Genomic DNA, 56,065 nt, shown 5'->3' on the forward strand with positions numbered 1-56,065 from the left:
GCTCGTACGACGAGCCCCCGACCGGCCAGGTCGGCGACCGCGCGCCAGCGGGCGCCGAGGAGCCGCGGGTGTGGCTCACCGACGCCGGTCACGCCGTGCAGGGTCGCGTCTCCGACGCCGTCGCGGGCATCACCGCCCGGCTGTACGCGGACCTCCCGGCCGACGACTCCAGCGCCGCCGCCCGGGTCCTCACCCTGGTCACCCAGCGCGCGAACGCCGAACTGGCAGCGATCCCGGGCGTCGCCGCGACGGTCGGTCAGAAGTAGTCGAGCAGCTGCGCCGGGCCTCCGGCGCCCAGCAGATCCAGGGCGTCCGGGTCGGCGCCGGCGGCGTGCAGCAGGCCCGCCTCGGCGACCGACCGGGCGCGGGCGGCGCCGGCGTAGAGCAGCGCGAAGCCGCGCACGTCCAGCCGCAGGTCCGCCTCGCCACCGATCCGGGTCAGCTCACCGGCGCCGTCGGCGACGCTCAACCGCCAGGTGCCGGCGTTCCAGTCGGCGACGGCGTCGGCGAGGGTGAACTCGACGGCGCCGCGGGCGTGGGCCGGCCAACCACGCATGCGGACCGCCCGGGCCACGTCCACCGGCCGGTGCATCCACAGGTTCCGTTCGTGCTCGCGGACCAACTCCAGCGGCAGGTGGACGCTCACGGCGTCGCCGTCGAGCGGGCACAGTCGCAGGGTCGGTGCGACGCTGGCCCAGCTGCCGAGCACGCCGACGAGTTCCCGGGCGGCCTCGGCGGTGGTCGCCAGGGCCTCGTCGACGGTCAGCACCGAGTCGGCGCCGTAGCCACGGCCCCGTTCCCAGCTGGCGTAACCCACCAGGTCGCCGCCGTCCTCGACGAGGGTGAGCGCGTCGCCGGGCAGGCCGCGGTCGGCGGCGAAGAAGTCGAACAGCTCGCCCCGGCGGGTCAGCGGGCCGTTGCGGTGCCGGGTGACCCGCTCGTACAGGGCCATGACGGCGGGCAGGTCGGCGGGCGTGCCGGCCCGGACGGTCAACCGGGGATCCGGCCGGTGCCGGGGCAGCGCGGCGGTGGCCAGGTCGACGGTGCGCAGCACCCCGGCGGCCTCCCAGCCGCAGGCACGGTAGGGGGCGGCGACGGTCGGGTACAGCGCGCTGATCGCCGCGCCGCGCTCGCGGGCGCCCCGCAGCAGGGCGGTGAGCATGCCGCGGGCCACGCCCCGGCCGCGGGCCTCGGGGGCGACCGCCACGCCGCCGACGTCGGCCGCGGGCACGGCCCGCCCGGACCACCACTGGTCGTGGTGCAGGTCGACGGCCTTGCCGACGAGCCGGCCGGTGTCGTCGAACGCGCCGTAGCGGGTCAGGCCGGGCACCGTGGCGGTGGCGTGCGATGGGCGCTGCGGGTCGGACCCGAAGGCGAACCGGCCCAGCTCCCAGGCGTCGGCCAGGTCGTCGGCGGTGAGTTCGCGTACGTGCACGGTGGCGGGCATCGGAACACCCTAGCGGGATGGATCTTCGGGGGGCCGCCGAATTAACGGCCGGGGCGCGGGGTCGGAACCGACCCCGCGCCCCGGCGGTCAGTGCTGCGGGATGTTGGCCACGCCGATCCGCTTGCGGAACACCCAGTAGGTCCAGCCTTGGTAGGCCAGCACGACCGGGGTGAAGATCACCGCCACCCAGGTCATGATCTTCAGGGTGTAGGGGGTGGAGGCGGCGTTGGTGGCGGTCAACGTGCCCGCCGCGTCCAGGGTGGAGGGCAGCACGTTCGGGAACAGCGCCGCGAACAGGGTCGCCACCGCCAGCCCGATCGCCACGGCGGTGCCGGTGAACGCCCAGCCCTCCCGGCGTACCCGGGCGGCGGCGAGGCCACCGAGCAGGGCGAGGGCCGCGCCGACGGCGAGCACGACGGCGGCCGCGCTGGAGCGGATGCTCAGCGTCCAGGCCAGGAAGCCCACCGCGAGCACGGCGGCACCGACGCCGAGGCGCACCGCGAGGGCGCTGGCGCGCTCGCGGATCTCGCCGGCGGTCTTCAGGGCGATGAACACCGCGCCGTGGGTGACGAACAGCGCCAGGGTGGTCGCGCCACCGAGCAGGGCGTACGGGTGCAGCAGGTCGACCAGGCCACCGACGTACTCGTGCTCGGCGTCCAGCGGCACACCGCGCAGGATGTTGGCGAAGGCGACGCCCCACAGGAACGCCGGCAGCAGCGAGCCGACCACGATCGCCGCGTCCCAGCGACGCTTCCAGGACACCTCGGGGCGCTTGTGCCGGTACTCGAAGGCCACCCCGCGGCCGATCAGGGCCAGCAGGATCAGCAGCAGCGGCAGGTAGAAGCCGGAGAAGAGGGTGGCGTACCACTCGGGGAAGGCGGCGAACATCGCGCCGCCGGCGGTGATCAGCCACACCTCGTTGCCGTCCCAGACCGGGCCGATCGTGTTGATCAGGACCCGTCGTTCCCGGTCGTCGCGGCCGAGCACGGGCAGCAGCATGCCCACGCCGAAGTCGAAGCCCTCCAGGATGAAGTAGCCGGTGAAGAGCACGGCGATGAGGAGAAACCAGATGGTGGTGAGGTCCACGGCAGGCTCCGGTGATCAGTAGGCGAAGGCGAGCGGACGCTCGGCGTCGTCGGTGTCGTCGGACGGGGGCGTCTCGGTGACGTCGGGTACGCCGGCGCGGGCGTAGCGCAGCAGGAGCTTGACCTCGATCACCGCGAGGGTGGCGTAGATCAGCGTGAAGGCGGTGAACGAGGTGAGCACCTCGGCCAGCGAGACGCTGCGGGACACGCCGTTGCGGGTGAGCATCTCGCCGAAGACGATCCACGGCTGGCGGCCCATCTCGGTGAAGATCCAGCCGAAGGAGTTGGCCAGCAGCGGCAGCACCGGCATGACCATCCCGGCGCGCAGCAGCCACCTGCTGGTGGGCGTGCGGCCCTTGCGCTGGCTCCAGAGCACCAGCAGGGCGATCGCGGCGGCGGCCATCCCGAAGGCGATCATGAAGCGGAAGCTCCAGTAGGTGACCGGGATGATCGGGGTGTAGCTGCCGGCGCCGTACTGGGTGGCGTACTGGGCCTGGAGGTCGTTGATGCCGTGCACGGTGCCGTGGGGGTCGCCGGTGCCCAGGTACGACAGCAGGTACGGGATCTTGATGGCGAGCACCTCGCGGCTGCCGTCGAGGCTGCCGACGGTGAGCACGGAGAACGAGGCGGGGCTCTCGGTGGTGTAGAGGCCCTCGGCGGCGGCCATCTTCATCGGCTGGACCTCGGTCATGATCTTGCCCTGGATGTCGCCGGTGAACAGCACGGCGGCGGAGGCGACCAGGACCACCCAGGAACCGAACTTCGCAGCGAAGCGGTAGGCGCCGGTGTCGGCGGAGTCGCGGTTGCGGATCAGGTGCCACAGGCCGACGGCGGCGACCAGCGACCCGGCGACCAGGAACGAGCCGGCCAGGGTGTGCGGGAAGGTGATCAGGGCGACCTTGTTGGTCAGCACGGCCGGGAAGTCGGTCAGCTCGGCGCGGCCGGTGTCCGGGTTGACCTTGTAGCCGACCGGGTTCTGCATGAACGAGTTCGCGGCGAGGATGAAGTACGCGCTGAGGTTCGTGCCGATCGCGGCGGCCCAGATGCTGGCCAGGTGTGCTCGCTTGGGCAGCCGGTCCCAGCCGAAGATCCACAGGCCGATGAAGGTGGATTCGAGGAAGAACGCGACCAGCGCCTCGATGGCCAGGGGCGCGCCGAAGATGTCGCCGACGAAGCGGGAGTAGTCGCTCCAGTTCATGCCGAACTGGAACTCCTGCACGATGCCGGTGACCACGCCCATCGCGAAGTTGATGAGGAAGAGCTTGCCGTAGAACTTGGTGAGCTTGAGGTAACGCTCGTTGCCGGTGCGGTGCCACAACGTCTGCAGGATCGCCACCAGCACGGACAGGCCGATGGTCAGCGGAACGAAGAGAAAGTGGTAGACGGTGGTGACACCGAACTGCCATCGGGCGACGTCCAACGCGTCCACCTGGAACCCCCAGCCATGTCGTACTACGAGACGTAGTAAATACTACTGCTCGTCGTAGAGGAGCGGGCAGGGTCGGGCGGCCCGAACCGGCCCGGGACCAATGACCTTGATCACCCGGGCCGCCGGGCCCGGCGGCAACCGGCCGACCCGCCCTCGCGGCACCGCTCGCGCGTGCGACGATGGCGCGCTGATGGACACCGCGCACTCCCCCTGGCAACCGCCGCTGATCTGGCGCGCCGCCCAACTGCTGGCCCGAGCCCTGGTCGGCCTGGTGGCCCGCCTCGAGGTCACCGGCGACGTCCCCGCGCACCTGCGCCGCGGACCGCTGGTGCTGGCCGCCAACCACATCAGCCCGTTCGACCCCGTGGTGATGGCCGCCGCCTGCCAGACCCGCGGCATCGCCCCCCGGATCATGGCGACCGCCGGGCTGTTCCGCGCCCCGGTGTTCGGCTCCCTCATGCGCCACGCCGGGCACATCCGCGTCGACCGGGGCACCGATGCGGTGCACCGGGCCCTGGAGGCCGCCACCGCCGCCGTCGCGGGAGGATCGGTGATCCTCATCTACCCGGAGGGGCGCATCAGCCTCGACCCCGGCATATGGCCCGAACGCGGCAAGACCGGCGCCGCGCGGCTCGCCCTGGCCTGCGCCGCCCCGGTCATCCCGGTCGCCCAGTGGGGCGCCCACGAGGTGCTGCCCTACCGCGCGCCCCGGGGCATGCTGCGCGGCGTCGCCCGCGCGCTGTGGCGCCGTCCGGTGATCCGGGTGCACTTCGGCGCACCCATCGACCTGCACGAGGCAGCCGCCAGCGGCCCCGGCGCCGCCCGCCGGGCCACCGACCAGATCATCGACGCGCTCACCGACAGCCTCGCCCCGCTGCGCCCCGACGAACCCGACCGGCCTCGACACATCGACCCCAGCCGCCCGAGCGACCCCAGCAGGTCCCACCGCCGCCGGCTCGGATGACCTGACGGGTTAGACAGATTTCCGAAACCTGTCTACGCTGTCTAACGTGAGCAGCGTGGAGATGGAGCACGAAGACCCGAAGCGCGCCGCTGTCCTTGCAGCGGCGGTCGGGGTGTTCGGGCGCTACGGGTTCCAGAAGACGTCGATGGAGGCGGTCGCCAAGGCGGCCGGCATCTCCCGGCCGGGCCTGTACCTGATGTTCCCCACCAAGGAGCAGCTGTACCGCGCCACCATGCAGGGCGTCATGGAACGCGCCCAGCAGGCCATGCAGGCGCGCTTCGGCGACCAGGCGCTGAGCTTCGACGAGCGGATCGTGGCGGGGCTGGATGCGCTGATGGGCCCGTACATCGACACCCAGGTGGCCCGCGACCTCAACGAGCTGCTCGAGAACAGCGGGCCCCAGTTGGGCTCGATGTTCCACGACTACCAGGAGCGGGCCCGGGCGGCACTGCGCGCCCACGTCGACGCTCTCGCCCCGCCCGGCCTGCTCGACGGTGGCCTGACGGCGGACGACGTGATGGACCTGCTCTTCTCCGCCGCGTTGACCTGGAAATCGACCTCGGCCACCAGGGACGAGTTCCGCGACCGGATCCGCCGGGCCCTGCGGCTGATCTGCCGCGCCGCGGGCTGACCCGCCGCCCACCCCACCGCACCCTCACGCTGCATCCCTGCGTCCAAGGAGTTCCGAAATGTCACGAATCATCACCCCTTACTCCGCCCGGTCGACCGCCGCTGAGGTGATCGGCGGCGTCGACCTCAGCGGCCGGCGGGCCGTGGTCACCGGCGGCGCGTCCGGGATCGGCCTGGAGACCGTCCGGGCGCTGGCCAACGCCGGCGCCGAGGTGACGCTGGCCGTCCGCGACACCGTCGCCGGCGAGCGCGCCGCAGCCGACATCACGGCGGGCGGGGCGCACGGCGCGGTCCGGGTCGCCCGGCTCGACCTGGCCGATCGCACCTCCCTCGACGCCTTCGTCAATACCTGGACGGGCCCGCTGCACATCCTGGTCAACAACGCCGGCGTCATGGCCCTGCCGGAGCTGACCAGGACCACCGAGGGCTGGGAGGCCCAGTTCGCCATCAACCACCTCGGTCACGCCGCGCTGACCCTGGGCCTGCACGACGCGCTCGCCGCTGCGCAGGGCGCCCGGATCGTCGTCGTCAGCTCCTCGGCCCACCAGCAGTCCCCGGTCGATTTCGACGACATCCACTTCACCGACCGGCCCTACGAGGCCTGGTCGGCGTACGGCCAGTCGAAGACCGCGACCATCCTGTTCACCGTCGCCCTGGCCCGACAGTGGGCCGTCGACGGGGTCACGGCCAACGCCCTGCACCCCGGCGGCATCATGACCAACCTGCAACGGCACCTCGACGACGCGCAACTGCGCTACGTCGGTGCGGTGGACGAGCAGGGCAACCGCCTGGAGGTGCCACCAGGCTGGAAGACCCCGCAGCAGGGCGCGGCCACCTCGGTCCTGCTGGCCGCCTCCCCCGAGGTCGACGGCGTGACCGGACGCTACTTCGAGGACGGCAACGAGGCCCTGGTCATCGCCGAGCGGGCCGACGGCATGAGCGGCGTGCTCCCGTACGCCATCGACGACAAGAACGCCGAACTCCTCTGGGACGAGACGATCCGGCTCCTGCGGCGCTGACCGGGTCGGCGGTGCCGGCCGGACAACTGACCGGCGAGGCGGAGTTCACGGAGACCGGGCATGCCCGCGCCCCGGACACCCCGCCTTCCACGGCCCCCGGCGGCCACCCCTTTCCGCGCGGCACGTGCGCTTGGCGTCGGTTCCCCTGGCTGAGGGATGCGGCTGGCTCGGCGGGGGGATGAGGTCGCCTGGGCATGTGGTGATGCTGGTTCACGTCAGCCAACCGCTTGCTCAAAGGAGTGACATGTTCATCTCTGGTTCGCGTACGACGGTGTTGGGGGCGGTGGCAGCCGTGGTGGTCGCGGCGTGGCCCTCGGTGGCGTGGGCCCAGCAGTCCGAGCCGAAGACCGCCGCAGCCGGGTGGTCGGTGGTCGCCGGGATGGGACATTTCGTGTACGACGAGCCCAACGTGGTTAGGCACCGGATCTGGTTCGGCGTCTCGGCGGTTTCGGCCGCGGACGGATCAGCGCACGGCCAGTTCCTTTACCGGCACGAGCGAGCGGACGGCACACTAGTCGCGCAGGGACGGGCCGACGTGACGTGTCTGAAGGTCGCCGGGAACGTCGCGTTGTTCACCGCGATCGTGCCGGAGGGCGAAGGGACGGCGAAGAACCACGGCTACTACGTGAAGATTATCGACGGCGGGACGCGGCCGGATGTGATCGTCGACGCTCAGGCGCAGAACGGGACCGAGCGGCCACCCACACACTGCCTCGATCCCGAGACGGACCTCCCTCCGGAACTCCCCCAGCGGCCCCGGTACCCGGTTCTCACTGGCGGATATGCCGTGTATGGCGCTGAGCAGAGCCAAACGGCCGCCGAGCTTCCCGACGCCGGAGACCGGGCCCGGTGACCATGCTGTGGCTCTGGTGGAGGCACTGGCCGACCTGGTCCGGATACGCCGCCGCGGGCTTCTCGCTGCTGTACGGCGGATTGGGGCTGTACTGGACGGCCGGAGGTGACGGGTTCCCGTTCGCGCCGATCGACCCGGCACGCGCGTCGGGGTCCATCCTGGAAGGCAGCCGCGCCGAGGTCGTCGCCCCGGTCATCGCCGCGCTCGGGCTGCTCGGTGCGGTCGTCGCGTGGATCATGACGCGGCGCGCCCGGCCTGGTCACCTGTCGGCGGCGCTGGTTGTCTTCGGATGGGTGGCGGCGGTCGGGTTGACCCTGGTCATCCCCGACTACACCATGATCGTCCTGGTGGCGTTCGCGCCGCTGCTGTTGGTCTTCGCCTTCACCGGCGTACCAGGTGACCAGGGCGGCATCGGTGACATCCTGTACTGGCACCGGACGAACCTGATCATCGTGTTCGTCGGCGGCCTGCTGTGGGCCGCTGCCACCCTCGCCTACCAGCGGCGGGTCCGGGCCGCCTGCGCACACTGCGGCCGCCGCCACGGAGACGGCCGTGGCCCGTCACGGCAGACGCTGCTGCGGTGGGGCCGGTGGGCCGTCGCGGTCGCCTGCCTTGCGCCGTTGCCCTACGAGGTCACCAGGATCGCCTGGTACCTCGGCTATCCCCTCGGCATCAGCCGGGACTTCCTGCGGATGATGCAGGACACGCCGGGGATGCTTGAGGTCGGGCTAGGCTGCGCGGTCGCGTCGGCGCTGGGGGGTGTGCTCACCCACGGTCTGGTGGCCCGATGGGGGGAGGTTTATCCCCGCTGGATCTGGTTCAAGGCCGGCAAACGGGTCCCGCCCGCCCTCGCCGTCGTCCCGGCGTCGATCGTCGCTGTGACGATCATTCCGGCTGGCCTGATGTTGCTCTGGACAAGCGAAGCCCGGGGCACCTGGGCCCTGTACGTCCCGAGCCTCTTCTGGACGGTGTGGGGGGCCGGACTCGGCGCCGCCACGATCGCCTACCACCTGCGCCGGCGGGGCGCCTGCCACCGCTGCGGGCGGGGCCACCAACCGGGCCCGGCACCAGAGCCGCCAGGCGACGAACCAGCCGCCGGACGGCAGGTGCTCGACGAACTCCCTGACGCCCCCGTGGCACGGGCCTGATCTTCGCCGACAGGTCACCCACGATCCATCGGCGGCGGGCATACTGCGTCGCGTGCTGACCCGATTCGGCTACCTGGACGCGCCCGGGCCGCTGGCGTTCGCCCACCGCGGCGGCGCCGCCGAGGGCGACGAGAACACCACCGAGGCGTTCGCCCGTGCCGTCGGGCTCGGCTACCGGTACGTGGAGACCGACGTGCACGCCACCGCCGACGGGGTGGCGGTGATCTTCCACGACCCGACGCTGCGCCGGATCACCGGCGAACCGGGGCGCATCGCCGACCTGCGCTGGGCCGACCTCGCCTCGGTACGCGTCGGCGGGGCCGCCGTCGTACCCCGGCTCGACGAGGTGCTTGGCGCGTGGCCGCAGGTCCGCTTCAACGTCGACGTGAAGGCTGACGGCGGCGTCGAGCCGACGGTGGCCACGGTGACCCGGGCCGGCGCCGGCGACCGGGTGCTGCTCGCCTCGTTCAGCGACGCCCGGCTGACCCGGCTGCGCGCCCTCACCGACGGGCGGGTCGCCACCAGCCTCGGCATGCGCGGGGTGGCCCGGCTGCGCCTGGCCTCGCTGCACGGCCGCCGGCTGCGGCTGCCCCCGTCGGTGGTCGCCGCACAGGTGCCACCGCACTACGGTCGGGTGCCGGTCGTGGACCGCCGGTTCCTCGACTACTGCCACCGACTCGGCCTGCAGGTGCATGTCTGGACGATCGACGAACCAGCCCAGATGCACGACTTACTGGATCGTGGCGTGGATGGCATCATGACCGATCACGTCGGCGTGCTGCGCGACGTCTACCGCAGCCGCGGCCACTGGGCCGCCTGACCATCAAGGACCCCCGATGGCCTCGACCGTGACCCCCACGGTGGACGACACCCCGCCCCCGGCGAGCACCCGCCGCGAGCGGCGCGGCTGGTACATCTACGACTGGGCCAACTCCGCCTTCCAGACCACCGTCATCACGGTGTTCCTCGGCCCGTTCCTCACCACCGTCGCCGAGCTGGCCGCCGGCTGCGAGCTGGGCGCGGACAGTTGCGACGGCTACGTGCACCCGCTGGGCATCCGGGTGGCCGCCGGCTCGTACTACCCGTACCTGATCTCGCTGTCGGTGTTTCTCACCGTGTTCGTGCTGCCGATCATCGGCGCGATCGCCGACCGGTCGGCGCACAAGAAGCGGCTGCTCGGCGGCGCGGCGTTCACCGGCGCCGGCGCGACCATGGCGATGGCCTTCGTCACCGGCGACCGGTACCTGCTCGGCGGGGCGCTGTTCCTGGTCGCCAACATCTCCTTCGGCGCGGCCATCGTGGTGTACAACTCGTTCCTGCCACAGCTCGGCGGCCCCGACGAGCGCGACGGCATCTCCAGCCGAGGCTGGGCGCTGGGCTACCTCGGCGGCGGCCTGCTGCTGGCGTTCAACCTGGTCGCGGTCACCCTGCTCAGCGAGGACGACAACCCGCAGCGCACCCTGGACCTGGCCCGCTGGTCGATCGTGTCCGCCGGCGTGTGGTGGGCGGCGTTCACCCTGGTGCCGCTGCGCTGGCTACGTGAACGCCCCACCGCGGCGGCGCTGGCCCGCGGCGGCAACGTGCTCACCGACGGGTTCCGGCAGCTCGGCCGCACCCTGCGTGAGGTCAAGGCGTACCCGCTGACGCTGTTCTTCCTGCTCGCGTTCCTGGTCTACAACGACGGCATCCAGACCGTCATCACCCTCGCCAGCCAGTACGGCACCGAGGAGCTGCGGCTGGAGCAGAGCACCCTGATCATCACCATCCTGCTGGTGCAGTTCCTCGCCTTCGGTGGCGCGCTGAGCCTCGGCGCGCTGGCCCGGCTCATCGGCGCCTGGAAAACGGTGCTGCTCAGCCTCGTGCTCTGGACCGGTGTGATCATCGGCGCTTTCCGGCTGCCCGCCGAGGCGCCGGTGCCGTTCATGGTCCTCGGCGCGGCCATCGGCCTGGTCCTGGGCGGCAGCCAGGCGCTGAGCCGGTCGCTGTTCAGCCAGCTCATCCCGGCCGGCAAGGAGGGCGAGTACTACGGCTTCTACGAGATCAGCGACAAGGGCACCAGCTGGCTCGGCCCCCTCGCCTTCGGCCTGGTGTTCCAGCTCACCGCCTCCTACCGAGTGGGCCTGGTCTCCCTCCTGATCTTCTTCGTGGTCGGGTTCCTGCTCCTTCTGGCCGTGCCGATCCGCCGGGCCATCGTCGCGGCCGGGAACACCCCGCCCCGGGTGCTCTGACCCCGCCCGCGCCGGGCTGATCGGCCCTGGTCGATCAGATAGGCTGCCCGACCGTGACCGACGACGCCGCTGCCGCCCCGACCTGCCTGGCCCACCCGTTCCCCGGCCAGCCGCACGCTCCGGCCGGGTGCGCGGCGGCGCGGGGGCTCGACGGGCGTCCGGTGCACGCCGCGGCGTTGAAGTTCTTCTGGGGGCCGATGGACTGCGGCAAGTCCACCATGGCGCTGCAGATGAACTACAACCACGCCCGGCAGGGCCGGCGCGGGCTGGTCACCACCCGCATCGACCGGTCGCTGGGCCCACAGGTCACCACCCGCATCGGTCTGGCGCACGAGGCGATCGAGGTCACCGACGACCTGGACCTGCGGGCCCTGGTCCGGGGCCGGTGGGCCGAGGGGGAACGCGTCGACTACCTGATCTGCGACGAGGCGTGCTTCTACACCGTCGAGCACGTCGAGCAGATGGCTGAGCTGGTCGACAGCTACGACGTGGACGTGTTCGCGTTCGGCCTGGCCACCGACTTCCGGTCCTGCCTGTTCCCCGCCACCCAGCGGCTGTTCGAGCTGGCCGACGAGGTGGCCCGCATCCAGGTCGAGGTGCTCTGCTGGTGCGGCCGGGAAGGGCTGCTCAACGCCCGGGTGGTCGACGGCCGGGTGGTCCGCGAGGGCGCGCAGGTCGTCATCGGCGACACGGTCGACACCGCCGAGGTGCGCTACCAGGTGCTCTGCCGGCGGCACTACCGCAGCGGCGACCTCGGCCCCCGCGACTGACCAGCAGCGGTCACGCCCGGTCGTCTCGGGCGGCTGCCGCGGCCCGGCGCTCTCCGCCGGCCCGGCGTCGGTCGACCAGGATGACCGCGACGGTCACCACCAACGCCGCCGCCGCGCACACCGCCACCGGCGCCTCCAGTTCCACGCTCACCGGTACGAGTGCCAGCAGCAGCGCCACCGCCCCGATCCGGCTGGTCGGCCGGGCCCGCCACAGCACCGCCCGGTAGGCGGCGTGCCCGGCGAGGAACAGCGCCGGACCGCCCAGGATGAACAGCGCGGCGACAGTGTCGGCGGGCGCGCCGGGCTCGTGCAGCAGCCGCTCGTCGCCCGCCGAGGTGACGACGATGCCAGCGACCATCACCGGGTGCAGATAGTTGAACGCCACCCGACTCAACCCGCCGGTGCGCTCACCGGCGCGGACCACGACCTCCGTCGCCGCCGAGGCCGAGCGGGCGAAGTACACCCACCACAGCGCCACCGACCCGGCGAACGCCAGCACGAACGCCCCGGAGGTCACCACGCTCAGCTGCTGCGCGAGGGTGCTCCCGGTGACCAGGATCGACTCGCCCAGGGCGATGAGGATGAACGCCTGGCACCGCTCAGCCAGGTGCCCGCCCTCCACCTCCCACCGCTCGGCGCGGGTACGCCCCAGACCGGGCACGGGATACCCGATCGACAGGCCAACCACGTCACACACGATCGCCGTCGCCCACAGCGCCTCGCGGACACCCTCGCCACCCAGTCCTCCGAGCACCACAGCGCCGACGTCCCGGCGAACCACGGCAGCGTCTTCTGAAACCCGTCGACCAGCAACGGATGGCCCCGCACCGCCCACAGCGCGAACAGGGTGCGGCCCACCTGCACCGTCACGTACACCAGGGCGAAGAGCAGGCCGGTACCGGCGAACGCCCCGGGGATCGCTGCCGACAGCAGCAGGCTGCCCAGCATCAGCCCGATCAGGAGTGCCCGCACCGGCGCCCGGTCCGGGTGCAGCCAATTCGTCACCCAGGCGGTGTAGACCCACACGAACCAGACCAGCGCCAGCAGCAGCGCAGTGCGGGCGGCGCCACGCCAGTCCGCGTGTTCGATCAGATAATGCGCCAACTGGGTGATGGTGAAGATGAAGACCAGGTCGAAGAAGAGCTCCGTCGAGGTGGTCGGCTCCACCCCCCGACGCTCGCGTAGCAACCAGGGGCGCACCGGCCTCGCGACCGGCGGCTCAGAAGGGGTCACCGCAGACCCGCCAGTCCCCGCCCTCGCGGACCACCGGCAGCCGCCGTTCCTCGCTGAGCCCGCCGTCGCGGGTCAACTTCACTGTCACCGTGCCGTGCGGCCGACCGCCACTGGTCGCCACCGACACGTCGGTGATCTCGTAGTCGGTCACCATCGGCGGCGTACGCACCCAACTGGTGAAGCCGATCGCGCTCCATCGGCTGCGGGCGTCCGCGCAGAGCCGCTCGTACGCCCCGTCGCTGTCGCCGAGGGTCACCTCGCTCAGGAAACCGTCGGCGGTCTCCCGGATCGGGCCGGCGGCCTGGCGTACGGTCTGCAGGTTCCAGGAGGCCAGCCCGGCCACCCCGACGCAGCACAGCGCCACGCCGATCCCGGCGAAGGCCAGCCCGGTGCGCATCGGGCGGTGCCGCCGGGCCGGTCGGCTGTACGGCTGGCCGGCACCCACGACTACCGACCGTAGAGAACTCCGTCACAGTCGAGCACGACAAGTCGGAAACTGGGTGCGACCGGTGGGCTGCTGTGCCCTGTTCCCGGCGGCCACGGATCGTCTACCGTCGTCGCACACCCCCACAGCAGTGCCAGGGAGCCGATCGATGAACCGCTTCGTGCAGCCGGTACCACCCCCCTCCGACCCGTACGCCGGTGACGCCCTGCTGCGGTCCTGGCTGGAACGCCACCTCGGCCCGGACGGGCACGCCGCCGCGAAGGGGCGCCTGGCCGACCTGGCCGCCGACGTCACCGGGCCGCTGCGCGCCGCGCACGCCGACGCTGAGGCGCACCCGCCGACGCTGGTCCGCTACGACCCGTGGGGCGCCCGCGTCGACCGCATCGACACCTCCGCCGGCTGGCAGGCGCAGCGTGCCGCCGCCGCCCGGCACGCCGTGGTCGCGCTGCCCTACCTGCCGGACGCGCGCGGCACCTGGGGTGCGGCCGCGCGGGTGGTGCAGCACGCCCTGCTGCACCTGTACGGCCCGGAGTCGGCGACGTTCTCCTGCCCGGTGGCGATGGCCGACGGGGCGGCGGCGCTGCTGAGCCTGCCCGATGTCGACGCCGGGGTCCGCGACGCGTGGCTGCCCCGGCTGATCTCCACGGACCCGGCCACGGCCATCACCAGCGGGCAGTGGATGACCGAGTCGCAGGGCGGTTCTGACCTGGGGCGCTCCAGCACGGTGGGTCGGCCCGCCGCGGACGGTTCGTGGCGGCTGACCGGGGAGAAGTGGTTCTGTTCCGCCGCCGACGCGGCGATGGCGGTGGCGCTGGCCCGCCCGGAGGGCGCCGGCCGCGGCAGCCGCGTACTCGCCCCGTTCCTGGTCCCCCGGTACGCGGCCGACTCGCCCCTGGCCGACGGCGCCGCGGCGGACGCGCCGGCGCCGGGCGTCACCGTGCACCGGCTCAAGGACAAGCTCGGCACCCGGGCGCTGCCCACCGCCGAGATCGGCCTGCACGACGCGTACGCCGTGCCGCTGGGCGACCCGACGGTACCCGGCCTGGTCCGGGCGATGACCCTGGTCGTGGTGACCCGGGTGCACAACGCCGCCGCGGCGGCCGGGGGGATGCGGCGCGGGCTGGCGTACGCCCGGGCGTACGCCGACGCGCGTCACGTCGCCGGCGGCGCGCTGGCGTCCTCGCCGCTGCACCGGGCCACCCTGGGCACCCTCGCGGTCGACGCGGCGGGTGCGTTCGCCCTGGCCGGGCATTCGTTCGCGCTGCTCGGCCGGGTCGAGGTCGGCGGCGACCCGGCGGCCGCGGCGGAGCTGCGCATCGTGGCGCCGCTGGCGAAGCTGGCCACCGGCCGGCTCGCCGTCGGTTCCGCCAGTGAGTACGTGGAGAGCTTCGGCGGGGCCGGTTACGTGGAGGACACCGGCGTGCCCCGGCTGCTGCGCGACGCGCAGGTCCTGCCGATCTGGGAGGGCACCACCAATGTGCTCGCCCTGGACGTGCTGCGCGCGTTGACCCGGGAGGACGCCGGGGCGCCGCTGCTGAGCCGGCTCGCCGCCGCCGTCGATCTGGCCCGGCCACTGTCACCGGGCGCTGGCCGACACGCTGGCCACGACCGCCGCGCAGCTCCGCGACACCATCACCGCGGTGACCGCCGACCCGGGGGCCGAGGCGGTGCTCGCCGGTGCCCGCGGCCTGGCGCTGCGACTGGCGTACGCGCTGACCACCGCGCTGCTCGTCGAGCACGCCGCGTGGGGCGACGAGCAGGCGGAGTTGGCGGCCCGGCTGTGGGCGCGGCGTTGGCTGCGGCACGAGGAGATCGCCGAGGACGCGCACCACCACCTGGACCTGCTCTGCTGAGCGGGCGAGAAACACCGGCGTACCTGACACTGGTTGGCAGGTACGCCGGTGCAGACTGCCAGCATGACAACAACCGCCGACCTCGCCATGGTCAACCTGGACAGCTCCGACCCGGCCGCGCACGCCGCGTTCTACCACCGGGCCCTGGGCTGGGAGATCACCCACAGCCAAGCCGAGTACGCCATGATCAAGGGCGGTGGCGTTTCCATCGGCTTCGGGCTGGTCGAGGGATACCGGCCGCCGTCCTGGCCGGACCCGGCTGGTGGTAAGCGCTACCACCTCGACCTCTACGTCGACGACCTGGCCGCGGCGGAGAAGGAGTTCGTCGAGGCCGGCGCGTCGAAGCCTGAGTTCCAGCCCGGCGGCGACGGGTGGGTGGTGCTCATCGACCCGATCGGGCAGCCGTTCTGCATCTGCCCCCGCCCGCAGGGCTGAGCACCCGCGCCCACGGCCGCGCGGCGTGTCAGCGCAGCGGACCACGGGCGACGGCGGCCCGCATCGTCGCCGCGTCGCCGACCGGGACGTACTCCAACCACCAGGTGGCGCCTGCCTCGGCGAGTTCGCCGAGGTAGGCCCGCTCGGCGCGTTCGTCCGGTCGGCGCCTCCGGCCGCCGATCGCCACGTCGAACGGCTGGCCGTCGGCGCGGGTGGGTGGCAGGGTGCCCACCAGCTCGCGTACCTCATCGGGGGTGAAGTCGGACCACCCGTCGGTGTCGGTGAGCTTGTAGGGCACGATGCCGTCGGCGCGGGCCGCCCGCCGCCGCACCGACCCGGCCTGGGTGCTGCCGCCGACCCAGACCGGCACCCGGGGCGACTGCACCGGCGGCGGCCGCAGCGCCACCGCGTCCGCGCGGTAGTGGGTGCCCTGGTGGCTGACCGGCGCTCCGCTGAGCAGCCCGGTCAGCAGGTCGAGACCCTCGTCGAGCATGGCGGCCCGGACGGCCACCTCGGTCGGCTCGCCGAACGCGGCCAGGCCTCGGTCGCCCGGGTCGCCGACGCCGACCGCGACCGTGGCGCGCCCCGCGCTGAGGTGGTCGAGGGTGAGCACCTCACGGGCCAGCTTCGCCGGGCGGCGCCGGGGCAGCGCGGTGACCGTGGTGCCCAACCGCACCCGACCGGTGCTCACGGCGATCGCCGTGAGCACCAGCCACGGGTCGTAGGTGGGCGGGTCGTCGCCGGAGTAGTGGACGAGATAGTCCTCCAGGAACACCCCGTCCCACCCGGCGCTCTCGGCGAGCTCACCCAGCTCGACCAGGGTGGACACCGTGACGGAGGCGCCGCCGCAGGGAAGCTCCAGACCGTGTCTCATCCATCGACCGTATTGCGGGGGTACGACCCTCAGCCGCGGCGACGGGACCGGGCCGCCCACACCACGTACGCCGGGTCGCGGTCGAGGTTGTGCCGGTCGCGGTCGTAGCGGCGGGTGGTACGGGGGTCGGCGTGGCCCATCGCGTCCTGCACGTCCTCCAACGGGACGCCCTCGGAGCGGGCGGTGGTGGCGAAGGCGTGCCGCAGCGAGTGTGGTGAGAGTTTCGCCCAGGCCGGGATGCCGGCGGCCCGGGCCAGCCGGCGGACCATCCGGAACACCGAGTGCCGGTCCAGCCGGGCGCCGTTGGCGGTGACCAGCAGCGGCCCGGTCAGCTGCGGCACCGGCACGCCGGTGGCGGCGGCCCGCTGGGCCAGGTAGGCGTCCACCGCGTACCCGGTGCCGGGGGTGAGGGCACGTCGGCGCTGCTTGCCGCCCTTGCCGACGAAGCGCACGCTGCGGTGCCCGCGCTCGGTGCCCAGGTCGGTGAGGTCCAGTGAGATCAGCTCGCCGACGCGCAGACCCAGGTCGGCCAGGAGGGCGATCGCGGCCCGGTTGCGGGCGGCCGTCGGGCCGGTGTCGGCGTCGGCCGCGCTGAGCAGCGCGTCCACCTCCTCCGGGGTGAGCCCGACCGTGGCGGAGTGGTCCCGGTCGACGCGGGGCCGGTCCGCGCCTGCGACCGGGTTGGCCGGCACCGCGCCGAGCTTGACGAGGAAGTCGTACCAGCTGGACAGCGCGGAGAGCCGGCGCGCCACGGTCGCCGGGGTCAGTGGCCGACCACTGCGCGCGCCGAGGGTGGACTCCAGGGCACGGGCGTATTCGTTGACGTGCAGGAAGTTGGCCCGCAGCGGATCCAGGTCGCGGCCGGTGCACCAGCTGAGCCAGCCGGTGACGTCGCGCCGGTAGGCGTCGCGGGTGTGCGCGGACAACCGGCGGTTGCGCAGCCACGCCTCGGTGACGTCGACCGGCCCGCCGGGCAGGGCCGGTCGGGCTGTCGGGCGGGCGAGCACCGGAGCGTCGGAGGACACCATGTGAAAAACACTCTCAGCTCGGGGTGGGTTGGCCGGGAAGGCGCGCCGAGACCACCGGCCCCGGTCGGTGTCGGGGCGCGGCGGGCCGGCTACCGTCGGGCGGTGCGTGCCAGTCGGCTGGTCTCCCTGCTGCTGCTCCTGCAGACGCGGGGGCGGATGACCGCTGCGGAGCTGTCCGAGGCCCTGGAGGTGTCGGTCCGGACGGTGTACCGGGACGTGGAGTCCCTGGGCGCCTCCGGGGTGCCGGTGTACGCCGAGCGCGGCCCGGCCGGCGGGTACCGGCTGCTCGACGGCTACCGCACCCGGCTGACCGGGCTGACCGCCGGTGAGGCCGAGGCGCTGTTCCTGGCCGGTGTGCCTGGCCCGGCCGCGGAGCTGGGCCTGGGGTCGGTGCTGGCCACCGCGGAGCTGAAGTTGCGGGCCGCGCTGCCGAGCGACCTCACCGACCGGGGCGGGCGGATCCGGCAACGGTTCCACCTGGACGCGCCGAGCTGGTTCCGCGAACCCGAGCCCACCCCGCACCTGGCCGCCCTGGCCGGCGCGGTGTGGGAGGACCGCCGGATCCGGGTGCGCTACCAGCGGTGGCAGCAACCCCGGGAGGTCACCCGCACCCTCGACCCGCTCGGCGTGGTGCTCAAGGCCGGCCGGTGGTATCTGGTCGCCGCGGCGGCCGGACAGGTACGCACCTACCGGGTGGGCGCGATCCTGGACCTGACCGTGCTGGATGAACCCGCCGACCGGCCGCCCGGCTTCGACCTGGCGGGCTGCTGGCAGGAGCACACCGAGCGCTACGAGAGCAGCGTCTATCGCGCCGAGGCACGGGTGCGGATGACCGTGGCGGCGCTGGCGCGGACGGTGCACCTCTTCCCGCCGGCGATGAGTCGGGCGGCGCGCGACGCCGCCGGCGCTCCGGACGCGGACGGCTGGTTGGTCACCACCGTGCCGATCGAGTCGGTCCGGCACGGCCACGTCGAGATGCTCAAGCTCGGCGCGCAGGTCGAGGTGCTCGCACCGGCCGAGTTGCGTGAGCTTGTCGCCGGCACCGCGCACGCGCTCGCCGCGCTCTATCCACCGACCCCCGGCACGGGAGAGCCGAGCTGCTTCTCGAACCAGTGCTCGGCGTACGGGCCGTGCGAGAACGCCGGGATCTCGACGTAGCCGTGCCGGGCGTACAGGGCGCGGGCCTCGACCAGGTCGTTGCGGGTGTCCAGCCGGATCCGGTCCACCCCGGCCGCCTGAGCCCGCTGCTCGACGGCGGCCAGCAGCGCGGCGCCCCCACCGGCGCCGCGATGTGCGGGGCGGATGAACACCCGGGTCAGCTCGGCCCAGCCCGGCTGCCACCGCAGCCCGGCGCAGCCGGCCAGGTCCCCACCGCGGTGGGCGAGCAGGAGCAGGCCGGACGAACCCGCCAGGTCGTCGTCGGGCAGTTCGGCCAGCGCCAGATCAACCTCGCCGGGCAGCGCGGGGCGGCGGTGGTAGCGGACCACCATCTCGGTCATGTACTCGCGGAGCAGCAGTGTCGCGTCGGGCTGGTCGGGCTGGACTGCGGTGGTCACCCAGGTGGGTTGGAGTGTGCTGGTCACCTGTCGATCATCAGCACCCGGTCAACGCGTTTTGTCCACCGTCCGGACCGGACCGGCGTCTGCGGCCCGGACGCTACCGACGGCGACCTGGAAACAGGGCGATCAGCACGACAGCCACGGCCACGTGCATCGCGCCGAGGGCCAGCTTGGCACCAGCGGTGGCCTCGGTGCCGAGCAATGGGCCGAAGGACAGCAGGGTCACCAGGACGGCCAACGAGATCCAGATGAGGCGGGCGGTGCGGGGGAAGAACCGCTCCAGCAGGGCCAGCGTCGCCCAGCCCAACAGGGCCGCGCCGAGGGCGATCCCGAAGATCTCGCCAAGCCCGATGACCAGGGCGGGTTGCCCCGGGCTCTCGACGGTGTAGTCGACCCCGGCAGCCTCGCCGATTCCCCAGATGGCCAGGCAGGCCACGACGGCTGCGGCGACGCCGAGGGTGCGGCGGCGCAGTGCCGACGTGGTGGCAGTGGTGGTGACGGATGGTTCGGCGGTCGCGCTCATACGGGCTCCTCGGTCAAGGGGACGAACGAGTGCGACCGTATCAGATAGTCCCGGACGAGACTATCTTCTTCGGGATTAGCAACCGGAGCGACCGCCGGGCGCGTACGGGGAGGAGCGGGCCAGCGGACCGTTCACCAGCGCGGTGAGCGCACGCAGGAAGGCCTCCCGATCCTGCTGGGGCAGCGTGGCGAGGAGCTCGTCCTGGATGCGCCGCACGACATCCTGCGCCCGCTCGAGGACCTGCTCGCCTGCCGGCGTCACCGCGACCAGCCGGGCCCGTCGATCCGACGGCGCTGGGCGACGTTCGGCGAGCCCGGCCCGCTCCAACTGGTCGAGGGTGACGACCATGGTGGTCTTGTCCACCCCGCACCGTTCGCCGATCTGCCGCTGGGTCAGGTCCCCGGTACGGGCCTGCGCCAGCACGTAGTGCGCCCGTGGTGAGATGCCCAGCTCGGCCAGGCCGGCGGCGTGCTCGGTCTGGAGCGCGTGACTTGCCCAGGAGAGCAGGAACAGCAGGTCCGGCGGGCCGTCGGCGGGCGAGCAGGAGGTCATGCAGGGAGGCTAACAACATGCTCCGCGACGGGACGGTTCGCGGGCCGGACGATCAGGATCGTTGGTAGATGCCGTGCTCGCGGATGAGGAGCTGCTCGTCGATGAGGTAGCGGCGCAACGTGGCGTGGTCCGACCCGCCGGCGGCGCACCACGGCTTGAGCGCCTCGTCCACGGCCCGCTCCGGGTAGCGCGTTCCCGGCTCGAACGACCGTTCCGCAATGTGCGCCAGCAGGACCCGCCGCCGACCGCGTTGCGCCGGCAGGCCCACCAGCACACCGGAGCGCAGGAACGTCCGCAGCACCGGGTCGTCGGCCGGCTCGGCGTCGTCCGCCTGACGACGCTCGCGCGCCGACGCCAGCAGCGACACCTCGTCGGCCACCAACGCTCCGTCAAGGCCCGTCACCAGGCCCGCGTCGGTGAGCCGGCGGACGCCGGTGAGCACCGCCCGCGGCGGCAGGCCGGTCCGCTCGGCGATCTGGGCCGCGCCGGCCGCACCCAGCACGATGGCCGCGAAGACCCGCCGGCGTCCGTCGTCGGCCAGGGCCCCGGCCAGAGCGTCCGCTGTCATGCCGGTCACCCTTTCATCGACGGTACGCCGACCGCCAGGCGATTTTCCGGTGCGTCCGGGCTCAGGCGGCCGGTTGCTCGGCGACGAGCAGCACCCGGCGCAGCAGGTCGGAGAGCAGCCGCCGCTCCGCAGGGGTGAGCGCGTCGAGCAGCCGGTGCTCCTCGGCGCCCCGGACGTCCATCGCCCCGTGCCACGCCGCCCGGCCGGCGTCGGTGAACTCCACATCGACCCTGCGCCGGTCGACTGTGGACGGGGTCCGCCGCACGAAGCCGCGCTCGACCAGGCTGTCGACCCGCGCGGTGATCGAGGCGGGCGCCATCGCCAGATCCGCGGCGAGTTCCGAGGGCGCGGCACGTCCCTGCCGGCCGGCGAGCGCGTGCAGCGTGTCGTACTCGTGTGCTGGCAGGTCGAAATCCACCAGGACCCGCTCCTTCACGGTGCGCAGGTGACGGGTCAGGACGCCCATCCGGGTCACCGCCCCTTCGACGTCCGGGTCGAGGTCGGGCAGGACGGGCAGCCAGCGCTCGACGTGCCCGTCGACGGAGTCGTGGGTGCTCATCGCCAGAGCTTACCGCACCAAAATATTCATTGCCGAAATATTCGATGCCGAAGTACCTTGGATCGGTGACCTCTCCTCTGCGCACCCGCTCCTTCCGGCTGCTGTTCCTGGGCCGGACCGTCTCCGCGGTCGGCGACGCCGTGGTGCCCGCCGCCCTGGCCCTGGCCGTACTGCGGGCCACCGGTTCGACCGGCGCGCTCGCCGTCGTCCTCGCCGCGGCGATGGTTCCCCGGCTGCTCCTGCTGCCACTCGGCGGCGTCGTTGCCGACCGGTTCGACGCCCGCCGGGTGGCTCTGCTGGCCGACCTGGTCCGCTGCGCGACCCAGCTCGCGGTCGGCGTGGAGCTGCTCGGCGGCGAGCCGTCGCTGACCACCGTCGTGGTGGCCTCGGCGCTCGGCGGCACCGCCTCGGCGTTCGCCATGCCGACCGCCTCCCCGCTGGTGGCCGGCACCGTCGAACCGGCCGCCCGGCAGCGGGCCAACGCCCTGATGGGGATCACCGCCAACACCAGCCGGCTCGCCGGCCCGGCGCTGGCCGGCGCACTCATCTGGGCCGCCGGACCCGGCTGGGCGTTCATCATCGACAGCGCGTCGTTCGCGCTCAGCGCCACGCTGCTCGCGCTGGTCCGGATCCGGCACGTGCCGGTGCCCCGCCGCTCCGTCGTCGCCGACCTGCGGCACGGCTTCGGCGAGGTGCGAGCCCGCGACTGGTTCTGGACCAGCCTGATCGGGCATGGCGTGTGGAACGGCGCCGCCGCCGTCCTGATGACCCTCGGGCCGGCCATCGCCATCGACCGCCTCGGCGGCGAGGCCACCTGGGTGCTGCTGTTGCAGGCCGGCGCGATCGGCATGCTCACCGGGTCGCTGCTGGCCGGGCGGATCCGACTCCACCGGCCGGTCCTGCTGGCCAACCTCGGGCTGGCCAGCTACGCCGCGCCACTGCTGCTGCTCGCCGTCGCCGCGCCTGCCCCGGCGGTGATCGTCGCCTACGGGGTCGCCTTGACCGCCCTCGGCTATCTCAACCCGGTCTGGGAGACCGTCGTGCAGCACCAGTTCCCGCCCGAGGTGCTGGCCCGGGTCACCTCGTACGACTGGCTGGCGTCGCTGGGCGCCGTGCCGCTGGGTTACGCCCTGGCGCCCCTGGCCGCGGACACCTTCGGGGCACCCGTACCGCTGGCCGTCGCCGGCCTGCTGGTCCTGGCCGCCTGCGCCGGCACCGCGCTGGTCCCCGGCGTGCGCCAGCTCACTTGGCCGGCGACCACGGCACCGCGACCGGTCGAACCCGCCGTCGCCGACGCGCGGTGAGCGGGTTCGACCGGTCGCCGGATCATTCTCCGGTCGGCCCACCCGCAAGCTCGGTCACGACGTCGAGGTGGCCGAGGTGGCGGGCGTACTCCTGGAGCAGGTGGAACAGCACCCGCTCCAGCGACGCGGGTTCGGCGCCGTCCCATCGCGGGCCTGGCGCGCCGATCTCCGCCAGGTCGTGGGCCGTCACCACCGCGCTGGTGTGCGCACCCTGCGCCCGCAGCGCCGCCACCAGCTCCGAGCGGGTCTCCTCCGGGGCGACGTACCAGCGATCCCCCCGGCGGTCACCCCACGGCTCGGGGACGTCCCGGCCCTGGAAACCCCACTCGATCCAGCGCAGCTCGACGTACCGCAGGTGCTTGAGCAGCTCCAGCGGGGTCCAACCCGACGGCAGGCCGCTGCGCCGCAGGTCCGACTCGGCCAGCGCCGACACCTTGGTCAACACGGACTCCCGGAAGTAGTCCAGGTAGCGCAGGAAGACCTCGGTGCGGCTGCCGGCGGGGCTCGTGGGCTCGGGGAAGGGCGTGGTCATCGGCCCATTGTGCGGGGCGGGTCAGCCGGCGGGCAGGTCGCGCCCACGCTGCTGAACACCGGCGGCGCCATACGGATAGTCACCCACCGGTGGGGCGCTCGCCTCGTCCAGCAGCCGGGTCTGCTCGGCGTCGAGGACCAGGTCCGCGGCGGTCAGGTTGTCGTCGAGCTGCGCCGTGGTGCGCGCCCCGAGGATCACCGAGGTGACCGCCGGACGGGCCGCCAGCCAGGCGAGCGACACCGCGGACATGGACACGCCCCGCTCGCCGGCAACCTGGCCGACCGCGTCGATCACCCGCCAGGTGCGGTCCTGGGCGTTGCGGCCCGCGTACGCCTCGACGCCGCGCTGCGGATTCTCGCCGAGTCGGGTGGCCCCGGTGGGCGTGCTGTCCCGCCGGTACTTGCCGCTCAGCCAGCCACCGCCCAGCGGCGACCACGGCAGGATGCCGATGCCCTCGTTCTCACAGACCGGCACCAACTCGAACTCGATCTCCCGGGCCAGCAGGTTGTACTGCGGCTGCAGGGTTACGATCGGGGCGAGGTTGAGGTGCTGGCTGAGCAGGGCGGCCTTCTGCAACTGCCAACCGGTGAAGTTGCTGACCCCCGCGTAGCGGATCTTGCCCGCGCGGACCGCGTCGTCGAAGAACCGCAGCGTCTCCGGCAGCGGGGTCAGCGGGTCCCAGGCGTGCGCCTGGTAGAGGTCGACGGCCTCGACGCCGAGTCGCCGGAGGCTGGCGTCCAGGGCACGGGTGAGGTGCACCCGGGACAGGCCGGCGTCGTTCGCCCCCGGGCCCATCGGGAACCGCCCCTTGGTGGCGATGACCAACCGGTCGCGCACGCCGGGCCGCGCGGCCAACCAGCGGCCGACGATCTCCTCGGAGACCCCGGCGGAATAGACGTCGGCGGTGTCGATGAACGTGCCGCCGGCCTCCACGAACCGGTCCAGCTGGGCGAAGCTGCCCGCCTCGTCGGTCTCCGCGCCGAAGGTCATCGTGCCCAGACACAGGGTCGACACCACCGTGCCGGTGGCGCCCAGAGTGCGATAGCGCATGTCTTCCTCTCAGTCGAGCGACCTTGCCGATCTTGCCACCGCCGCCCTGGCCTCGACCGCGGGGGCGGTCGCTTGCGGGACCCGGACCCCGAGGCGAGAGGAAGGTGACTCGTCCGTCCGCAAAGAACCTTGGGACCGTTCGTCCTGTTTCATCACTCAGGAAACCTGTTGGGGTGTTTGGTGGCTTTTGCGTCTTTCGTCCTGTCTTGCCCCTCAGTACACGGATGGGCTGTACAGTGCTGTTTGCCGGCTAAATCCTGTCTCATTACTCAGCGGGCGATCGTTCCTTTCGACCGCTAACAGCCCATATTTCGGGATATGCGAATGCCGAAACATCCGTCGAAGCCTGTGTCGCGAATCAGGACATACGCCAACAAGCTCCCCATAACCTCGACCGGTGGCTGTTCACATGTCTTTCGATGGGTTGCCAGGTCGCCCTCAGCACGTTCTGCCCGCTGTCCTGTCCCGACCCATCGAACCGGTGTTCGTGGACGCCACTGGGCGGCGTGGTCCTGCTGCAGACCGCGGCGCCGGCACTGGGCGGGCCGGTGGATTCGGTACTGACCGACCTGGCCACGTTCGGCGCCTGCTGGCTCCTGGGCTTCGCACACCGCGACGGTCAGCTGCAACGGCTCCCACTTCGGTCCCTGCTGGCCCTGGCGGCACTGTGCCCGGGACTCGCCGTCGGCTGGCTCGTCACCCACCCGGGCGGCGGGCTCGACCTCAACGACATCCCGGTGGCGCAGGCATTCTGGTCGCTCGGAATCGTGCTGCTGCTGTTGCGGGTGTCCCCACCGATGACCTGGCTGGCCCGGATCCGGCCACTCGACCGGCTGGTCACCGGGTTGAACAGCCGGGCCCTGACCATCTACCTCTGGCACAACGCCGCCATCGCGGTCTGCTTCGCCGTCGGCGACCTGCTCGGGGTCTGGCGCCTCGGCAAGCTGGGCTACCTGGTGGTGGCCCTGGTGCTTCTCACCGGCCTGGTTCTGGCCCTCGGTTGGATCGAGGACCTCAGCGCCCGGCGGTCCCCTCGTTTGCTGCCCTGGCCCCGGCCGCAGCGAACAACAGGGCGGGATCGGGCAGTACAGCCGGCTTCGGGGGCCGCCGTGGCCGATGAACAGGACGTTCCAGAAGTGCGCCACGAACACGCTCGATCAGTACTGACGTGAGCGTTGTTCCACGCGAAAGCACGCCGCGACGGCATGGCCGGAAACGACACGGCCCGGCTGAGCCGCCGCCGGCGGGAGACGGTGATGGGGGTGATCACCGTCGGCCGGCACGGGCCTCGCCTCCTACGGGCCCGTGCCGGCCACCCAACAGAAGGCACAGTGAAGCGACCGCGACGGCGAGGTGCCGGCGAGGTCCGGGCCAGCAGGCTTCTGCCAGCCCGGTTAACGGAGAGGAGACGGTGATGTGGCAGCTGCCCACACCGGCAGAGCAGGAGCTGTGGAACGCCGTGGTGGCCGGGGTGCGAGCGGCCAACCAGAAGGACCACGCGCAGTTCCAGACTTCCATCGACCGCCTTCTGCGGCTGCCCCACGCGTGGGCGCACCAGGTCCTCAGGGACACCGCAGGGCTGCTCGCCGAGAAGCTGGACCCGGACGGGTGGGATCGGTGGTCGCTGCTGGCCGTACTGCTCCCTGGCGGTCACCGACCGCCGGTCACCGACCTACCCGGCGAACCGGAGCACACGCGGCATCGACTACTGCTCATCGCCCAGCTGGCGGACGCCGCGCAGGTCGGCGTCGGGGCATTCGTTGACGTCGCATTGGGCAAGAACAAGCGGGCTGGTGGAACTCTCGCCGTATCGGTCCCCCACTGCCGGACCGGGCGCTGACGCCCGAAGCAGCCAGATGGAGGGCGTGAGCAGCGCGGTGGATCGGTGATGATGGGTGCGTGAGCGAACCCGGCACCGCCACCGACCGCCCCCACCAGCCGGCCCCAACGTCCCCGCCGCCGGGGCCATCGACGCCCGGCCCCCGCACGCTCGGGCCGTGGCTGGTGGCCGCGGCGGTCAGCGTGACGCTGCTGGTGCTCGCCGGCCGCTACGGCTATCACCGCGACGAGTTGTACTTCCTGCTCTGCGGCCGGCACCTCGACTGGGGCTACGTCGACCAGGGTCCGCTGGTCCCGGCGCTGGCCCGGCTGCTCGACACGATCGCGCCCGGCAACCTGGTCGTGCTGCGCACCCCGTCGGCACTGCTGGCCGGTGGTGCGGTCCTGCTGGTCGCCGCCATCGCCCGGGAGCTGGGCGCCGGCCGGGGCGGGCAGAGCTTCGCGGCGCTGCTCGCCGGGCTGTCCGGCATCGTGCTCGCGGGCGGGCATCTGCTCAGCACCACCACCGTCGACCCGCTGGCCTGGCTGGCCGCCGTGCTGTGCGCGGTGCGGCTGCTGCGCACCGGCGACAGCCGGTGGGCGCTCGGCATCGGGCTGGCACTCGGCGTGGGCATGCTCAACAAGCTGCTGCCCGCGCTGCTGGCCGTGGGCCTGATCGCCGGGGTGGGCATCGCCGGGCCGCGCCGGCTGCTGCGCGACCGGTGGGTGCTCGCCGCCGCCGGGATCGCGGCGCTGCTGGCCGCGCCGAACCTGATCTGGCAGGCCGCGCACGGGTTTCCGCAGCTGTCGGTGGCCGCCTCGATCTCCGGTGGCGACAGCTCCTACAGTGGCCGCCTCGACGCGCTGACCCTCCAGTTCGTCATCATCAGCCCGTACGCGGTGCCGATCTGGATCGCCGGGCTCGTCGCGTTGCTGCGCCGGTCGGCGTGGCGGGCGTACCGGGCGGTGGGCTGGTCGTGGCTGGTCGTGGTCGGCATCGTGCTGATCGCCGGCGGGAAGGGCTACTACGACGCGCCGCTGCTGCTGGTCCTGACCGCCGCCGGGGCAACGGTCATCGCCGCCTGGGCGTCGCGCGGTGCGGTCGGGCCGCGCCGGAGTCTGCTCGCGCTGGGCGCGGTGCCGCTGTTGCTACCCAACATCGTGCTGCTGCTGCCGGTGCTGCCGGCCGACCGGTTGCCCGGCTTCGTGGTGGACGTCAACTACGACGCCGGTGAAACCATCGGCTGGCCGGCGTTCGCCGACTCGGTCGCCACCGTCCACCGTGGCCTGCCACTTCAGGAGCGCTCGCGGACGGTCATCCTGACCGGCAACTACGGCGAGGCCGGCGCGCTGGCCCGCTACGGCCCGGCCCATGATCTGCCCCGCGCGTATTCCGGGCACAACAGCATGGTCGACTTCGGCCGACCACCCGCCGACGCCGACGTGGTGATCGTCGTCGGGTGGGAACGCTCCGCCCCGCTGAACGCCTGGTTCGACGAGTGCGCACTCGCCGGGCGGGTGGACCAGCGGGTCGAGGTGGACAACGACGAGAACGGCGGCCCGATCTTCGTGTGCCGGGGGCTGCGGCGTCCGTGGGCGCAGATCTGGGACACCGAGGTACGCCACGCCGGCTGACGGCGGGTCAGTGGTCGTTGGCGCCGGTCAGCCAGGTGCCCACCGCGGGCAGTGCCTCCGGGCCGGAGTCGGTGCCGACGTCGCGGGCGAGATCGGCGATCGTGACCGCGGCGAGCGCCTCGCGCCACGCCTCCTCGGCGGTCCACATGGCGCGGGCGACCGGGCACGCCCGGGTGCAGGCGTTGGCCGGGGTCGCCATCGGGCCGCGTTGTCGGATCTCGGTGCAGACGAAGGCGGGCCCGGGGCCGTCGACGGCCCGCACCACGTCGAGCAACGTGATGCTTCCCGGTGCGCGGGTCAGCGCGTAGCCACCGGACTTGCCCTGCACGGAGTGGATGAGGCCGGCGCGGGCGAGCGACTGGAGCTGCTTGGCGAGGTAGCTGCTGGAGACGTCGTGCAGTTCCGCGAGCTTGGCCGCCGGGACGGGCCTGCTGCTGACCGTGAGGACGACGCAGCAGTGCAGCGCCCACTCGACCCCGCCGGACATCTTCATCGCTTCACCCTAGCCACCCCGATACTCGGACTCATCCTATCCGAGTACAGTTCCCGGACATAAGAAGTCCGAGTATCCGGCCCGGCAGAGACGTCGCCGGACAAACGGGCTGCAATCACCACAGGGAAGGTGGAACGAACATGAAGATCGCCGTGATGGGCGGGACCGGCCTGATCGGGTCCCAGGTCGTCAAGATCCTGCAGGCGGCCGGGCACGACGCGCTGCCGCACTCCCAGTCGACCGGGGTCGACCTCCTCACCGGGCAGGGTCTGGCCGAGGCGCTCAAGGACACCGACGTCGTCGTCAACCTGACGAACTCGCCGACCTTCGACGACGCCTCCCCCGCCTTCTTCCAGACGACCATGGACAACCTCCTGACCGCCGCCGAGCGGGCCGGCGTCGGGCACGCGGTGGTCCTCTCCATCGTGGGCGTCGACCTGGTCCCCGACCTGGCCTACTACCGCGCCAAGGCCCTCCAGGAGGACATCCTCAAGGCCGGTCCCGTTCCGTACTCAATCGTCCGCGTCACCCAGTTCTTCGAGTTCGTCGACGCGGTCATGTCCTGGACCGCCGACGAGAACACCGTCCGCCTGCCCAGCCGCCCGCTGCAGCCCATGGCGGCGGCCGACGTCGCCCAGGCCGTCGCCGACGTCAGCATGGGCGCTCCCCTGCAGGGCACCCGCAACGTCGCCGGTCCCGACGTCTTCCCGCTCGACGAGCTGGGCCGAATCACCCTCGCCGCCAAGGGCGACCAGCGCACCGTCACCACCGACGACAGCGCCGGGATGTTCGCGGCGACGCCCAGCGGCGTGCTGATCGCCACCCAGGACGCCGTGATCGCGCCCACCTCCTACCGGGACTGGCTCGCCCGCTGACCCTGGCAAGCAGGGTGGTGTCCGGCGTCGGGACCATCGGTCGCCCCGACGCCGGAGGGCCGCGGACGAGCGACCCCGGGTGCCCACTCAGCTATTCGGGCGGACCGCCCCGGCATGCAGGACACTCAGGTGTGACCGCGTCGAGTGGCGCGGGGTCCGGCGCCGCGACAGCGTACGGATCAGGTCGGCGTGCACGCGCTGCTCGTCACGAGGGCTGAGCCCGAGCTGATTGTGCAGCAGGTGGACCAGGTCGAACGTCATCGCGCCGTCGTACCCGGGGGCGCGGCGGCACGCCTCCAACAGGCGCGACCAGCAGGTCAGCGGATGACGTTCGGTGGCCAGCGCGGCGGAGATCCGCTGCCAGCGAGCGCCCGGCAGGACGGTCACGCCCTCGGACGTGGTGGGCTCGGCCCCGCTCCGCACGGCGGGACAACTGCGCACGGCCGCCACCATCGCAAGGTCGGCGGCGGCGGCGAGCCGGGCCTGGCGACCAGGGGTCATTCCGATCAGATCGACCGCCACGCCGACCAGTCGTGGATCGCGGGCCGACGGAGCGCCGAGGTCCGGGGCGTGCACGGGCCCCTCCGCACCGACCGCCGCACACAGCCCGGCCAGTCGGGCCGCCAGCAGTCGCGGCGCGCGGCCCAACAGGTGGAGGTTGACCACCCGGGGCGACTGTCGGGTGAATGACCAGCCGGACAGTTCGTCGGCGGCCTGGAGGTCGCGCAGCAGTGGACTGACACCGCGGGTGAGGAACGCGTCGGCCACTGCGGCGCGGGGCGGCAATAGGCACTGGAATGCGTGCCATCGCTCCGACTCGTTCAGCATCCCCTCCACATTTACCGAATTGTCCAGATAGGATCGGTAATGAACGGTCATCCGAAGTCCCCCCAAGGCGTCGCACCGCCGGAGTCGACATTAAGCGACGCAGAACGATGCGACAGTAGGGGAAACCCCACATTGTCGTGTACCCAACGCAACCGTCGGTACGCGCTGGGTCAAGAACGAAGTCCACTATTTCGGTTTTTGGGTATCAACATTTGCTCTCTTCGGCAATAGGACCAACCGGTCGCGTGATCGCCGTTCTTGGCTTGCCACCCTAGAGTTGCATCTGCCGCTCGCCCGAGCGCCGGCAATTGGCACCGCCGGCATCGGGCACGCCGAGAGGCCCGAACGGGACACATCCTGGGGGTGGCAGTTGAAACTGGACCGAAGCTCGCCGCATCGTCGCGGACAACCAGGCCGCCCGGCCGTCGTCGCACCGCACGACGCGCGTCCGACCGCGCCCACGCGGCGGCGCACCTCTGCGGGCGGCGCCGCACGAGCGTTCGTCGCGGACCACCGATGAACACCAGCGAGGAGGACCTCGCCCCGACAGTGTCGGGCGACCCTCTCGAGCCCCTGGTCGGCCGCAACTGCGCGCTCGACCTGTTCGACCGGGCACTGGCGAGTGTCCGCGACGGCCAGCCAACGATGATCGAGTTCGTGGGCGACCCCGGCACGGGCAAGACGCGGCTGCTGCGCGAGGTCGCCGCGCGGGCCCGACGGGCCGGCGTACCGGTGCTGGCCGCCGCCGGGCGCGACGGTGACCAGGTCGAGGCGGCCCTCGCCAGTCTGCTGGACGCGCCGGCGACCCCGCTGCTGTTCCTCGTGGACGACCTGCACACCGTCTCGCCCGCGACGGCGGCCCTGCTGGGCCGACTCGCGCAGGTGCCGTCCCCAGGTCTGCTGTGGGTCACCGCGTACCGGCCGCGGCAGATGCCCTCCTGCGCGACGGCGGCGCTCGCCGCCGGGATCTACCTGAGCCGCCGGGCGGTCACCCTGAGCCCGCTCGATCCGGCCAGCGTCGCCGCGCTGCTCGGGCTGCCGGAAGGGCGCGCCGCCCAGCGGGTGCACGTGCTCTCCGGCGGTGTGCCCCGCTACGTGCTGGCCTACCGGCCGGGCGCCTTGGACGGTCCGGTCGCCGCCCTGCGTGGCCTACCCACCGAGCTGCCCGTCGACGTCACCGGCGCGGTCCAGCTCGACCTCGACGGGCTGACCGACGAGCAACGGCAGATGCTGGAGGTCGTCTCGGTGTGCCCGTGCGGGTTCGAGCCGGCACTGGCCGCGGCGTTGGCCGGCCGCGGCCCGGAGGTCACCAGCGATCTGCTGGACGCGCTGGTGGCCGCCGACCTGTTGCGCACCGACCCCACCGAGGCGTCGACCCTGTCGTTCCGCCACGAGGTGGACCGCACCGTGGTGTACCGCTCGCTCTCCCCCGGCCGGCGACGACGACTGCACGCCACGGCGGCCAGCGTCCTGCGCGATGCCGGACATCCGGTGAGCCGGTACGCCGAGCACCTGTCGGCCAGCGGGCAGTGCGCCGAACCAGCGACGGCCGACGCGCTCATCGAGGCCGCGGAGAGCGCGCTGGCGCCCCGACTCGACGCGATCCGCTGGTTGACCAACGTGCAACGGCTGCTGCCCGCCGCCGAGGTCACCGAGCCGCGCCGCACCCGGCTGGAGTTCGCCATGGCCGACGCGCTGGTCGGTGCGGGCCACCTGCGCCAGGCCCGCACCCTGTTGCAGGAGCTCACCCGCCGTCCGCTCGCCGACTGCGACCAGCGGCTGCGGGCGCTGGCCGCGCGGGCGCGCGTGGAACGACTGCTGGGCCGGCCGTTCGACGCGTACGCGCTGCTGCTGCCGCACCGCGACGAGCGGGTCGCGCCGCGCACCCGTTTCCTGCTGACCACCGAGACGGCGATCGCCGGAGTCCTCAGTGGATCCGTGAACGCGGTGGAGGACGCACGGGGTCTGGATCTGCTGGCCGCGCAGACCGGTGAGCCGGTCTGCGCCACGACGGCGGCGGTGGTGCAGGCGTTCGTGGCGGCGTACAGCGACTGCGGGATTCACGTGCCGGAGACACTGGACCGGGCATCGTCCGAGGTGGACGCACTCGCCGACACCGATCTCGCCCAACACCCGGACCTGCTGGCCCTGCTCGGTTGGGCGGAGTACTTCCACGAACGGGAACGCTCGGCCCTGCACCACTTCGACCGCGCGCTGGACATCTGTTGCCGCTCCGGTCTGGTGGCGCTGACCCCCTGGCTGCTGGTCGGCCGGTGCGCGGTGACCGCCCGGTTGGGCAACCTGGACCGCGCCCGATTCGAGGGCGAGGACGCCGAGGAGGTGGCCGTCGCCATGGGCGTCGACCCCTTGGTGGCGCTGGCGCGCGCGTACCGGGCGATCGCCGTGGCGTGGCGCAGCGGCCCGACGGCGGGCCGTCAGCTGGCCGACGCCGCCGTGTTGGACGCCGGCACCCGGCGGGAGAACTGGTACGACGGGGCGAGCCAGCGGGTGGCGGTGCGCCTGCGGTTCCTGGCCGGTGACCGGGCCGGCTCGACGTCGACGTTGCTGCGGGCCTGCGGCGGAGACGGTCTCGACCACGTCGAGCTGACCAATCGGGCGTGCTGGGCCTCGGCGCTGGCCGAGATGGCCCACAAGGCCGGTCGTCGGGACACGGCGGCGCGCTGGTTGACCGTGGCCGAGCGGTACGCCGAACGGCTGGGGCTACGGGGGCAGAGCGCGCTGACCCGGACCGCCCGGGCCCGGCTGACCCTGGAGGCCGATCCGCGGCGCGCGGCAGAGCTGGCCGCCGCCGCGGCGGACACCTTCGCGACCCTCGGTTGGCGACTGGAGGAGGCATCGGCACGGCTGGTGCGGGCACGGGCCCTGTGTGAGGCGCGGGAGTGGGCCGCAGCCGAGGTCGAGCTCGCCGAGACGCGGCGCATCGCGGAGCTGGTCGACTCCCCGCCGCTGCGGAGAGCCGTGGCCGGCGAGCAGAGTCGTGCCGCGGGCGCGGCCGGGCGCCTGCCGGATGCGGTCCCCGGCGGGGAGCTGACCCTGACGCGCCGGGAGTGGGACATCGCCCGGCTGGTGGCGGCGGGTGCGAGCAACGCCGAAGCCGCGGACCAGGTGTACGTGACGGTCAAGACGGTGGAGGCTCACCTGACCCGCATCTTCCGCAAGACCGGGGTGTCGTCGCGGGCCGGGCTGGCGGCGCTGCTGGTCTCCGGAGGGGTCAACCATCGAGGGTCTGGCGAGGATCGCGGGTCCGCACGGAGAACCCGATTTGATCAGTGATGCCCACTATCAAACGGAGATGAGGGATAGGCGTCCCGTGGGGAGTGTCGGATATCTCGCCTTCTGCCTGCCAGAATCTGATATCTTGTCTCCCACCAACGGCCAAACCCGACAGGGTTGACCGGCGGGCCGGAAGCCGCACTGGCTCTCCCGGAGATGCGCAAGAAAGGCATCGTCGTGAGTCAATACATCATCACCATCGTGCCCGTCGAGGACGACGGTGAGGAGATCACCGGCCCCGTGGCGCAGACCGTCGTCCGTCTGGAGACCGGGAACGGCCACCCGGTCGTGCGGGAGCTCACCGTCCGCGCGCCACAGAGCGCCGGCCTGACCGGCGAGCTGCCGTACGTCGACTTCGACGCCCTGCTGCGCGCCTTCATCCCGCCGCAGGACCGAGACCGGAGCCGCCCGGTCGGCGACATCCCGCCGGCCGCCTCCCGTCCGGCCGTGACGGTCGGGCCGGTCCCCGCAACCACCGCCGCGGCCCCCCGCCCGCAGACGCCCCGCCCCGCCCACCGGGCCGCTGAAGCCGAGCGGCTCAGCCGGCTCAAGGCCGGGCGCGCCTACCGCCGGGCACCCGACCCCGCGGACCTGGAGGCGGTCTACGAGCAGGTCGGCACGATCAGCCGGGTGGCCGAGCACTTCGACGTCCCGGTGCACACGGCGCAGGGCTGGATCAGCCGGATGCGCCGCAAGCACGATACCGAGGTCAACGCCGGCTGACTCCGGGCTCGGCTGCCGGGTCGGGCACGTCGGCCAGCGCGTCCGCCACCGCTGGCGCCGCCCGGTCCAGCCAGAGCCCGATGCCGACCTCCGCCGTGTCGAAGTCCCGTTCGAGCACGCACAAACCCGAGGTGGGTACGCACGCGCCCACCTCGGCCAGGAGGGCACCCAGGTAGGTGTCGACGACGTGCCGATGACCGGATCGGGCCGCGGTCATCAGCGGCACCGCCACCACCCCGGCCAGCGCGCCCCGGGGCAGCACGTCGACGAAGAGCTTCAACAAACCGCTGTACGCCGCCTTGAACGTGGGACTGGCCACCAAGAGCAGCCCCGGTCGGCGTACCGCTTCCAGCACCTCGTCGAGGGTCTCCGGCCGGCTGCCCTGACCGACCAGCTCGGCCGTCAGCTCGGACAGGTCGATCACGGTCGGCGTTGCGACCGGGGTCGGGCAGTGGGTCAGCCGGGCCCGCAGCGCCGCCGCGGTGGCCAGCGCGACGGTCCGCGTCCGCGAGTGCGGCTTCGGGTTGCCGATCAGTGTGGTCATCGGCAGTTCCGTGCCGGACGACGTCATCGGCCCACCGCCAGCTCCGGGGTCCGCGCGGCGCCGGCGTCGAGGAGACCGTCGTGCCGCAGCAGCGGCAGCACCCCCTCACCGAACCAGTACGCCTCCTCCAGGTGCGGCTGCCCGGACAGGATCAGATGCTCGACCCCCGCGGCGTGGTATTCGGCGATCCGCTCCGCGACCTCCTCGTGGCTGCCGACCAGCGCCGCGCCGGCGCCCGGCCGGATCAGGGAGTAGCCCGCCCAGACGTTCGGGTACACCTCCATCCGGGCGTTGCCGCCCGCGTGCAGCGCCGCCGCCCGCCGCTGCCCCTCCGAGTCGGTACGGGCGAACCGCTGGCGGGCGGCGGTGATGCGCGCCGAGTCGACGCCGGCGAGCAGCCGGTCCGCCTCAGCCCACGCCTCCCGGGCGGTGTCCCTGGTGATCACGTGCAGTCGACTCCCGGTGCGCAGCGTCCGCCCGGCCTCCGCCGCCAGGTCGCGTGCCCGGCCCAGCAGCTCCCCGAGCTGGGTGGGTGTCTCACCCCAGGCCAGGTAGACGTCCGCGTGCTGGGCCGCCGCCCGCTGTGCCGCCGGCGAGGACCCGCCCAGGAACACGGCCGGCGCGGTGGCCGGAGGCCGGGCCAGCAGCGCGGCCTTCATCCGGTAGTGCTCGCCGGTGTGGTCGACCGGCTGGCCGCCCCAGAGGCCGCCCAGCACGGTGAGGAACTCCTCCGCGCGGGCGTAGCGGGCGTCGTGGTCCAGCCAGTCGCCGTAGCGGCGCTGCTCGTCCGGGTCGCTGCCGGCCACGATGTTGAGCAGCACCCGGCCGGCGGAGACGCGTTGCAGGGTCGCGGCCATCTGGGCCACCAGCGTGGGTGAGGCCAGCCCCGGCCGCAGCGCGATCATGAACTTCAGCCGCTCGGTCTGCGCGGCCAACGCGGACGCCACCACCCACGGGTCCTCACAGAACAGTCCGGCCGGGGTGAGCACGCTGGTGAACCCCAGCCGGTCGGCGGCGCGGGCCACCTGGGCCAGATAGCCGATGTCCGGCGGCCGGCGGGTGACGCCGGTCGGCCTGGCGCCGCCCCGGGCCGGCTCGGCCAGGTCACGGCCGTCTCCATGCGACGGCAGGAACCAGTGCAGGTCCAGTGGCATGGGGTCACTCCCCTTCCGGCGCGGCGTCGAAGCGCGCGGGCATCGCGGTGATGGCGTTCATGAAGTTGGTCCGCATCCGGCGCACCGGCCCGGTCGGTCGAAGCCGGGCCAGATGCGGGCGGATCGCGGTGAGGAAGGCCGCCATCTCCAGCCGGGCCAGGTGCGCGCCCAGGCAGAAGTGCGGCCCGATGCCGAACGCCAGGTGCGGGTTGGGATCACGACCGAGGTCCAGCCGGTCCGGGTCCGCGAAGGCGGCCGGGTCCCGGTTGGCCGAGGCGTAGTAGATGACCACCTTGTCCCCGGCGGCGATCCGGGTGCCGTCGAGGACCGTGTCGCGGGTGGCGGTCCGCCGGAACTGCATGATCGGCGTGACCCAGCGCAGCAGCTCCTCCACCGCGGTCCCGGTCAGGTCGGGGTCGGCGATCAGCCGATCCCGCTGCTCGGGGCGCTCCAGCAGCGCCTGCACCCCGTTGGAGATCAGGTGCCGGGTGGTCTCGTTGCCGGCGATGACGAGCAGCAGCCAGAGCTGGCACAGTTGCGCGTCGGTCAGGCCCCGGCCGTCGGCCTCGGCGTGCACCAGCAAACTGAGCAGGTCGTCGGTCGGCCGGGCGCGCCGCTCCGCGGCCAACTGCCGGACGTACGCGAAGGCGGCGGCGAAGGTGTCCCGGTACCGGTCCACGCTGCCACCGCCGTACCGCGGATCGTCGAACCCGACCAGGTTGTTGCTCCACTCGAACAGCAGCGTGCGGTCCGCCTGCGGCATGCCCAGCAGGTCGGTGAGGACGAGCAGCGGCAACTCCGCCGCGAGGTCCGTCACCACGTCGATCTCCCGGGCGGCCACCGCCCGCGAGACCACCTCCTCGGCGTGTCGGGTGACCAGCTCACCCAGGCGACCCACCGCGCGCGGGGTGAACGCCCCCGCCACCAGCCGACGCACCCAGGCGTGCTCCGGAGCGTCCATGTTGATCAGAAGCTGCCGGTTGCGGTGCAGGTCCTGCAGGGTCCGGGGGTCGGCGAGGAACGCCCCGCTGGCCGCGGACGAGAACGTCGCCGGGTCGCGGGACACCTCGGACACCGCGGCGTACCGGGTGACGGCCCAGAAGCCCCGGCCCTGGGAGCGCACCGACCGGTCCTGGTCGGTACGGGTCAGCTCGACCTCGTCGACCCAGGCCACCGGCGTGTCCCGCCGGCGGCGGGCGAACTCGTCGTGCGGCACGCCGGTCAGGTAGCTGGCCGGGTCCGCGAGCAGACTCGGCGACACCGGAGCCTGCCGGTAACGGTCCCGCAACGCCCGCCGGGGCAGCTTGCCGGTGGGCTCGCGGGGGATCCGGTCGATCACCTCGTACGAGCGTGGCACCTTGAAACCGGCCAGGCTGGCCCGGCAGTGCGCGTCCAGGACCCGGTCGATGTCCTCGGCCGGCCACGCCGGGTCGAGCTGCACCACCGCCCGGACCTGCTCGCCGAACTCCTGGTCCGGCACCCCGATGACCACGCCGTCCTGCACGGCGGGGTGGGTCAGCAGCACCGCCTCCACCTCGGCCGGGTAGACGTTCACCCCGCCGGTGACGATCAGCTCCGCCGAGCGGCCGGTGAGGAACAGGTAGCCGTCCTCGTCCAGGCGGCCGAGGTCGCCGACGGTGAAGGTGTGCGGGGCGACGTGCGCCTGCTCGGTCTGCTCCGGGGCGTTGTGGTAGTGGAATCCCCGGCCCGGAGGCCGCCGGACGGCCACCCGGCCCTCCTGCCCGGCGGGCACCGGTCGGCCCTCGTCGTCGATGACCACCACCTCGGTGGGCGGTGCCGGCCGGCCCACCGTGCCCGGCCGGGCCAGCCAGGTGTGCGAGTCGGCGAGGGTGACGATGCCGGCCTCGGTCGCGGCGTAGTACTCCACGAACACCGGCCCCCACCAGTCGATCATCGCCCGCTTGGTCTCCGGTGGACAGGGGCCGCCGCCGTGCCAGATCCGGGTCAGGCTGGCGCCGGAGAACGCCGCCCGGGTGGCGGCGTCGACCCGGAGCAGGCGGATGAACTGGGTCGGCACCAGATGACTGATCGTGATCTTCTCTTCGTCGATCAGTCGCAGCACCTCGACCGGGTCGAACCCGCGGCGCATCACCAGCCCGCACCCGCGCAGCAGCGGAAACTGGGCGAAGAACAGCTGCGCCGAGTGGTACCAGGGACCGACCAGCAGCGCCTGGCCCTCGGTCGGGATGCCCAGCCCGCCGCCCAGCATCTCGGTGGTGGCGGCCACCCGGTCGACCGGAGCGCCGACCTTCAGCAGCGGATTGACCACCCCCTTGGGGCGTCCGCTGGTGCCCGAGGTGTAGAGCAGCACACCACCGGAGACCGTCGGGACCGCCGGGCCCTCAGGCAGGTCGTCCACCAGCGTGAAACCCTCCCCGCCGTCGACTGTCATCAACAGCTCGGGCGCCACCGGTGTGCGGGCCACCGCCTCGCGTACGGTCGCGGCGTACGTCGCCTCGGTGAGCACCGCCCTGGCGTTGCAGTCGGTCAGGATGTGGGCGATCTCCGGTGCGGTGAGGTGCCAGTTGACCGGCACCGCCACCAGCCCCGCGTGCACGCAGGCCAGCAGCGCCTCGAAGGTCTCGTGCCGGTTGCCGAGCACAAACGCCACCCGGTCCCCCACGTCCAGGCCGGCCCCGCGCAGCACGCCGATCCACCGGTCCACCGACCGGTCCAGCTCCGCCCACGTCCGCGTGGTCCGCTCGTCGGTCAGCGCTACGTCGCCGGCCCGGTCCCGGACCATGTTCTTCAGCAGCTCGGCCACTGGTCACTCCTGTCTGCGCGTGATTCAGTCCGTGAGGTCGGAGCTGAGGGCCAGGACGTGCTCCGCGACCGGCCGGAAGTTCAGTCGGGCGATCTGCGGGGTGCCGATGTCCGCCCGGGCGGCTCGGGCCGCATCGGCGGGAATCACCACCAGCTCACCGGCCGCCTGGGCGAGCAGCTGCACCTGGCAGCAGCGGTCCATCGCCAGGAACCACCAGGCGGCCTCGGCCACCGAACCGCCGACCGTGAGCAGGCCGTGGTTGCGCAGGATGACCGCCTTGCCGGTGCCCAGCGTCGCCGCGATCCGGTCGCCCTCCGCGCCGTCGAGGACCACCCCGCCGTACTCGTCGTGGACCTCGTGGTCCTCGAAGAAGGCGCAGGCGTCCTGGGTGATCGGGGCGAGCGGCCGACCCAGCGCCGAGAACGCCCGACCGTGGATCGAGTGGGTGTGGGCGGCGGCCACCGCGTCCGGGCGTGCCTTGTGGATGGCCGAGTGGATGGCGTACCCGGCGGGGTTGATCCGGCCCGTGCCGTCGACCACGTCCCCCGTGTGGTCGACCCGCAGCAGGTCGTCGTCGCGGACGTGCCCGAAGTGCCGGCCGAACGGGTTGATCCAGAAGGTGTCCGGCTCGATCGGGTCCCGGGCGGTGACGTGGCCACCGGCGCCCTCGTCGAACCCGGCCAGGGCGAAGGCACGCAACGTCAGGATCAACTGCCGGCGGCAGTGGGCCCGCTCCCGCTCCGGATCTCTTCGCTCAGCCACAGCCGCCTCCGGTGTCGGTGTCGTAGCCGCCCACTCCCGCCGTCACCGCCGGCGGCGTGACCGGTGTGCCGGTCCGCTGGGCGTACGCGGTGAGGAAGTCGTCCACCCGGTCCACTCCCCAGAACCGGTGCGGGCCCAGCCGCAGGTAGGGAATGCCGAAGATGTCCTCCTCGTAGGCCCGCAGCAGGCAGTCCACCCCGGCGGACCGGACCGTGGAGTCCTCGACCGCGCCGAGCACCACCGCCGGGTCCACCCCGGCCCGCTCGGCGACCCGGGAGATCACCTCTGGTGTGCACACGTCCTCGCCCCGTTGCCAGCGGGCGGCGATGACCTCCCGGTAGAACGCCTCCCCCGCTCCCCGCTCCCGCGCGGCCAGCCAGCCCAGGTGCGGCACCTCCCACCAGGGGTCGATGTCGATCGGCCAGCGCATCGGCAGGTCCAGCCGCTGGGCCTGCCGCTTGGCGTCCTGGAGCAGGTACAGGTGCTTCGGCTTGCTCATCTGCACGTAGTGGAAGGCGCCGCCGCGGGCTCTGAGCGCCGCCTCGGTGCGCTCGTCCGGGTCCCAGTAGGGGATGAACTCCAGCACCTCCTGCGGTCGGCCCAGTGTCCGGGTCAGCCGCTCCACCGCCAGCCAGCTGTACGGGCTGCGGAAGGAGAAGTACAGGCGGGGGCGCTTGACGGCCATCACCGACCTCCGTCGGTGAGGGCCGCGACGGTGTCCGGGTCGAGGGTGGCCAGCCGGCCCGCCTCCGGCCCCCGGCTGACGGCGTACCCGTGCAGGATGCTGGCGGTCGCCACCCGGACCAGGCGTCCCTCGCGCCGGACGTGACAGTCCATCCGCGCGTCGTACGTGACGTCCTTGAGCACGTCGGTGACGGTGAAGGTGATCCACATGGGCTCGTCGAGGTGGGCGTCGCCGAGCACCTCGATCCGTGCCCGGGAGACCACCGGGATCCAGCCCCGCTCGCGCAGCATCCGACCCACCGACACGCCCCGGTCGGCGAGGTAGCGGTCGACCACCTCCTCGAGCAGCCGGACGTACCCGGAGTGCTGCACGCGCTGGGAGTACTGGCAGTAGAAGTAGGGCACCCGCCAGGGCCACACGAATCCCGCGCCGGCGGCGCGCAGGGTCGCGGCCGGGTCCGCGCCGGCGGGGACGCCCGGCTCACCGGCGGCCGGCTCCTCCGCGAGGCCGGCCAGTTCCGCCGGCAGGGGCGCCGCCTGCGGTACGTCCGCCTCCCGGACCAGGGCGACCCGCACCCGGGCCCGGCACACGGTGACGTCGGCGTCGCGGCGGACGTTCATCCGGACCGCGAACCGGCCGTTGGCGCCGGGGGTCGTCACCACCGTCGCCTCGTCGTCGACATCGAGCACGGCGGGCAGCAGCAGCGAGCAGTCCCGGATCGACAACCCCACCCCGTGTTCGTGGTAGAGCCGGCCCGGGCCGTGCCCGTGTTCCCGGAACCACTGCAGGACGCCCTGCTCCACCAGGTACGCGAAGTGTTTGAACCCGATCCAGGTGCGGATGTTCGCGCCCTCGAAACCGGGCCGGGCGGACAGTGTCACGGATGCGTTCTCAACCGCCGTGGTCACGGCGTACCTCCTCGGATCGCGGGGTCGGGGCAGACCTTCTCGACGAAGCCCGCGACGTGTCGGGCCACCTCGGCCGCCCGGTCGAGATGACAGAAGTGGTGAAAGTCGGACTCGACGACGACGTGCGCGTCGGGCAGTTGGACCCGCAGTGCGCCGACGCGCGGGCCGTCGAGGCCGGGGTCCCGGCCGCCGGTGAGCACCATGGTCGGCACGGTCACCGCGTGCAGCGGCAGGTGGGCGGTCGCGGTGAAGTGGTCGAACAGCGTCGTGAAGCCGACCGGCCCGATCCGCTCCACCATGATGTCCCGCATGGCGGCCAGCGTCTCCGCGTCCAGATCGGCCAGCCGAGGGCCGAGGCGGTTGCGCAGCCCCTCGTCGATGATCTGCACGAAGTTGGCCTGCGCCCGCTCGTGCACCGCCCAGGTGATCGGCAGGTCGGGCGGGCAGTAGAACGGCGCGATGAGCATCGCGCCGCGGGGTGCGACGTCCGGTTCGGTGGCCACCATCTCCAGCACCGCGTTCGCGCCGAGCGAGTGCCCGATCACGACGTCGGGTGGCGTGGCCATGGCGCGTACGGCGGCGGCCAGCCAGGACCCCGGGGTGCCCCGACGCCGCCAGCGGTGGTCGGTGCCGGCCTTCCACGGCAGTTCGGCCGCGAGCAGCCGCCAGCCGCTGGGTAGCCGCGCCGCCAAGGGCCGCCAACTCCGCCAGGTGTCGGACATGCCGTGCGCGAGGAGCACGGTCGGCGCCCCGGATCCGGGGCCGGCGAGCCGGTGCACGGCGACCGGGGGTGGCGTGCCGCTCATCGCGGTCCCACCAGGACACTCAGCTCGCGGACACCGTCGACGGGGTCGCCGCAGCGGACCGTGACGCTCGTCGCCTCGCCGCCGCCCAGCCGTACAGCCAGCGCGGTGTGCACGACGCCCGCGGCGCCGTAGTGGTCGCCGGCCAGGACGGTCGAGTCGACCAGGGGCGCGTGCGGTGAGCCGTCGGTGGGGGCACCCGCCCGGACCGGCCCCAACAGGGCCAGCGGTCGCTGTGGCGCGCCGACCGGGCTGAGCAGCAGGCAGGCCGCCCCGGCCCGCAGGGGCCGCCCGGCGACAGCACCCTCCCGGGCGGCGTGCAGGGCCTGGGCCTGCGGGTCGTCCGGTTCCGTGCCGACCACGACCACCCGGTCGGCGCGCCCGGTACGCAGCAGCAGCCCTGCCAGCCAGATCGCGTCCAGGCCCGCGGTGGCCCCGGAGCAGACGGTGAGGTTGGGCCCTCCGAACCGGAACCAGATGGCGATTGCCCCGGCGATGACGTTGCTGGAGGCGTTCGGCGCTTCGAGGGGCCCGACCTCGCGTGGGCCGCCGTCGCGCAGCCGGCAGGCGATGTCGCCGACGGTCGCGACGTTGCCCAGGTTGGAACTGACCACCACGGCCATACCCGGGTCCGCCGGCCCGGTCCGGCGGGGCGCCTTCGGCGGCAGGCCCAACGCCCGGTGCACGGCGCAGAGGGCGAGCCGGGTGGCCGGCTCCTTGGCCAGCAGGCCTTTACGGCCGAGCAGGTCGGCGGCCCGCTCGGAAGGACAGGCCGGCTCGTCGTCGGCGACACCGTCCGGCAGGCCGACCCCGGGCAGGTGCAGGGAGGCGGCGAGGACGGCGGCGATCGGCCGATCCGGACCGTTCCCGGTCCCGGCCGAGTCGGTGGCGGGCGACCCGTCCGGCGGCATCTGCACGGAGCGGTCCGAGGGCGGCGCGAGGTGCGCGGCGTCGGCGCGGCCGGTCATCGCAGCGCCTCCAGGAGGGTGACGGCGTTGAGACCGCCGAAGCCGAACGCGTCGACCTGCGCCACTCGCGGGTCGGCCCGGACGGCCGCGTCGCGGACCAGCCGCAGCCCGGCCGCCTCGGATGCCGGTCGGGTCAGCCCGACCACCGGCGGAACCCGGCCGGTACGCAGGATCTCGATGGCGACGGCGACGCTGAGCAGCGCCGATCCGCCGGACGTGTGGCCCACGGCGCCCTTCACGGCGGTGACCAGGGGCCCGGGCTCGCAGCCGGCGAACACCTCCGCGACGACGCGCGCCTCGGTCTCGTCGTTCAGCGCGGTGCCGGTGCCGTGCGCCAGCACGAGATCGACCTGGTCGGGCCGGCGGTCGGCACGGCGGTGAGCGTCGTGGACGGCCCGCAGGATGCCGGCCGGGTCGGGTGCCGTCTCGTGCCCGGCGTCGCAGGACAGCCCGGTGGCGAGCAACCGGGCCAGGCCGGCGCCGGAACGTTCCGGCTCGACCACCAGGACCGCCGCGCCGTCGCCGAGCAGCACGCCGGCCCGATCGGCGTCGAAGGGCCGCACCCGGTGTGCCGGCCGGCTGGCCACCCGACCGATCATCGCGAGCATGGAGGCGGTGCTGCCGTCGGTGCCGCCGACCAGCACGGCGTCCGCCTCACCAGTCTCCACCAGATCCTGCGCCAGAGCGAGGGCGTGCCCGCCGGCGCTGCACGCGTTGGCCAGGGTCACCACCCGCCGCACGCCGGGTGCCGCCGTGGTGACCGCGCCAGCGAAGTGCAGCCGCTCGGCGGGAAAGTCGACCGTCCCGCTCAGGGCCGCGCGCTCCACCTCCGCCGACTCGCGCAGCCCACTGCCGATGAGGCTGACCACCCGCCGTCGACGCGGGTCGAGGCCGGCAGCGGCGAGGGCCTCCGCCACGCACTCGGTCAGCCAGCGGCTCGGGCCGAACGGCCGGTCGTCGGCGATCGGGTAGCCGTGCCCGACGCCCACCCGAGCGGGGTCCGTCCGCCGCAGCGGGGCGGTACCGCAGTCACCCCGCAGCAGCGCCGCGAAGGTGGCCGGGCCGTCGCCGAAGCAGGTACGGACCGCGCTGGCGGTGATGGTCGCCGGCATGTGCTACCCCCGCACCACGGCCGCGGCAACCGCGCCGTCGCGGGACTGGCCGGTGATCAGCGCGGGTCGTCCGCGGGTGGCGGGTTCTTCGGCGTACCGGGCCAGCAGCACGCCCAGCGCCAGCGCGCCGGTGGCGGCCTGGCAGTCACCGAGCGCCGGGCGCACCGACAGCCGCTGCGCGGTGGCCGGCACCACGTCGGACAGGCTGTCCGCGTCGAGGTCACCGCTGGCGACCGCCCAGACGTCGGCCGGGCGGACCTTCGCGGCGGCCAGCGCACGGCGGACGCAGCCGGCGAGTGCGTCGCCGGTCCCCTCCGGTTGGAAGCCGGTGGCCACCGCGAGCACCTCCGCGCGCGATGGCATGGTGACGCCGGGCGTCGGGCGGCGCAGCAGATAGACGGCCGCGGCCTCGCCGGCCGGGCCGGCGCCGGTGAGCTCCGCCGCCCACGCCGTGTTCGGCGTGTACTCCTCCACCCCGCCGACCAGCAGGGCGTCGGCGTACCCCCGGCGCAGGGCGTTGAGCGCGTAGCGCAGCGCGTACAGGAAGGCGAGCGGGCCGCCGGCCACGGTGGCGTTGACGCCGCGCAGCCCGTAGCGGATCGCCGCCTGGCCGCTCGCGCAGTTCATCACCGTGTTCGGGAACAGCACCGGGTTGACCAGGTACGGCTTGTCCTGCAGCAGCGTCTCGCGGGAGAAGTCCATGGTGGACTTCAGGCTGCCGGTGGTGGTGCCCAGCACCACACCGACGCGGTGCCGGTTGTCGTCGTCCGGGGTGAGCTCCCCGTCGGCCAGCGCCCGTCCGCAGGCCACCATGGCCAGCGCGGTCGCCCGGTCCAGGAAGCTGGTGCCCTTGCGGCCGAGCAGTCGGCGTACGTCGAAGTCGGCGATCGCCGGCGCCTCGGCCGTGGGCAGCGGCTCCTCGAAGCGGTCGCGGACGTCGGCGCGGACGACGGCGTCGGCCCGCACGGCGGCGAGCAGTTCCGTGACGGAGTCCCCGGCGGCGGAGAGCACACCCCAGCCGGTCACCAGGCCGGTCACCGGATCGCCCCGAAGATCGTGATGGCGTTGTTGCCGCCGAAGGCGAACCCGTTGTTCTGCGCCACCCGTACGGTGGCCGATCGGGCCGTGTTCGGCACCGGGTCGATCCAGGACAGCTCCGGGTCGGGGTTGACCCAGTTGATGGTCGGGGGCAGGAACCCGTGCCGTATGCCCAGCGTGGTGGCGATGGCGCCGAACCCGCTCGCCGCGCCCATGGTGTGACCGAGCATCGACTTGATCGAGCTGACCGGGGGCACCCGGTCGCCGAACACCGCCCGGATCGCCCGCGCCTCACACAGGTCGTTGGCGGGCGTGCCGGTGCCGTGCGTGCTGATGTAGTCGACGTCCTCCGGCTTGACCCCGGCGTTGTCCTGGGCCAGGCGCATGCACGCCGCGACGCTCTCCTCGTTGGGCGCGACCATGTGGTGGGCGTCGCAGTTGACGCCGTAACCGAGCACCTCGGCGTAGATCCGGGCGCCCCGGGCCCGCGCGTGGTCCAGGGTCTCCAGCACCAGGGCCGCGCCGCCCTCGCCGGTGAGGATGCCGGAGCGGTCCCGGTCGAACGGTCGGCACGCCCGCTCGGTCAGCGCGCCGAGCCGGAAGAAGCCGGCGTGCGCCCAACGGCACACCGAGTCGGCGCCGCCGGCCACCATCACGTCCGCCTCATCGCAGCAGAGCAGGTCGTACGCGTACCCGATGGCGTAGTTGCTGGCCGAGCAGGCGGTGGTGAGGGTGACCGACTCACCGGCCAGCCCCAGCTCCGCACTCACCGCGTAGGACAACCGCTCGGCCGGCGCCTGCCGTAGCGCCTCGACGGACATGGCCGGGTAGCCGCCCTCGACGAGCTCCGCGGTGAGCTGCTCCACCACCGTGGACTCGCCGCTGGTGGTGCCGACGACCGCGCCGACGCGCCCCGGATCGAGGGCGGGCAGCGGCAGACCGGCGTCCGTCACGGCCAGCCGGGCGGCCGCGGCGGCGAACAGCGCCGAGCGGCCCCAGTCGGCGATCCGCAGGCGTCGCAGCAGCGCCTCCGGTCGGAACGCGGGCACCTCGCCGGCCCAGTGGTGCGGGAACCCGCTCGCATCAAAGCTGGTGATGGGCGCGGCGGCCGACCGGCCGGAGCGCAGCCCGGCGGTGAACTCGTCGACGCCGATGCCGATGCCGGACACCGGACCGAGCCCGGTGACGACCACGCGGTGCACGGGTCAGTCCTGCCAGCCGGCGTGTCGCGCCACGACCTCGTGGACGGCCTTGAGGCTGCGCATCTCGTTCAGCTCGGCCTGCGGGATCTCCACCCGGTACCTCTTCTCGATCCGGGCCAGGATCTCGATCGCCCGCAACGAGTCCGCCTCGTACTCCTCGACGAAGTCGGCGGTGTCGGCGACCTCCTCCGGTTCCAACTCGAGCACCTCGGCCACGATCTCCCGCAGCTCCGCCATGTGCTGTTCGCGTTCACTCATCGGGATTCCCTCTTCCTCTCATCATCGGGCTCCGGAGATGGCGTCGGCCGGTCGGACGACCGCCATCATCGAGCCGAACTCCGCCACCTGGTCGGTCCCGACCCAGCTGGATCCGGAGGCGAACGCGGCCCCGTGCACGACCTGTTCCAGCCGGACCCGGTGCCGGATCACGTCGCCCGGGTAGACCGGGCGCAGCAGAACGCAGTCGCGGGCCGCGGTGAACATCGGCAGCCCGGCCGTGCCCGGCCCGCGGGACAGCAGCCAGAGCACCGCCGCGCCCTGACCGAACGACTCGATCAGCAGCGAGGCGGGGTACGCGTACCGGTCGGGGGCCTGCCCCTCGGCGATCCCCCGGTAGCAAGGTTCGCAGCCGGTGACCGCCTTGACCGCCTCCAGGCTCGCTCCCGGCTCGACGCTGTCGACCCGGTCGAGCAGCAGCATCGGGTACCGGTGCGGCAGCAGGGCACGCAGCTCGCCGTGGTCCAGTCTCATCAGGTGCCCTCCCCGTCCGGGGCCGGCCAGCGGTACACCGCCCGCACCGTCGCCGCGGGGACCCCGTCGCCGCGTACGCACCGGGCGGCGACCTCGAACGACTGGTCCTCGGCGACCGGGCCGACCGACGCCTCGACGGTGAGCGTGTCCCCGGCGAGCAGTGGGGCGAGGAACCGGGCGGAGCGCAACCGGTGCAGCTGGGGCAGCCGGCCCGCGCAGTAGCCGACGGCCGCGGTCACCGCCTGCCCGATCGTCTCCAGGGTGAACACGCCCGGGTAGACGGTCAGCTCCGGGAAGTGCCCGCCCAGGTAGACGTCGGCCGGGTCGACCGTGGTGCCGGCGCGCAGGCTGATCCCGCCCCGGGGCCCGGCGGACACCTCGACCCAGCGGATCGCCGGCAGGGGCGCCGCCGCGGCCCGGTACGTCTCGGCGGGGCGGGTTCCGACGCTGAACGTGGGTGCGGCGGTCACAGCACGATCCCCCCGTCCACCCGGATCACCTGGCCGGTGACGTAGCCGGCCCGCTCCGAGAGCAGGAACTCGACCAGCTCGGCGACGTCGGCGGGTGCGCCGAAACGGCCCAACGGGATCCGCCCCAGGGCCGCGTCGCGCAGCTTGCCCGGCAGCGCGGCGGTCATGTCGGTCTCGATGAAGCCGGGCGCCACCACGTTGACCCGTACGCCGTACCCGGCGACCTCCTTGGCCAGGGACAGGCTGAGCCCGATGATGCCGGCCTTGCTGGCGGCGTAGTTGGCCTGCCCGGTGTTGCCGCTGACACCCGCCACGGAGGAGAGGTTGACGATGGCCCCGCGGCGTCGCTTGAGGAAGCGGAAGGCGACGGTCCGGCAGGTGTTCCAGGTGCCGGTCAGGTTGGTGCCGAGCACGTCGTGCCACTCGTCGGGCGCCATCAGCACCAACGGCCGGTCCCGGGTGATGCCGGCGTTGTTGACCAGCGCGGTGAGCGGCCCGAGGTGCCGCTCGGCGGTCGAGACGAACTCGTCGACCGCGGCCGGGTCGGTCACGTCGCACGGCCCGAACCAGGTCCCGACCCCGTACGCCTCGACCTCCGCGCGGGTCTTCTCCGCGGCCTCGCTCGGCGCGCTGTAGCAGCCCGCCACCGCGTACCCCTCGGTGGCCAGCCGCAGCGCGACCGCCCGGCCGATCCCCCGGGACACCCCGGTCACCAGCGCGCAGCGCGGCGCGGCGCCTGCCGTTGCCATGTCACCTCCTCCTCATCCGATCGCCCGTTGCGCGCGCAGCCGTTCCCGGGTGGCCGCGTCGACGCCGATCTCGTCGAGGACCCGTTCGGTGTCGGCGCCGGGTTCCGGTGCGCCGGAGCGGACCGCCGTCGGCGTCCGGGAGAACTTGACCGCCGGCCCGGTCAGTGGCGCGGTGCTGCCGTTGGACAGCACCGTCTCCTGCACCATCGCCCGGGCGTGGACCTGCGGGTCGGCCGCGGCCTCGGCGAACGTGCGGACCCGCTCGGCGGTGATCCCGTTCGCGTCGAGGGTGGAGACCACCTCGGCGCAGCCCCGCCCGGCGCACCAGTCGGCGACGACCGCGTTGACCGTGGCGCGGTTGTCGCGGCGTTCCTGGTTGGTCGCGTACCCGGGCGCCAGGGCCAGTTCGGGGCGGCCGACCACCTCGGCCAGCCGCCGCCAGGAGCGGTCCAGGGCGACCGCCACGTAGACGTGGCCGTCGGCGCACCGGAAACAGCCGGCCGGCACCACGAAGTCGGCCTGGTCGCCCCAGCGGCGCAGCGGCACGCCGGTGGCCCCGAGGGTGAGGTAGCCGTTGCTGGAGAAGAGCAGCGAGTCGAGCATGCTCACGTCGACGTGCTGGCCCTCGCCGGTGCGGTCGCGGTGGCGCAGCGCGGCCAGCGCGCCGATCACCGCGTGCAGGCCGGCGAGGTCGTCGGCGAGGAAGGTGGGCGCCTTCAGCGGTGCGCCGTCGGGCTCGCCGTTGAGCGCCATCCAGCCGGCGGCGGCCTGGGTGGTCGGGTCGTAGCCGGGCCGTCCCGCGTCCGGGCCGAACTGTCCGTAGCCGGAGACGGAGACCAGCACGACGTCCGGTCGGACCGCCCGACAGGCCTGGTAGCCGACGCCCCAGGCGTCCAGCGTCCCGGGCTTGTAGTTCTCCACCACCACGTCGGCGGTGGCGACGAGCCGCAGGAACACCTCGGCCGCGCCGGGGCGGCGCAGGTCCAGACCGATGCTGCGCTTGTTGCGGTGCACGCTCTGCCGGAACCAGGACAGCCCGGTGCCGGGGATGTCCGGGGGCATCAGGCCCTCCCGGTTGCCGGGCATCTCCACCCGCAGCACGTCGGCGCCGAGGTCGGCCAGGACGCAGCTCGCCACCGGGCCGGACCACACCTTGGTGACGTCCAGGACCCGTACGCCCTGCAGCGGCCCGGTCAGGTCGTGGCGGGCGTCGGCGTAGAAGGCCGCGGCGTCGCGGGTCTCGGGGGCGGGCGGCGTCGGCGCGGCGCGCATGTCGGTGTCCATGCCAGCCTACTCCCGCACCAGCAGCGACGCCGTGCCGAGCGAGCCGCCGCAGCACATGGTGACCAGGGCGACCTCGCCACCGTCGCGTTCCAGCTCGTGCAGGGCGGTCACCAGCAGCCGGCTGCCGCTGCTGCCCAGCGGATGCCCGAGGGAGATGGCGCCACCGTTGACGTTGACCCGGTCCAGGTCGGCGTCGTGGTGCGCGGCCCAGGAGAGCACGACGGACGCGAACGCCTCGTTGACCTCGACGACGTCGACGTCGTCGACGGTCATCCCGGCCCGCTTGAGCAGTTTGCGGGTGGCCACGGTCGGGCCGTCGAGCAGGTAGTAGGGGTCGGCGCCGGTGACCACCTGGTGGGCCAGCCGGGCTCGGGGCCGCAGACCGAGGGCAGCGGCGCGGTCCCGGGACATCCAGAGCACCGCGGCCGCGCCGTCGGAGATCTGGGAGATGGTGCCGGCGGTGTGGATGCCGTCGGGGATCACCGGCCGCAGGGCGGCCAGCCCTTCGGCGGTGGTCTCCCGGATACCCTCGTCGGCGTCGGCCAGGGTGCCGTCGGGCAGCGGCACCGGGGTGATCTCCCGGTCGAAGCGGCCCTCGGCGCGGGCGTGGGCCGCCCGCTGCTGCGAGCGCAGCCCGTAGGCGTCGGCGTCCGCGCGGGTCAGCCCCTGCCGGGCCGCGATCCGCTCGGCGCCGCCGAACTGCGCCCTAGGCGGGTCGTCGTACGGGTAGTCGGAGGTCTTGTAATGCCCGGGCCCCTGGTAGAGGTTGGTGCCGACGGGCACCCGGCTCATCGACTCCACGCCGCAGGCGATGCCCACGTCGATGGCGCCGGCGGCGATGAGCGCCACGATCAGGTGGTTGGCCTGCTGGGCGGAGCCGCAGGAGGCGTCGACCGTGCTCGCCGCGACCTCGTAGTCGAGGCCGCTGTTGAGCCAGGCGTTGCGCGTGACGTTGAGGCTCTGCTCGCCCACCTGTGTGACGCAGCCGCCGATGATCTGCTCCACCTCGCCCGGTTCGATCCCGGCCCGGCGGATCACCTCGACCTGGACGTGCCGCAGCAGCTCCACGGCCTTCAGGCCGGACAGCACACCCTCGCGCCGGCCGATCGGCGTCCGGACCGCCTCGACGATCACCGCCTCCGGCATGGACTTCCCTTCCTGGTCGGCGCGTGGTTCGGGTGCTCAGGCCGGGACGAGCCGTACGCGCAGCTCCTCCAGGCCCCGGAAGGTGCTGCTGTGCCGCCACTCGAGGTCGATCTCGTCGGCGTCCGGGTCGGCCAGCTCGATCACCGCGAACCGGTCCACCAGCCGGCGGAAGGCGATCTGCCCCTCGGCGCGGGCGAGTTGCGCGCCGAGGCAGTGGTGTGGCCCCCAGGCGAACGACAGCGGCGTCTCCGGCGGTTCGGCGCCGGCGAAGCGGGCGATGTCGAGCACGTCCGGGTCGGCGTAGCGGGCCGGGTCACGGTTGGCCGCGCCGATCAGGGTGATCACGTGCTCACCCCGGGCGAGCGGGGTGCCGTCGACGAAGGTGGTGTCCTCGAACGCGGCGCGGCCCAGCACGTGCACCGGGGAGTCGAAGCGCAGCAGCTCCTCGACGGCGGACCGGGTCAGCTCGGGCTCGGCGCGCAGCCGTTGGAGCTGGTCGGGGTTGCGGCACAGCGCGTGCGTGCCGAGGCCGATCAGGTCGGTCATGGTCTGGAAGCCGGCGCCGAAGAGCAGCACGATGACCTGGATCAGCTCGTCGACCGAGAGTCGGTCACCGTCGATCTCGACCTGGCCGAGGGCCGAGGCGAGGTCGTCGCGGGGATCCTCGCGCCGCTTGCGAACCAGATCGGCGAAGTATTCCTCCATCTCGCCGAGCGCCTGGTCGGATGCCTTGAGGACCTCTTCCGGTGCGAAGATCTCCAGCCCGCCGGACGCGGCGCGGGTCAGCCGGCGCAGCAGCGGCCAGTCCGCCGGCGGCACGCCGACCAGCTCGCCGATCACCATCACCGGAAGCGGGAAGCCGAACGAGCCGACGATGTCGACCTCGCCGCCGCCGGGGCCGACCTGGCGGCTGATGTCGTCGAGCAGGCCGTCGACGAACGAGGTCAGCCGGGGGCGCAGGGTCTCGGTGCGGCGAGGGGTGAACACCCGGCTCACCAGCCCGCGCAGCCGGGTGTGCTCCGGCCCGTCGAGGAAGAGCAGGGTCCGGGCGCCCTCGCGGCCGCGGGAGTCGCCCATCCGGGGGCGTTGCGCCGACTTGTCCAGCGACGGGTTGCGCAGCGCGGCACGGCAGTCGTCGTACGTGGTGAGCACCCATCCCACGCCCTGGCCGGGCTGTTCCATCCGGTACTTCGGCGCCGCCGTTCGCAGCGCGTGGTAATGCGGGTAAGGGCTGCTGACGGTGGCCGGGGCCTTCATCAGCAACTCCATCGCGACGATCCGGGGATCAGCGCTCACCACGGTCTCGGTCATGGCTCGGAAGCCTAATAGCGTTTCACGTATCTCGGAAGTACTTGTTTCTCGTATCTTTTATTGCGCATACTGGCGGGCATGACCTCGGCCCGTACCGGCATGCCGCCGAGATTCGACGCCCGCGACCCCGCCGTGGTGGCCGACCCCTACCCCACCTACGCGACGCTGCGCGCGGCCGGCCCGCTCTGCCGGATGGGTCCGGGCAGCTGGGGCGTCACCCGCTACGCCGACGTCGCCCGGCTGGTCCGCGACCCACGCCTGGGCAGCGAGTTCCCGGCGGCCTACCACCGGATGTCGGCCGGCGACGGCGCGGCCGGCTCCTTCTTCGGCAGCATCATCCTCTACCGCGACCCGCCCGAGCACGGGCGCCTGCGGCGGCTGATGGCCAAGGCGTTCAGCCCCGCACTGGTGCGCCGGCTGCGCCCGAGAATCGAGGCTATGGTCACCGACCTGCTGGCCCCGGCGACCCGCACCGGACGTTTCGACGCGGTCTCGGATCTGGCCTTTCCGCTGCCGGTCATGGTGGTCTGCGCCCTGATGGGCATCCCGCCGGCGGACCACGAACGCATCCGCCCGTACGCGCTGGACCTGAGCAAGGCGTTCGCCGCGATCGTGCCGGACGACGACCGCCCGGCCGCCGACCGGGCCGTCGAGTGGCTGCGCGACTACCTCGGCGAGATCCTCGACCGGCGCCGCGCCGAACCCGGCGACGACCTGCTGTCCCGGATGCTCGCCGCGACGGACGACGACGGCGCGGTGCTCGACCACGACGAGATCGTGGACAACGCGGTCTTCGCCTTCTTCGCCGGCTTCGAGACCACCACCAACCTGATCGCCACCGGCGTGGCGGCACTGCTCGACCACCCCGACCAGCTCGCCCTGCTGCGGGCGGACCCGACGCTGGCGCCCCGCGCGGTGGAGGAGTTCCTGCGCTACGACGCCCCGATCCAGGGCGTCGCCCGGCTCGTCCGGGAGGACATCGACGTCGGCGACCGCACCATCCGCGCCGGGCGGGTGCTGATCCTGCTGATCGGCAGCGCCAACCGGGACCCGGAGCGGTTCGGCACACCGGACCGCCTCGACGTCACCCGCGAGGACAACCCGCACCTGTCCTTCGGCGGCGGCATCCACCACTGCCTCGGCGGCTACCTGGCCCGGGTGGAGGCGCAGGTCGCCTTCGAGACCCTGCTGCGCACCTTCCCGACGCTGGCCCCGGCCGGACCGGCCCGCCGGCAGACCGGCGGGACGCTGCGCTCGTACGCCAGTGTGCCCGTGGCGGTGCGGCGGTGAGCCACGCCGGGCGGGTCCTGCCCGCGCGGATGGACCCCCTCTCCCCCGAGGTCGTCGCCGACCCGTACCCGACGTACGCCCGGATGCGGGCGGCCGGCCCGCTGTGCCGGTTCGGCCCGGCGAGCTGGGGTGTGACCCGGCACCGGGACGTGGCCGCGCTGCTGCGTGACCGTCGGCTGAGCAACACCTTCCCGGAGGACGACCCGCAGTTCCGGATGGCGCAGGACCTCTCCCGCGAGGTGTTCCGACGGATCATCCCGACCCGCGACCCGGACGACCACAGCCGGCTGCACCAGCAGATGGTCCGCGCGTTCAGCCCCGGCGTGGCCCGGCGCACCGCCGGCCGCGTCGGCGAGCTGGTCGACGAGCTGCTCGCGCCGGCCCTGGACACCGGGCGTCTGGACGCCGTCGCCGAGCTGGCCTTCCCGGTCGCCGCCACCGTGGTCTGCGAACTCATCGGACTGCCGGCGGCGCGGACCCGGGCCGAGGTCTGGCCCCGCGCGGCGGCACTCGGCCGCGCCTTCACCCCGTTCCTGCCCGAGGCCGACCGCGCGGCGGCGGACGAGGCGCTGGCCTGGCTGCGCGGGTACGTCCGCGACCTGCTCACCAGCCGGCACGCCGACCCGGACGGCGACCTGCTCGACCGGATGCTCGCCGTGGCGGACCCGGCCGAGGGAACGGAGGAGGTCGTCGACAACATCGTCTTCCTCTGCTTCACCGGCTACGAGACGACCATGAACATGGTCTGCACCGGCAGCATCGCGCTGGCCGAGCGGCCCGACGAGTGGCGTCGGCTGCGCGACGACCCGTCGCTGGCCGCCACCGCGGCCGAGGAGTTCGTCCGGTTCGACGCCCCGATCCAGTACACCGCCCGGCTGGCGTTGGAGCCGATCCCGGTGGGTGACCGGGTGATCCGGGCCGGTCGGTCGGTCTTCCTCCTGCTCGGCTGCGCCAACCACGACGAGGACGTGTTCGCCGACCCCGGTCGCGTCGACATCGGCCGCCACCCCAACCCGCATGTCGGCTTCGGCGGTGGCGTGCGCGGCTGCCTCGGCGCCGCGCTGGCCCGGATCGAGGGAGCGGTCGTCTTCGAACGGCTCGCCCGACGGCTCGCCGGCATCGACCTGGCCGCCCCGCCGGTGCGCGAGCCCAGCGCCCTCTTCCGGTCGTACGCGTCGATCCCGCTCGCCGTCACCCCGGCCTGAGCCGGCGTCGGCAGAACCAGGAGTCGCAGATGTCACTAATCGGCCGACCGGTCCGGCGTACCGAGGACCAGGCCCTGCTCACCACCGGCGGCACGTACGTCGACGACGTCGTCGTGCCCGGCTGCCTGGAACTGGTCTTCGTCCGCTCCCACGTGGCGCACGGCCGGCTGCGCGGCGTGGACGCCGAGGCCGCCCGGCGGGCACCTGGCGTGGTCGCGGTCTTCACCGCGGCGGACGTGGACCTGCCGCCGCTGCCGCCCGAGGCCGGCGTGCTGAACCAGAAGATGACCACCCCGGTGCTCGCCGACGGCGTCGTGCGGTTCGTCGGCGAACCGGTCGCGGCGGTGCTGGCGACCGGCCGCGCCGAGGCGGTGGACGCCGCCGCCCTCGTCGAGGCGGACATCGCGCCGCTGCCGGCGCTGGTCGACGTCGACCGGGCGCTCGCCGACGAACTGGTGCTGCATCCGCAGGCCGGCACGAACATGGTGCTCAAGCTCGGCTTCCGTCGCCCGGCCGGGCGGGCCGAGCTGCACGAGGGCGCCGAGGTGGTGGTCCGGCAGCGGATGACCAACCCGCGGGTGGCGCCGTGCCCGCTGGAGGCCCGCGCCGGGCAGGCCGAGTGGGGGCCGGACGGGTTGCGCTACCGGGCCGGCAGCCAGGCGGTACACCTGTGGCGCGGCCAGCTCGCGGCGGCCCTCGGCGAGCCGGAGGAGCGGGTCCGGGTGGTCAACGGCGACGTCGGCGGGGCGTTCGGTTCCAAGGCGTTCGCCAGCCGGGAGGACATCCTCGTCGCCTGGGCGGGCCGTCGGCTCGGCCGCCCGGTGCGCTGGGCGGAGACCCGCAGCGAGAGCATGGTCGCCGCCGGGCACGGCCGGGCCCAGCACCAGAGCGCCGAACTGGGCGGCACCCGCGACGGGCGGATCGTGTCGTACGCGCTGGAGGTCGTGCAGGACGCCGGGGCGTACCCGCGCATCGGGGCGATCCTGCCGTTCTGGACCCGGACCATGCTGACCGGCCCGTACGGCATCAGCCGGGCGAAGTTCAGCTCGTCCAGCGTCACCACCACGACCACCCCCGTCGTGTCGTACCGGGGCGCCGGGCAGCCGGAGGCGGTGGCCGCCCTGGAGCGGATGGTCGACCTGTACGCGACGGAGATCGGCATGGATCCAGCCGAGGTACGCCGACGCAACCTGTTGCCGCCGGAGAGCTTCCCGGTGACCACGGTGACCCGCGCCCGCTACGACACCGGCGACTACCCGGCGGCGCTGGAGCGGGTGCTCGCCGAGGCCGGCTATCCGGCGCTGCGGGCCGAGCAGGCGGCCCGCCGCGTACGCGGTGACGTCCAACAACTCGGCATCGGCCTGTCCACCTTCGTGGAGATCACCGGCGCGGACACCCGCAGCGAGTACGCCTCCGCGCGCGTCGACCACACCGGCCGGTTCACCGTCCACTCGGGAACCTGCCCGCACGGCCAGGGCCATGTCACCGCCTGGGCGATGATCGCCGCCGACGTGCTCGGCGTACCGCTGGATCGCGTGGAGGTGCGCCACTCCGACACCGCGACGGTCCCCGAGGGCGGCGGCACCGGCGGGTCCCGGTCGTTGCAGACCGGTGGGATGGCGGTCCGCGAGGCGGCCCTGGCCCTGGTGGAGCGGGGCCGGGACGCGGCGGCCGCCCGCCTGGGCGTGTCCCTCGACGAGGTGAAGTTCGCCGCGGGACGGTTCCGGTCGACCGCCGGGCGCGTCGTCGACTGGGCCGAGCTGGCCGCCGACGACGCCGGCCCCGGGGGCGGGCTGGCCGCCGAGGCGACGTTCCAGCCGTCCGCCGCGACCTGCCCGTACGGCGCGCACCTGGCCGTGGTGGAGGTGGACACCGAGACGGGTCAGGTGACCCTGCTGCGCGTGGTGGCGGTCGACGACGCGGGCGTGCTGCTCAATCCGCTGCTGGCCGAGGGTCAGGTGCACGGCGGGTTGGCGCAGGGCGCCGGCCAGGCGCTGGTCGAGGAGGTCCGCTTCGCCGCCGACGGCACGCCGCTGCACGGTGACCTGCACCGGTACGCCATGGTGGGCGCGGCCGAGCTGCCGTCCTTCGAGACGGTCGCGACGCAGACCCCGACCCCGGTGAACCCGCTGGGCGCCAAGGGGC

Annotated in this window: 53 protein-coding genes and 3 pseudogenes (1 of these 56 cut by a window edge); 22 read left to right on the plus strand and 34 right to left on the minus strand. The window is 73.3% G+C overall.

Annotated features, from left to right (window positions below; genetic code table 11):
• Nucleotides 1–266 (plus strand): annotated as a pseudogene (locus ACWD6N_RS21325) (hypothetical protein); the annotation flags it as partial.
• Here the strand turns inward: ACWD6N_RS21325 and ACWD6N_RS21330 are convergent.
• The 3 genes from ACWD6N_RS21330 to ACWD6N_RS21340 form a co-directional block, all read right to left on the minus strand.
• Nucleotides 257–1,447, minus strand: a complete 1,191-nt coding sequence (locus ACWD6N_RS21330) for a GNAT family N-acetyltransferase (RefSeq protein ID WP_387322568.1) — start codon at nucleotides 1,445–1,447, stop codon at nucleotides 257–259. The pseudogene ACWD6N_RS21325 and the gene ACWD6N_RS21330 overlap by 10 nt on opposite strands.
• Nucleotides 1,448–1,534: 87 nt before the next feature.
• Nucleotides 1,535–2,533, minus strand: a complete 999-nt coding sequence (gene cydB / locus ACWD6N_RS21335; RefSeq protein WP_354965167.1) for a cytochrome d ubiquinol oxidase subunit II — start codon at nucleotides 2,531–2,533, stop codon at nucleotides 1,535–1,537.
• A 15-nt stretch (nucleotides 2,534–2,548) separates the two neighbouring features.
• Nucleotides 2,549–3,961 (minus strand): cytochrome ubiquinol oxidase subunit I, encoded by a 1,413-nt coding sequence (locus ACWD6N_RS21340; RefSeq protein WP_354965168.1) that lies wholly within the window; start codon nucleotides 3,959–3,961, stop codon nucleotides 2,549–2,551.
• A 190-nt stretch (nucleotides 3,962–4,151) separates the two neighbouring features.
• On the opposite strand from ACWD6N_RS21340, the gene ACWD6N_RS21345 reads away from it, so the two are divergent.
• The 8 genes from ACWD6N_RS21345 (at nucleotide 4,152) to ACWD6N_RS21380 (ending at nucleotide 11,573) form a co-directional block, all read left to right on the plus strand.
• Nucleotides 4,152–4,925 (plus strand): lysophospholipid acyltransferase family protein, encoded by a 774-nt coding sequence (locus tag ACWD6N_RS21345; protein WP_387322819.1) that lies wholly within the window; start codon nucleotides 4,152–4,154, stop codon nucleotides 4,923–4,925.
• Nucleotides 4,926–4,971: 46 nt separating this feature from the next.
• Nucleotides 4,972–5,556 carry a TetR/AcrR family transcriptional regulator gene (locus tag ACWD6N_RS21350; RefSeq protein ID WP_354965169.1) on the plus strand — a complete coding sequence of 195 codons (585 nt, stop codon included), beginning with the start codon at nucleotides 4,972–4,974 and terminating at the stop codon, nucleotides 5,554–5,556.
• Between the two features lie 58 nt (nucleotides 5,557–5,614).
• Nucleotides 5,615–6,574, plus strand: coding sequence for an SDR family NAD(P)-dependent oxidoreductase (locus ACWD6N_RS21355; protein ID WP_354965170.1), 960 nt, complete (start codon nucleotides 5,615–5,617; stop codon nucleotides 6,572–6,574).
• 283 nt (nucleotides 6,575–6,857) lie between these two features.
• Nucleotides 6,858–7,427 (plus strand): hypothetical protein, encoded by a 570-nt coding sequence (locus tag ACWD6N_RS21360; protein ID WP_387322571.1) that lies wholly within the window; start codon nucleotides 6,858–6,860, stop codon nucleotides 7,425–7,427.
• Between the two features lie 2 nt (nucleotides 7,428–7,429).
• Nucleotides 7,430–8,575 carry an NYN domain-containing protein gene (locus ACWD6N_RS21365; RefSeq protein WP_387322821.1) on the plus strand — a complete coding sequence of 382 codons (1,146 nt, stop codon included), beginning with the start codon at nucleotides 7,430–7,432 and terminating at the stop codon, nucleotides 8,573–8,575.
• A 52-nt stretch (nucleotides 8,576–8,627) separates the two neighbouring features.
• Nucleotides 8,628–9,395, plus strand: a complete 768-nt coding sequence (locus tag ACWD6N_RS21370; RefSeq protein WP_354965172.1) for a glycerophosphodiester phosphodiesterase — start codon at nucleotides 8,628–8,630, stop codon at nucleotides 9,393–9,395.
• Nucleotides 9,396–9,411: 16 nt separating this feature from the next.
• Complete coding sequence (locus ACWD6N_RS21375; protein WP_354965173.1) at nucleotides 9,412–10,803, plus strand: MFS transporter; 1,392 nt, start codon at nucleotides 9,412–9,414, stop codon at nucleotides 10,801–10,803.
• Nucleotides 10,804–10,856: 53 nt separating this feature from the next.
• Nucleotides 10,857–11,573, plus strand: a complete 717-nt coding sequence (locus ACWD6N_RS21380) for a thymidine kinase (protein ID WP_121652894.1) — start codon at nucleotides 10,857–10,859, stop codon at nucleotides 11,571–11,573.
• 10 nt (nucleotides 11,574–11,583) lie between these two features.
• Here the strand turns inward: ACWD6N_RS21380 and ACWD6N_RS21385 are convergent.
• Nucleotides 11,584–12,806: pseudogene (locus tag ACWD6N_RS21385) on the minus strand (low temperature requirement protein A).
• Nucleotides 12,793–13,251: an Rv0361 family membrane protein gene (locus tag ACWD6N_RS21390; protein ID WP_354965175.1), complete on the minus strand. Its 459-nt coding sequence runs from the start codon at nucleotides 13,249–13,251 to the stop codon at nucleotides 12,793–12,795. The pseudogene ACWD6N_RS21385 and the gene ACWD6N_RS21390 overlap by 14 nt, the downstream one beginning before the upstream one ends.
• Nucleotides 13,252–13,399: 148 nt before the next feature.
• Here ACWD6N_RS21390 and ACWD6N_RS21395 point away from each other — a divergent pair.
• Nucleotides 13,400–14,746, plus strand: a pseudogene (locus ACWD6N_RS21395) (acyl-CoA dehydrogenase family protein); the annotation flags it as partial.
• A gap of 445 nt (nucleotides 14,747–15,191) precedes the next feature.
• On the plus strand, nucleotides 15,192–15,539 hold the full coding sequence (locus ACWD6N_RS21400; RefSeq protein WP_387322825.1) for a VOC family protein: 348 nt from the start codon (nucleotides 15,192–15,194) through the stop codon (nucleotides 15,537–15,539).
• Between the two features lie 28 nt (nucleotides 15,540–15,567).
• Here the strand turns inward: ACWD6N_RS21400 and ACWD6N_RS21405 are convergent, their stop codons facing one another.
• Both ACWD6N_RS21405 and ACWD6N_RS21410 read right to left on the minus strand, forming a co-directional pair.
• Entirely contained in the window at nucleotides 15,568–16,413 is an 846-nt protein-coding gene (locus ACWD6N_RS21405) for an LLM class flavin-dependent oxidoreductase (protein WP_449940251.1), read from the minus strand.
• A gap of 29 nt (nucleotides 16,414–16,442) precedes the next feature.
• Nucleotides 16,443–17,441 carry a tyrosine-type recombinase/integrase gene (locus tag ACWD6N_RS21410; protein WP_354965179.1) on the minus strand — a complete coding sequence of 333 codons (999 nt, stop codon included), beginning with the start codon at nucleotides 17,439–17,441 and terminating at the stop codon, nucleotides 16,443–16,445.
• Between the two features lie 102 nt (nucleotides 17,442–17,543).
• On the opposite strand from ACWD6N_RS21410, the gene ACWD6N_RS21415 reads away from it, so the two are divergent.
• Complete coding sequence (locus ACWD6N_RS21415) at nucleotides 17,544–18,599, plus strand: helix-turn-helix transcriptional regulator (RefSeq protein ID WP_354965180.1); 1,056 nt, start codon at nucleotides 17,544–17,546, stop codon at nucleotides 18,597–18,599.
• Here ACWD6N_RS21415 and ACWD6N_RS21420 read toward each other — a convergent pair.
• From ACWD6N_RS21420 to ACWD6N_RS21440, 5 genes are all read right to left on the minus strand, one after another.
• Nucleotides 18,506–19,024 (minus strand): GNAT family N-acetyltransferase, encoded by a 519-nt coding sequence (locus ACWD6N_RS21420; protein ID WP_354965181.1) that lies wholly within the window; start codon nucleotides 19,022–19,024, stop codon nucleotides 18,506–18,508. The genes ACWD6N_RS21415 and ACWD6N_RS21420 overlap by 94 nt on opposite strands.
• A gap of 73 nt (nucleotides 19,025–19,097) precedes the next feature.
• Complete coding sequence (locus ACWD6N_RS21425; protein ID WP_354965182.1) at nucleotides 19,098–19,523, minus strand: DUF6069 family protein; 426 nt, start codon at nucleotides 19,521–19,523, stop codon at nucleotides 19,098–19,100.
• A 75-nt stretch (nucleotides 19,524–19,598) separates the two neighbouring features.
• Complete coding sequence (locus ACWD6N_RS21430; protein WP_354965183.1) at nucleotides 19,599–20,075, minus strand: MarR family winged helix-turn-helix transcriptional regulator; 477 nt, start codon at nucleotides 20,073–20,075, stop codon at nucleotides 19,599–19,601.
• 52 nt (nucleotides 20,076–20,127) lie between these two features.
• Nucleotides 20,128–20,643, minus strand: a complete 516-nt coding sequence (locus ACWD6N_RS21435) for a DUF2087 domain-containing protein (protein WP_354965184.1) — start codon at nucleotides 20,641–20,643, stop codon at nucleotides 20,128–20,130.
• 61 nt (nucleotides 20,644–20,704) lie between these two features.
• Nucleotides 20,705–21,202, minus strand: a complete 498-nt coding sequence (locus ACWD6N_RS21440) for a MarR family winged helix-turn-helix transcriptional regulator (protein WP_354965185.1) — start codon at nucleotides 21,200–21,202, stop codon at nucleotides 20,705–20,707.
• 65 nt (nucleotides 21,203–21,267) lie between these two features.
• On the opposite strand from ACWD6N_RS21440, the gene ACWD6N_RS21445 reads away from it, so the two are divergent.
• Nucleotides 21,268–22,506, plus strand: a complete 1,239-nt coding sequence (locus ACWD6N_RS21445) for an MFS transporter (RefSeq protein ID WP_354965186.1) — start codon at nucleotides 21,268–21,270, stop codon at nucleotides 22,504–22,506.
• 22 nt (nucleotides 22,507–22,528) lie between these two features.
• Here ACWD6N_RS21445 and ACWD6N_RS21450 read toward each other — a convergent pair whose 3' ends face one another.
• Together ACWD6N_RS21450 and ACWD6N_RS21455 are read right to left on the minus strand one after the other, a co-directional pair.
• Complete coding sequence (locus ACWD6N_RS21450) at nucleotides 22,529–23,038, minus strand: mycothiol transferase (RefSeq protein WP_354965187.1); 510 nt, start codon at nucleotides 23,036–23,038, stop codon at nucleotides 22,529–22,531.
• Between the two features lie 21 nt (nucleotides 23,039–23,059).
• A complete protein-coding gene (locus tag ACWD6N_RS21455) occupies nucleotides 23,060–24,088 on the minus strand; it encodes an aldo/keto reductase (protein WP_354965188.1) in 1,029 nt (342 codons plus the stop codon).
• 506 nt (nucleotides 24,089–24,594) lie between these two features.
• Here ACWD6N_RS21455 and ACWD6N_RS21460 point away from each other — a divergent pair.
• From ACWD6N_RS21460 to ACWD6N_RS21470, 3 genes are all read left to right on the plus strand, one after another.
• A complete protein-coding gene (locus ACWD6N_RS21460) occupies nucleotides 24,595–25,260 on the plus strand; it encodes a hypothetical protein (RefSeq protein WP_354965189.1) in 666 nt (221 codons plus the stop codon).
• A 242-nt stretch (nucleotides 25,261–25,502) separates the two neighbouring features.
• The gene (locus ACWD6N_RS21465; RefSeq protein WP_354965190.1) at nucleotides 25,503–25,928 is read left to right on the plus strand and encodes a hypothetical protein; all 426 of its coding nucleotides are present in this window, start codon (nucleotides 25,503–25,505) and stop codon (nucleotides 25,926–25,928) included.
• Between the two features lie 59 nt (nucleotides 25,929–25,987).
• Nucleotides 25,988–27,541 carry an ArnT family glycosyltransferase gene (locus ACWD6N_RS21470; RefSeq protein WP_354965191.1) on the plus strand — a complete coding sequence of 518 codons (1,554 nt, stop codon included), beginning with the start codon at nucleotides 25,988–25,990 and terminating at the stop codon, nucleotides 27,539–27,541.
• 7 nt (nucleotides 27,542–27,548) lie between these two features.
• On the opposite strand, the gene ACWD6N_RS21475 is transcribed toward ACWD6N_RS21470, so the two are convergent.
• The gene (locus ACWD6N_RS21475) at nucleotides 27,549–28,034 is read right to left on the minus strand and encodes an RrF2 family transcriptional regulator (protein WP_354965192.1); all 486 of its coding nucleotides are present in this window, start codon (nucleotides 28,032–28,034) and stop codon (nucleotides 27,549–27,551) included.
• Nucleotides 28,035–28,174: 140 nt separating this feature from the next.
• On the opposite strand from ACWD6N_RS21475, the gene ACWD6N_RS21480 reads away from it, so the two are divergent.
• Nucleotides 28,175–28,909, plus strand: a complete 735-nt coding sequence (locus ACWD6N_RS21480; protein WP_387322579.1) for an SDR family oxidoreductase — start codon at nucleotides 28,175–28,177, stop codon at nucleotides 28,907–28,909.
• An 87-nt stretch (nucleotides 28,910–28,996) separates the two neighbouring features.
• Here the strand turns inward: ACWD6N_RS21480 and ACWD6N_RS21485 are convergent, their stop codons facing one another.
• Complete coding sequence (locus ACWD6N_RS21485; RefSeq protein WP_354965194.1) at nucleotides 28,997–29,737, minus strand: hypothetical protein; 741 nt, start codon at nucleotides 29,735–29,737, stop codon at nucleotides 28,997–28,999.
• 516 nt (nucleotides 29,738–30,253) lie between these two features.
• Between ACWD6N_RS21485 and ACWD6N_RS21490 the strand changes: the two genes are divergently transcribed.
• Both ACWD6N_RS21490 and ACWD6N_RS21495 read left to right on the plus strand, forming a co-directional pair.
• Complete coding sequence (locus ACWD6N_RS21490) at nucleotides 30,254–33,031, plus strand: helix-turn-helix transcriptional regulator (RefSeq protein WP_354965195.1); 2,778 nt, start codon at nucleotides 30,254–30,256, stop codon at nucleotides 33,029–33,031.
• A 177-nt stretch (nucleotides 33,032–33,208) separates the two neighbouring features.
• A complete protein-coding gene (locus tag ACWD6N_RS21495) occupies nucleotides 33,209–33,754 on the plus strand; it encodes a hypothetical protein (RefSeq protein ID WP_354965196.1) in 546 nt (181 codons plus the stop codon).
• Here the strand turns inward: ACWD6N_RS21495 and ACWD6N_RS21500 are convergent.
• From ACWD6N_RS21500 to ACWD6N_RS21585, 18 genes are read right to left on the minus strand one after another with little or no spacing between them, the layout of a single operon-like run.
• On the minus strand, nucleotides 33,741–34,298 hold the full coding sequence (locus tag ACWD6N_RS21500; RefSeq protein WP_354965197.1) for an NAD(P)H-dependent oxidoreductase: 558 nt from the start codon (nucleotides 34,296–34,298) through the stop codon (nucleotides 33,741–33,743). The two genes, ACWD6N_RS21495 and ACWD6N_RS21500, sit on opposite strands and share 14 nt — an antisense overlap.
• 23 nt (nucleotides 34,299–34,321) lie before the next feature.
• Complete coding sequence (locus ACWD6N_RS21505; protein ID WP_450005123.1) at nucleotides 34,322–35,452, minus strand: LLM class flavin-dependent oxidoreductase; 1,131 nt, start codon at nucleotides 35,450–35,452, stop codon at nucleotides 34,322–34,324.
• A 4-nt stretch (nucleotides 35,453–35,456) separates the two neighbouring features.
• Entirely contained in the window at nucleotides 35,457–38,237 is a 2,781-nt protein-coding gene (locus ACWD6N_RS21510) for a cytochrome P450 (protein ID WP_354965199.1), read from the minus strand.
• 24 nt (nucleotides 38,238–38,261) lie between these two features.
• Nucleotides 38,262–38,999 (minus strand): class II aldolase/adducin family protein, encoded by a 738-nt coding sequence (locus ACWD6N_RS21515; RefSeq protein ID WP_354965200.1) that lies wholly within the window; start codon nucleotides 38,997–38,999, stop codon nucleotides 38,262–38,264.
• Nucleotides 38,992–39,684 (minus strand): 2-hydroxychromene-2-carboxylate isomerase, encoded by a 693-nt coding sequence (locus tag ACWD6N_RS21520; protein WP_387322583.1) that lies wholly within the window; start codon nucleotides 39,682–39,684, stop codon nucleotides 38,992–38,994. Before ACWD6N_RS21520 ends, ACWD6N_RS21515 begins: the two co-directional genes overlap by 8 nt.
• A complete protein-coding gene (locus ACWD6N_RS21525; protein WP_354965202.1) occupies nucleotides 39,684–40,592 on the minus strand; it encodes a thioesterase family protein in 909 nt (302 codons plus the stop codon). Before ACWD6N_RS21525 ends, ACWD6N_RS21520 begins: the two co-directional genes overlap by 1 nt.
• A complete protein-coding gene (locus tag ACWD6N_RS21530) occupies nucleotides 40,589–41,398 on the minus strand; it encodes an alpha/beta fold hydrolase (RefSeq protein ID WP_387322585.1) in 810 nt (269 codons plus the stop codon). The genes ACWD6N_RS21525 and ACWD6N_RS21530 overlap by 4 nt, the downstream gene beginning before the upstream one ends.
• Nucleotides 41,395–42,363, minus strand: a complete 969-nt coding sequence (locus ACWD6N_RS21535) for a beta-ketoacyl synthase N-terminal-like domain-containing protein (RefSeq protein WP_387322587.1) — start codon at nucleotides 42,361–42,363, stop codon at nucleotides 41,395–41,397. The genes ACWD6N_RS21530 and ACWD6N_RS21535 overlap by 4 nt, the downstream gene beginning before the upstream one ends.
• Nucleotides 42,360–43,475, minus strand: coding sequence for a beta-ketoacyl synthase N-terminal-like domain-containing protein (locus tag ACWD6N_RS21540; RefSeq protein WP_354965205.1), 1,116 nt, complete (start codon nucleotides 43,473–43,475; stop codon nucleotides 42,360–42,362). The genes ACWD6N_RS21535 and ACWD6N_RS21540 overlap by 4 nt, the downstream gene beginning before the upstream one ends.
• 3 nt (nucleotides 43,476–43,478) lie before the next feature.
• Nucleotides 43,479–44,513, minus strand: coding sequence for a beta-ketoacyl synthase N-terminal-like domain-containing protein (locus tag ACWD6N_RS21545; protein ID WP_354965206.1), 1,035 nt, complete (start codon nucleotides 44,511–44,513; stop codon nucleotides 43,479–43,481).
• Nucleotides 44,510–45,715: a beta-ketoacyl-[acyl-carrier-protein] synthase family protein gene (locus ACWD6N_RS21550; protein ID WP_354965207.1), complete on the minus strand. Its 1,206-nt coding sequence runs from the start codon at nucleotides 45,713–45,715 to the stop codon at nucleotides 44,510–44,512. Before ACWD6N_RS21550 ends, ACWD6N_RS21545 begins: the two co-directional genes overlap by 4 nt.
• 3 nt (nucleotides 45,716–45,718) lie before the next feature.
• Nucleotides 45,719–45,973, minus strand: coding sequence for an acyl carrier protein (locus ACWD6N_RS21555; RefSeq protein WP_089020954.1), 255 nt, complete (start codon nucleotides 45,971–45,973; stop codon nucleotides 45,719–45,721).
• Between the two features lie 21 nt (nucleotides 45,974–45,994).
• Entirely contained in the window at nucleotides 45,995–46,465 is a 471-nt protein-coding gene (locus tag ACWD6N_RS21560) for a 3-hydroxyacyl-ACP dehydratase FabZ family protein (RefSeq protein ID WP_354965208.1), read from the minus strand.
• Nucleotides 46,465–46,935 (minus strand): hypothetical protein, encoded by a 471-nt coding sequence (locus tag ACWD6N_RS21565; RefSeq protein WP_450005124.1) that lies wholly within the window; start codon nucleotides 46,933–46,935, stop codon nucleotides 46,465–46,467. The genes ACWD6N_RS21560 and ACWD6N_RS21565 overlap by 1 nt, the downstream gene beginning before the upstream one ends.
• Nucleotides 46,932–47,684, minus strand: a complete 753-nt coding sequence (gene fabG, locus ACWD6N_RS21570) for a 3-oxoacyl-[acyl-carrier-protein] reductase (RefSeq protein WP_354965210.1) — start codon at nucleotides 47,682–47,684, stop codon at nucleotides 46,932–46,934. The genes ACWD6N_RS21565 and fabG overlap by 4 nt, the downstream gene beginning before the upstream one ends.
• 12 nt (nucleotides 47,685–47,696) lie before the next feature.
• Nucleotides 47,697–48,956, minus strand: coding sequence for a CaiB/BaiF CoA transferase family protein (locus ACWD6N_RS21575; RefSeq protein ID WP_450005140.1), 1,260 nt, complete (start codon nucleotides 48,954–48,956; stop codon nucleotides 47,697–47,699).
• An 18-nt stretch (nucleotides 48,957–48,974) separates the two neighbouring features.
• Nucleotides 48,975–50,114, minus strand: coding sequence for a steroid 3-ketoacyl-CoA thiolase (locus ACWD6N_RS21580; protein WP_450005125.1), 1,140 nt, complete (start codon nucleotides 50,112–50,114; stop codon nucleotides 48,975–48,977).
• A 36-nt stretch (nucleotides 50,115–50,150) separates the two neighbouring features.
• Entirely contained in the window at nucleotides 50,151–51,425 is a 1,275-nt protein-coding gene (locus tag ACWD6N_RS21585; protein ID WP_354965212.1) for a cytochrome P450, read from the minus strand.
• A gap of 78 nt (nucleotides 51,426–51,503) precedes the next feature.
• Between ACWD6N_RS21585 and ACWD6N_RS21590 the strand changes: the two genes are divergently transcribed.
• The 3 genes in view from ACWD6N_RS21590 to ACWD6N_RS21600 are tightly spaced (at most 29 nt apart) and all read left to right on the plus strand, a layout consistent with a single transcriptional unit that may run on beyond the window.
• Nucleotides 51,504–52,715: a cytochrome P450 gene (locus ACWD6N_RS21590; protein WP_354965213.1), complete on the plus strand. Its 1,212-nt coding sequence runs from the start codon at nucleotides 51,504–51,506 to the stop codon at nucleotides 52,713–52,715.
• Nucleotides 52,712–53,920, plus strand: coding sequence for a cytochrome P450 (locus ACWD6N_RS21595; RefSeq protein ID WP_450005126.1), 1,209 nt, complete (start codon nucleotides 52,712–52,714; stop codon nucleotides 53,918–53,920). The genes ACWD6N_RS21590 and ACWD6N_RS21595 overlap by 4 nt, the downstream gene beginning before the upstream one ends.
• Before the next feature lie 29 nt (nucleotides 53,921–53,949).
• Nucleotides 53,950–56,065, plus strand: the 5' portion of a protein-coding gene (locus ACWD6N_RS21600; RefSeq protein WP_450005127.1) for a xanthine dehydrogenase family protein molybdopterin-binding subunit. The gene runs 149 nt beyond the window's last position; the window shows 2,116 of its 2,265 coding nt (coding positions 1–2,116); its start codon is at nucleotides 53,950–53,952; its stop codon lies beyond the right edge, outside the window.

The sequence above is a fragment of the Micromonospora sp. NPDC005163 genome (assembly GCF_053599835.1).

Coding starts and splice junctions, on each gene's coding strand:
- ACWD6N_RS21490 (WP_354965195.1), top strand. CDS start 30,254: ATGAACACCAGCGAGGAGGACCTCGCCCCGACAGTGTCGGGCGACCCT.
- ACWD6N_RS21585 (WP_354965212.1), bottom strand. CDS start 51,425: ATGACCGAGACCGTGGTGAGCGCTGATCCCCGGATCGTCGCGATGGAG.
- ACWD6N_RS21355 (WP_354965170.1), top strand. CDS start 5,615: ATGTCACGAATCATCACCCCTTACTCCGCCCGGTCGACCGCCGCTGAG.
- ACWD6N_RS21440 (WP_354965185.1), bottom strand. CDS start 21,202: ATGAGCACCCACGACTCCGTCGACGGGCACGTCGAGCGCTGGCTGCCC.
- ACWD6N_RS21455 (WP_354965188.1), bottom strand. CDS start 24,088: ATGCGCTATCGCACTCTGGGCGCCACCGGCACGGTGGTGTCGACCCTG.
- ACWD6N_RS21590 (WP_354965213.1), top strand. CDS start 51,504: ATGACCTCGGCCCGTACCGGCATGCCGCCGAGATTCGACGCCCGCGAC.
- ACWD6N_RS21520 (WP_387322583.1), bottom strand. CDS start 39,684: ATGGCCGTCAAGCGCCCCCGCCTGTACTTCTCCTTCCGCAGCCCGTAC.
- ACWD6N_RS21330 (WP_387322568.1), bottom strand. CDS start 1,447: ATGCCCGCCACCGTGCACGTACGCGAACTCACCGCCGACGACCTGGCC.
- ACWD6N_RS21505 (WP_450005123.1), bottom strand. CDS start 35,452: ATGCCACTGGACCTGCACTGGTTCCTGCCGTCGCATGGAGACGGCCGT.
- ACWD6N_RS21530 (WP_387322585.1), bottom strand. CDS start 41,398: ATGAGCGGCACGCCACCCCCGGTCGCCGTGCACCGGCTCGCCGGCCCC.
- ACWD6N_RS21365 (WP_387322821.1), top strand. CDS start 7,430: ATGCTGTGGCTCTGGTGGAGGCACTGGCCGACCTGGTCCGGATACGCC.
- ACWD6N_RS21555 (WP_089020954.1), bottom strand. CDS start 45,973: ATGAGTGAACGCGAACAGCACATGGCGGAGCTGCGGGAGATCGTGGCC.
- ACWD6N_RS21345 (WP_387322819.1), top strand. CDS start 4,152: ATGGACACCGCGCACTCCCCCTGGCAACCGCCGCTGATCTGGCGCGCC.
- ACWD6N_RS21500 (WP_354965197.1), bottom strand. CDS start 34,298: ATGACCACACTGATCGGCAACCCGAAGCCGCACTCGCGGACGCGGACC.
- ACWD6N_RS21465 (WP_354965190.1), top strand. CDS start 25,503: ATGTGGCAGCTGCCCACACCGGCAGAGCAGGAGCTGTGGAACGCCGTG.
- ACWD6N_RS21405 (WP_449940251.1), bottom strand. CDS start 16,413: ATGAGACACGGTCTGGAGCTTCCCTGCGGCGGCGCCTCCGTCACGGTG.
- ACWD6N_RS21400 (WP_387322825.1), top strand. CDS start 15,192: ATGGTCAACCTGGACAGCTCCGACCCGGCCGCGCACGCCGCGTTCTAC.
- ACWD6N_RS21375 (WP_354965173.1), top strand. CDS start 9,412: ATGGCCTCGACCGTGACCCCCACGGTGGACGACACCCCGCCCCCGGCG.
- fabG (WP_354965210.1), bottom strand. CDS start 47,684: ATGGCAACGGCAGGCGCCGCGCCGCGCTGCGCGCTGGTGACCGGGGTG.
- ACWD6N_RS21435 (WP_354965184.1), bottom strand. CDS start 20,643: ATGACAGCGGACGCTCTGGCCGGGGCCCTGGCCGACGACGGACGCCGG.
- ACWD6N_RS21425 (WP_354965182.1), bottom strand. CDS start 19,523: ATGAGCGCGACCGCCGAACCATCCGTCACCACCACTGCCACCACGTCG.
- ACWD6N_RS21575 (WP_450005140.1), bottom strand. CDS start 48,956: ATGCGCGCCGCGCCGACGCCGCCCGCCCCCGAGACCCGCGACGCCGCG.
- ACWD6N_RS21450 (WP_354965187.1), bottom strand. CDS start 23,038: ATGACCACGCCCTTCCCCGAGCCCACGAGCCCCGCCGGCAGCCGCACC.
- ACWD6N_RS21560 (WP_354965208.1), bottom strand. CDS start 46,465: ATGAGACTGGACCACGGCGAGCTGCGTGCCCTGCTGCCGCACCGGTAC.
- ACWD6N_RS21540 (WP_354965205.1), bottom strand. CDS start 43,475: ATGCCGGCGACCATCACCGCCAGCGCGGTCCGTACCTGCTTCGGCGAC.
- ACWD6N_RS21485 (WP_354965194.1), bottom strand. CDS start 29,737: ATGCTGAACGAGTCGGAGCGATGGCACGCATTCCAGTGCCTATTGCCG.
- ACWD6N_RS21535 (WP_387322587.1), bottom strand. CDS start 42,363: ATGACCGGCCGCGCCGACGCCGCGCACCTCGCGCCGCCCTCGGACCGC.
- ACWD6N_RS21580 (WP_450005125.1), bottom strand. CDS start 50,114: ATGCCGGAGGCGGTGATCGTCGAGGCGGTCCGGACGCCGATCGGCCGG.
- ACWD6N_RS21480 (WP_387322579.1), top strand. CDS start 28,175: ATGAAGATCGCCGTGATGGGCGGGACCGGCCTGATCGGGTCCCAGGTC.
- ACWD6N_RS21410 (WP_354965179.1), bottom strand. CDS start 17,441: ATGGTGTCCTCCGACGCTCCGGTGCTCGCCCGCCCGACAGCCCGACCG.
- ACWD6N_RS21475 (WP_354965192.1), bottom strand. CDS start 28,034: ATGAAGATGTCCGGCGGGGTCGAGTGGGCGCTGCACTGCTGCGTCGTC.
- ACWD6N_RS21430 (WP_354965183.1), bottom strand. CDS start 20,075: ATGACCTCCTGCTCGCCCGCCGACGGCCCGCCGGACCTGCTGTTCCTG.